Annotated in this window: 45 protein-coding genes and 1 riboswitch (1 of these 46 running past the window's edge); of the genes, 12 read left to right on the top strand and 33 right to left on the bottom strand. The window is 65.8% G+C overall.

Annotated features, from left to right (window positions below; all coding sequences use genetic code 11):
• Positions 1 to 654 carry the 3' portion of a 23S rRNA (adenine(2030)-N(6))-methyltransferase RlmJ gene (locus GVL12_RS20380; RefSeq protein ID WP_159917393.1) on the top strand. Its footprint begins 213 nt before the window's first position, so only the last 654 of its 867 coding nucleotides appear in the window; its start codon lies off the left edge, out of view; it ends in the stop codon at positions 652 to 654.
• 71 nt (positions 655 to 725) lie between these two features.
• On the opposite strand, the gene GVL12_RS20375 is transcribed toward GVL12_RS20380, so the two are convergent.
• The 5 genes from GVL12_RS20375 to GVL12_RS20355 form a co-directional block, all read right to left on the bottom strand.
• Entirely contained in the window at positions 726 to 1,517 is a 792-nt protein-coding gene (locus GVL12_RS20375) for a septal ring lytic transglycosylase RlpA family protein (RefSeq protein ID WP_159917392.1), read from the bottom strand.
• An 89-nt stretch (positions 1,518 to 1,606) separates the two neighbouring features.
• Positions 1,607 to 2,443 carry a methylenetetrahydrofolate reductase [NAD(P)H] gene (gene metF, locus GVL12_RS20370; RefSeq protein WP_159917391.1) on the bottom strand — a complete coding sequence of 279 codons (837 nt, stop codon included), beginning with the start codon at positions 2,441 to 2,443 and terminating at the stop codon, positions 1,607 to 1,609.
• Positions 2,440 to 3,222 carry a TlyA family RNA methyltransferase gene (locus tag GVL12_RS20365; protein WP_159917390.1) on the bottom strand — a complete coding sequence of 261 codons (783 nt, stop codon included), beginning with the start codon at positions 3,220 to 3,222 and terminating at the stop codon, positions 2,440 to 2,442. Before GVL12_RS20365 ends, metF begins: the two co-directional genes overlap by 4 nt.
• 346 nt (positions 3,223 to 3,568) lie before the next feature.
• Positions 3,569 to 4,999, bottom strand: a complete 1,431-nt coding sequence (gene ahcY / locus GVL12_RS20360) for an adenosylhomocysteinase (protein ID WP_159917389.1) — start codon at positions 4,997 to 4,999, stop codon at positions 3,569 to 3,571.
• Positions 5,000 to 5,061: 62 nt separating this feature from the next.
• Positions 5,062 to 5,177, bottom strand: a riboswitch (S-adenosyl-L-homocysteine riboswitch).
• Between the two features lie 469 nt (positions 5,178 to 5,646).
• Positions 5,647 to 6,885: an MFS transporter gene (locus GVL12_RS20355; RefSeq protein ID WP_200843950.1), complete on the bottom strand. Its 1,239-nt coding sequence runs from the start codon at positions 6,883 to 6,885 to the stop codon at positions 5,647 to 5,649.
• 300 nt (positions 6,886 to 7,185) lie between these two features.
• On the opposite strand from GVL12_RS20355, the gene GVL12_RS20350 reads away from it, so the two are divergent.
• From GVL12_RS20350 to GVL12_RS20325, 6 genes are all read left to right on the top strand, one after another.
• On the top strand, positions 7,186 to 8,811 hold the full coding sequence (locus tag GVL12_RS20350) for a peptide chain release factor 3 (RefSeq protein WP_159917387.1): 1,626 nt from the start codon (positions 7,186 to 7,188) through the stop codon (positions 8,809 to 8,811).
• A gap of 95 nt (positions 8,812 to 8,906) precedes the next feature.
• On the top strand, positions 8,907 to 9,716 hold the full coding sequence (locus tag GVL12_RS20345; RefSeq protein WP_159917386.1) for an HAD-IIB family hydrolase: 810 nt from the start codon (positions 8,907 to 8,909) through the stop codon (positions 9,714 to 9,716).
• Between the two features lie 191 nt (positions 9,717 to 9,907).
• A complete protein-coding gene (locus GVL12_RS20340; protein ID WP_159917385.1) occupies positions 9,908 to 10,894 on the top strand; it encodes a TRAP transporter substrate-binding protein in 987 nt (328 codons plus the stop codon).
• A 222-nt stretch (positions 10,895 to 11,116) separates the two neighbouring features.
• Positions 11,117 to 11,632, top strand: coding sequence for a TRAP transporter small permease (locus GVL12_RS20335; RefSeq protein ID WP_159917384.1), 516 nt, complete (start codon positions 11,117 to 11,119; stop codon positions 11,630 to 11,632).
• 28 nt (positions 11,633 to 11,660) lie between these two features.
• Positions 11,661 to 12,947: a TRAP transporter large permease gene (locus tag GVL12_RS20330; protein WP_159917383.1), complete on the top strand. Its 1,287-nt coding sequence runs from the start codon at positions 11,661 to 11,663 to the stop codon at positions 12,945 to 12,947.
• Between the two features lie 467 nt (positions 12,948 to 13,414).
• A complete protein-coding gene (locus GVL12_RS20325) occupies positions 13,415 to 15,352 on the top strand; it encodes a DUF3857 domain-containing protein (RefSeq protein ID WP_159917382.1) in 1,938 nt (645 codons plus the stop codon).
• Between the two features lie 63 nt (positions 15,353 to 15,415).
• Here GVL12_RS20325 and GVL12_RS20320 read toward each other — a convergent pair whose 3' ends face one another.
• Both GVL12_RS20320 and GVL12_RS20315 read right to left on the bottom strand, forming a co-directional pair.
• Positions 15,416 to 16,699: a hypothetical protein gene (locus tag GVL12_RS20320; protein WP_159917381.1), complete on the bottom strand. Its 1,284-nt coding sequence runs from the start codon at positions 16,697 to 16,699 to the stop codon at positions 15,416 to 15,418.
• Between the two features lie 77 nt (positions 16,700 to 16,776).
• Positions 16,777 to 17,772 (bottom strand): tripartite tricarboxylate transporter substrate binding protein, encoded by a 996-nt coding sequence (locus GVL12_RS20315; RefSeq protein WP_159917380.1) that lies wholly within the window; start codon positions 17,770 to 17,772, stop codon positions 16,777 to 16,779.
• A 129-nt stretch (positions 17,773 to 17,901) separates the two neighbouring features.
• Between GVL12_RS20315 and GVL12_RS20310 the strand changes: the two genes are divergently transcribed.
• Positions 17,902 to 18,807: a LysR substrate-binding domain-containing protein gene (locus tag GVL12_RS20310; RefSeq protein ID WP_159917379.1), complete on the top strand. Its 906-nt coding sequence runs from the start codon at positions 17,902 to 17,904 to the stop codon at positions 18,805 to 18,807.
• A 70-nt stretch (positions 18,808 to 18,877) separates the two neighbouring features.
• Here the strand turns inward: GVL12_RS20310 and GVL12_RS20305 are convergent, their stop codons facing one another.
• The 14 genes from GVL12_RS20305 to GVL12_RS20240 form a co-directional block, all read right to left on the bottom strand.
• Entirely contained in the window at positions 18,878 to 20,635 is a 1,758-nt protein-coding gene (locus GVL12_RS20305; RefSeq protein ID WP_159917378.1) for an alpha/beta hydrolase, read from the bottom strand.
• A 58-nt stretch (positions 20,636 to 20,693) separates the two neighbouring features.
• Positions 20,694 to 22,343 carry an alpha/beta hydrolase gene (locus tag GVL12_RS20300; protein ID WP_159917377.1) on the bottom strand — a complete coding sequence of 550 codons (1,650 nt, stop codon included), beginning with the start codon at positions 22,341 to 22,343 and terminating at the stop codon, positions 20,694 to 20,696.
• Positions 22,344 to 22,552: 209 nt separating this feature from the next.
• On the bottom strand, positions 22,553 to 22,879 hold the full coding sequence (locus tag GVL12_RS20295; RefSeq protein WP_159917376.1) for a hypothetical protein: 327 nt from the start codon (positions 22,877 to 22,879) through the stop codon (positions 22,553 to 22,555).
• A 21-nt stretch (positions 22,880 to 22,900) separates the two neighbouring features.
• Entirely contained in the window at positions 22,901 to 24,694 is a 1,794-nt protein-coding gene (locus GVL12_RS20290; protein ID WP_159917375.1) for an alpha/beta hydrolase, read from the bottom strand.
• 171 nt (positions 24,695 to 24,865) lie between these two features.
• Positions 24,866 to 30,817, bottom strand: coding sequence for an excinuclease ABC subunit UvrA (gene uvrA, locus GVL12_RS20285; RefSeq protein ID WP_159917374.1), 5,952 nt, complete (start codon positions 30,815 to 30,817; stop codon positions 24,866 to 24,868).
• Between the two features lie 226 nt (positions 30,818 to 31,043).
• Positions 31,044 to 32,057: a porin gene (locus tag GVL12_RS20280; protein WP_159917373.1), complete on the bottom strand. Its 1,014-nt coding sequence runs from the start codon at positions 32,055 to 32,057 to the stop codon at positions 31,044 to 31,046.
• Positions 32,058 to 32,346: 289 nt separating this feature from the next.
• Positions 32,347 to 34,032, bottom strand: a complete 1,686-nt coding sequence (locus GVL12_RS20275; protein WP_159917372.1) for an MFS transporter — start codon at positions 34,030 to 34,032, stop codon at positions 32,347 to 32,349.
• Positions 34,033 to 34,218: 186 nt separating this feature from the next.
• Positions 34,219 to 34,863, bottom strand: coding sequence for a DsbA family protein (locus GVL12_RS20270; RefSeq protein ID WP_159917371.1), 645 nt, complete (start codon positions 34,861 to 34,863; stop codon positions 34,219 to 34,221).
• A gap of 309 nt (positions 34,864 to 35,172) precedes the next feature.
• On the bottom strand, positions 35,173 to 35,505 hold the full coding sequence (locus GVL12_RS26665; protein WP_235033928.1) for a DUF1289 domain-containing protein: 333 nt from the start codon (positions 35,503 to 35,505) through the stop codon (positions 35,173 to 35,175).
• Positions 35,492 to 36,418 carry a hydroxymethylglutaryl-CoA lyase gene (locus GVL12_RS20260; RefSeq protein ID WP_159917370.1) on the bottom strand — a complete coding sequence of 309 codons (927 nt, stop codon included), beginning with the start codon at positions 36,416 to 36,418 and terminating at the stop codon, positions 35,492 to 35,494. The genes GVL12_RS26665 and GVL12_RS20260 overlap by 14 nt, the downstream gene beginning before the upstream one ends.
• Before the next feature lie 204 nt (positions 36,419 to 36,622).
• Positions 36,623 to 37,543, bottom strand: coding sequence for a glyoxylate/hydroxypyruvate reductase A (locus GVL12_RS20255; protein ID WP_159917369.1), 921 nt, complete (start codon positions 37,541 to 37,543; stop codon positions 36,623 to 36,625).
• An 80-nt stretch (positions 37,544 to 37,623) separates the two neighbouring features.
• Positions 37,624 to 39,636, bottom strand: a complete 2,013-nt coding sequence (locus GVL12_RS20250; RefSeq protein ID WP_159917368.1) for an acetyl/propionyl/methylcrotonyl-CoA carboxylase subunit alpha — start codon at positions 39,634 to 39,636, stop codon at positions 37,624 to 37,626.
• Between the two features lie 34 nt (positions 39,637 to 39,670).
• Complete coding sequence (locus tag GVL12_RS20245) at positions 39,671 to 40,450, bottom strand: enoyl-CoA hydratase/isomerase family protein (protein WP_159917367.1); 780 nt, start codon at positions 40,448 to 40,450, stop codon at positions 39,671 to 39,673.
• Positions 40,451 to 40,460: 10 nt separating this feature from the next.
• Entirely contained in the window at positions 40,461 to 42,005 is a 1,545-nt protein-coding gene (locus tag GVL12_RS20240; RefSeq protein WP_368855049.1) for a carboxyl transferase domain-containing protein, read from the bottom strand.
• A gap of 155 nt (positions 42,006 to 42,160) precedes the next feature.
• Here GVL12_RS20240 and GVL12_RS20235 point away from each other — a divergent pair, with 155 nt between their 5' ends.
• From GVL12_RS20235 to GVL12_RS20225, 3 genes are all read left to right on the top strand, one after another.
• Entirely contained in the window at positions 42,161 to 43,906 is a 1,746-nt protein-coding gene (locus GVL12_RS20235; protein ID WP_159917365.1) for a Na+/H+ antiporter, read from the top strand.
• A 99-nt stretch (positions 43,907 to 44,005) separates the two neighbouring features.
• Positions 44,006 to 45,088: an AraC family transcriptional regulator gene (locus GVL12_RS20230; RefSeq protein WP_159917364.1), complete on the top strand. Its 1,083-nt coding sequence runs from the start codon at positions 44,006 to 44,008 to the stop codon at positions 45,086 to 45,088.
• Between the two features lie 65 nt (positions 45,089 to 45,153).
• Positions 45,154 to 45,840 carry a glutathione S-transferase family protein gene (locus GVL12_RS20225; RefSeq protein ID WP_159917363.1) on the top strand — a complete coding sequence of 229 codons (687 nt, stop codon included), beginning with the start codon at positions 45,154 to 45,156 and terminating at the stop codon, positions 45,838 to 45,840.
• 9 nt (positions 45,841 to 45,849) lie between these two features.
• Here GVL12_RS20225 and GVL12_RS20220 read toward each other — a convergent pair whose 3' ends face one another.
• The 11 genes from GVL12_RS20220 to GVL12_RS20170 all read right to left on the bottom strand — a co-directional run bounded on the left by GVL12_RS20220 (position 45,850) and on the right by GVL12_RS20170 (position 56,186).
• Positions 45,850 to 46,515, bottom strand: coding sequence for an HAD family phosphatase (locus tag GVL12_RS20220; protein WP_159917362.1), 666 nt, complete (start codon positions 46,513 to 46,515; stop codon positions 45,850 to 45,852).
• Between the two features lie 228 nt (positions 46,516 to 46,743).
• Entirely contained in the window at positions 46,744 to 47,154 is a 411-nt protein-coding gene (locus GVL12_RS20215) for a YchJ family metal-binding protein (protein ID WP_200843949.1), read from the bottom strand.
• Entirely contained in the window at positions 47,154 to 47,873 is a 720-nt protein-coding gene (locus GVL12_RS20210; RefSeq protein WP_159917361.1) for a DUF4197 domain-containing protein, read from the bottom strand. Before GVL12_RS20210 ends, GVL12_RS20215 begins: the two co-directional genes overlap by 1 nt.
• A 222-nt stretch (positions 47,874 to 48,095) precedes the next feature.
• Positions 48,096 to 49,226, bottom strand: coding sequence for an acyl-CoA dehydrogenase family protein (locus GVL12_RS20205; RefSeq protein WP_159917360.1), 1,131 nt, complete (start codon positions 49,224 to 49,226; stop codon positions 48,096 to 48,098).
• Positions 49,227 to 49,344: 118 nt separating this feature from the next.
• Entirely contained in the window at positions 49,345 to 50,016 is a 672-nt protein-coding gene (locus GVL12_RS20200; RefSeq protein ID WP_159917359.1) for an SDR family oxidoreductase, read from the bottom strand.
• Between the two features lie 26 nt (positions 50,017 to 50,042).
• Positions 50,043 to 50,693, bottom strand: a complete 651-nt coding sequence (locus tag GVL12_RS20195) for an MSMEG_1061 family FMN-dependent PPOX-type flavoprotein (RefSeq protein WP_159917358.1) — start codon at positions 50,691 to 50,693, stop codon at positions 50,043 to 50,045.
• Positions 50,694 to 50,744: 51 nt separating this feature from the next.
• Positions 50,745 to 51,926, bottom strand: coding sequence for an acetyl-CoA C-acyltransferase (locus GVL12_RS20190; RefSeq protein ID WP_159917357.1), 1,182 nt, complete (start codon positions 51,924 to 51,926; stop codon positions 50,745 to 50,747).
• Entirely contained in the window at positions 51,923 to 53,803 is a 1,881-nt protein-coding gene (aceK, locus tag GVL12_RS20185) for a bifunctional isocitrate dehydrogenase kinase/phosphatase (RefSeq protein WP_159917356.1), read from the bottom strand. The genes GVL12_RS20190 and aceK overlap by 4 nt, the downstream gene beginning before the upstream one ends.
• A 48-nt stretch (positions 53,804 to 53,851) precedes the next feature.
• Positions 53,852 to 54,514, bottom strand: coding sequence for a carbonate dehydratase (can, locus tag GVL12_RS20180; protein ID WP_159917355.1), 663 nt, complete (start codon positions 54,512 to 54,514; stop codon positions 53,852 to 53,854).
• Between the two features lie 39 nt (positions 54,515 to 54,553).
• Positions 54,554 to 55,735, bottom strand: coding sequence for an isovaleryl-CoA dehydrogenase (locus tag GVL12_RS20175; protein WP_159917354.1), 1,182 nt, complete (start codon positions 55,733 to 55,735; stop codon positions 54,554 to 54,556).
• A 55-nt stretch (positions 55,736 to 55,790) separates the two neighbouring features.
• Positions 55,791 to 56,186: a MerR family DNA-binding transcriptional regulator gene (locus GVL12_RS20170; protein ID WP_159917353.1), complete on the bottom strand. Its 396-nt coding sequence runs from the start codon at positions 56,184 to 56,186 to the stop codon at positions 55,791 to 55,793.
• A gap of 206 nt (positions 56,187 to 56,392) precedes the next feature.
• On the opposite strand from GVL12_RS20170, the gene GVL12_RS20165 reads away from it, so the two are divergent.
• Positions 56,393 to 57,367, top strand: coding sequence for an MBL fold metallo-hydrolase (locus tag GVL12_RS20165; RefSeq protein ID WP_235033927.1), 975 nt, complete (start codon positions 56,393 to 56,395; stop codon positions 57,365 to 57,367).
• 45 nt (positions 57,368 to 57,412) lie between these two features.
• Here GVL12_RS20165 and GVL12_RS20160 read toward each other — a convergent pair.
• Positions 57,413 to 57,671, bottom strand: a 259-nt coding sequence (locus tag GVL12_RS20160) for a transposase domain-containing protein (protein WP_159917351.1), incomplete at its 5' end; no start/stop codon positions are given.

Below are 57,671 nucleotides of genomic sequence, written 5' to 3'. Positions count from 1 at the left end.
CCGACCGAAGAACTCGCGCCCATCCTGCAGGAATACCTCGCGCTGGTGCGCTCCTTCAACCAGGGCAGCACCATCCGCAACTATCCCGGCTCGCCGTTCATCAGCCAGTCGCTGCTGCGCGGCCACGACAAGCTCAAGCTGTTCGAGCTGCACCCGACCGACATGCGCTCGCTCGCCGGCAATGTGACCCAGCTCGAAGCCGGCCGCCAGTTGGCCGTGCTGCACGAAGACGGCTTCGAAGGCGTGAAAAAATTCCTGCCGCCGGTGTCGCGCCGCGCGCTGCTGCTGTGCGACCCGAGCTACGAGATCAAGACCGACTACGGCCGCGTGCTCGACATGGTGACCGACAGCCTCAAGCGCTTTCCCACGGGCACCTACGCCATCTGGTACCCGATCATTCCACGCCCCGAAGCCCACGACCTGCCGCGCCGCCTCAAGACCCTGGCCGTCAAGGCCGGCAAGAGCTGGCTGCATGTGACGCTCACCGTCAAGAGCAACAAGACCTCCGAGCGCGGCGGCCTGCCCGCGAGCGGCATGTTCATCATCAGCCCGCCTTTCCAGCTCAAGGAACTGCTCAAGCCCGCCATGCCCCAGTTGGTCAAGCTGCTGGGCCAGGATGGCAACGCCACTTTCTCGCTCGAGTCGGGCGGCTGACTTCCAGCGGCGCATGGCGCCGCCCCCGGCAAAAAAGCCAGGCAGATGCCTGGCTTTTTTGCATTCGCACTTCAGCGTTTGCGCGGCCTGGGTGCTGCCACGGCTTTCTTGCGCGGCGTGGGGCTGGCTTTTTTCTGCACCCGGGCGACAGGCTTGGCGGCGGCCGCATCGGCGTCGGCAGCGGCTTCGTCGAATACTTCGGGGCACTCCTCCTCGTCCTTGTCGAGCTGCCACAGCTCCACAGGCTTGATGCCCAGGCCAATCATGCCCAGCGCTTCGGCCGCGCCCTGGCTCAGGTCGATCACCCGCCCCCCGGTAAAGGGACCGCGGTCATTGATGCGCACCACCACGGACTTGCCAGTGATGCTGCTGCGCACGCACACGCGCGTGCCGAACGCCAGCGTGCGGTGCGCGGCCGTGAGGTCCTGGCTGTCGAAACGCTCGCCGCTGGCCGTGCGCCGGCCATGAAAGCGCGGGCCATACCAGGACGCGAGGCCCTGCTGGTCGCTTTCGCGCGGCGGAGACAGGTCGTAGGTCGAGGAGGTGGGTGGCTCGGCGGCGGGCTCAGCGGGCTCGGCCACCGGCGGCAGCACCGGCTTGGGCTTGCGCGGTGGAGGCGGCTCGGGGCGCTCGAAAGGCTCGAGCGGCTGGAGCGACCCGGAAGGCCGGGGGCAAGACTGGGTCGTGGTGTCGCCCTCACCGCCGCCCACGGGCACGGTGCAGGTCGACAATGCATCTTCAGGCGCCAGGGCTACAGGCAAGGGGGCGCAGGCCGCCAGCCACAATGACAGGCTGACCAGACCCAAGCTGCGGGTCCACGGCCCCGGCCGCCGCCGCGCTGGGCGGCAATTGCTTTCATCCATTGTGTCTTCCTGGAATTGCGGCTCGAGCGCCGGACCGCCGGCCGCCGGATCGCCGGATCGCCGGCCGCCGGACCCGCCGGCCGCAATGTTTACAAGCCCAGTCGTTCGCTGATCGCCAATACGGCAGCGCTCTGGTTCATGGTGTAGAAGTGCAGGCTGGGTGCACCCTGGCTGCGCAGACGTTCGCACAACTCGGTCACCACATCCAGACCAAAAGCCTTGATGGAAGCAGTGTCATCCCCGAAGCCCTGCAGGCGCAAGCGGATCCAGCGCGGCACTTCCGCGCCGCAGGCGTCGGAAAAACGCAGCAACTGGGTCGAGCTGGTGATGGGCATGATGCCCGGCACCACCGGGACGTCCAGGCCCAGCGCGCGCGCGTTGTCGACAAAGCGGAAGTAGGCGTCGGCGTTGTAGAAGTACTGGGTGATGGCCGAGTCGGCTCCGGCCTGGACCTTGGCCGCGAAAGCCTGCAGGTCGGCGTCGGGCGAGCGCGCCTGGGGGTGCATCTCGGGGTAGGCCGCGACTTCGATATGGAACGCGTCGCCGAACTCCGTGCGGATGAACGCCACGAGATCGCTCGCGTACTGGAACTCACCGCCCAGGCCGTAGCCGCTGGGCAGATCGCCGCGCAGCGCGACCAGGCGCGCAATGCCCATGGCCTGCAGCTCGCGCAGCTCGGCACGCACGCTTTCGCGCGTCGCGCCCACGCACGAGAAGTGCGAGGCCGCGCTCATGCCTTCCTGCTGGATTTCCTGCACCAGGCGGAACGTGCCCGATTGGGTAGAGCCGCCCGCGCCATAGGTCACCGAGCAGAACTCGGGCCGGCGCACGGCCAGCTGCCGGCGCACGGCGCGCAGCTTTTCTGCACCTTCGGGGGTCTTGGGCGGAAAGAACTCGTAGCTGATGGGAAAAGTCGTCCGGGTCATGCGCTCCTCCGCGCGTGCACAAAGAATTCACGGTTGCCGTCACCGCCGGTGATCGGGCTGTCGATCCAGCCGCGGACTTCGAGGCCCAGCTCGGCCAGGCATTCGCGGATGCGGGTTTCGACCACGGCGTACGAGGCCGCGTCGCGCACCAGGCCGCCCTTGCCGATGTGCTCGGGCTGGAGTTCGAACTGGGGCTTGACCAGCATCAGCAGGTCGCCCGCGGGGGCGAGAAACGGCACCACGGCCGGCAGCACCAGCGTCTGCGAGATGAAGGACAGGTCGCCGACGATCAGGTCGAACTGCTGCGACTCATCGGGCGCGCCGTCGAACGCGCCCGCGTCGATCAGCGTGTCGACATCGAGCGTACGCGCATTGACGCGCTCGAGGCAGACGATCTTCTCGTGGCCGCGCAGCGTCAGATTGAGCTGATCATGGCCCACATCGACGCCGACCACGCGCTCGGCACCCTGCTGCAGCAGGCAGTCGGTGAAGCCGCCCGTGGACTGCCCCACGTCGAGGCACCACTTGCCCTGCGCCGTGACCTTGAACGACGCCAGCGCGCCTTCGAGCTTGAGGCCGCCGCGCGACACATAGCGCGCTGCGGCCATGTCGAGCAGTTGCAGTTCGGCGTCTTCGCTGAGGTCTTCGCTGTTCTTCTTGATGGCCTGCCACAGGCCCGTGGCCGCGGTACGCCACTCGACGCCCGAAGCGATCAGGCGCTGGGCCTGCGCGCGTGAGGCGGCCAGGCCCTGGTCTACTAGCAATTGATCGGCACGCATGGAATAAATCCGTCTTAAAAATAAATCGCAACCGACGGCCTGATGGCCGACGGCAAAGTGCCCCTCAGGCAGGCAATTCCAGTGAGTCCACGAAATCGTCCGTTCGTCCTGAGCGGGGTAAGCGAGGCGAAACCTCGCCAGGCGTTAAAAAGAAACAGCGGACTTCAAAATCCCCGTTCGTCCTGAGCCTGTCGAAGGGTGAACGACCTGCGCTCAAATCATGAGGATGGGCCGTTCATGGTGCGACGGGCGCGCCGAGCGAGGCTCACCACGAACGGTTTGGCTGTCTCAGGGGCAGAAGAATCTTCAGCGGCCATGCCAGCACGCGGCATGGCCGAACCGCTGTTTAGTAGCGGTAGGTTTCTGGCTTGTAAGGGCCTTGCTTGGACACGCCGATATAGGCGGCCTGGCCGTCGCTCAGTTCGGTCAGCATCGCGCCAACCTTCTTGAGGTGCAGGCGTGCGACTTTTTCGTCCAGCAGCTTGGGCAGCACGTAGACCTTGCCCACGGCATAGGCGTCGGGCTTGGTGAACAGCTCGATCTGGGCAATGGTCTGGTTCGCGAACGAGGCGCTCATCACGAAGCTGGGGTGGCCGGTGGCGCAGCCCAGGTTCACCAGGCGGCCCTTGGCCAGCAAAATGATCTTCTTGCCGTCGGGGAACGTGATGTGATCGACCTGGGGCTTGATTTCTTCCCACTCGTACTGCTCGATCGAGGCGACGTCGATTTCATTGTCGAAGTGACCGATGTTGCAGACGATGGCCTGGTCCTTCATCGCCACCATGTGCTCGTGGCGGATGATGTCGCGGTTGCCGGTGGTGGTCACGAAGATGTCGGCCTTGTCGGCTGCCCATTCCATGGTCACGACCTTGTAGCCTTCCATCGCGGCCTGCAGCGCGTTGATCGGGTCGATTTCCGTGACCCAGACCTGGGCGCTCAGGGCGCGCAGCGCCTGGGCGCAGCCCTTGCCCACGTCACCGTAGCCGGCCACCACGGCCACCTTGCCGGCGATCATCACGTCGGTGGCGCGCTTGATGCCGTCGACCAGCGATTCGCGGCAGCCGTACAGGTTGTCGAACTTGCTCTTGGTCACCGAGTCGTTGACGTTGATCGCGCGGAACAGCAATGTGCCCTTGGCCGACATCTCGTTGAGGCGGTGCACGCCGGTGGTGGTTTCCTCGGTCACGCCGATGATCTGCGCCGACTTGCGCGTGTACCAGTTGCCGTCCACGGCGAGCTTGGCCTTGATCGCGGCGAACATGATGACTTCCTCTTCGCTGCCGGGGTTGGCCAGCACGGACAGGTCCTTCTCGGCCTTCTGGCCCAGGTGCATCAGCATGGTGGCATCGCCGCCATCGTCGAGAATCATGTTCGGGCCTTCGCCTTCGCTGCCCTTGGGGCCGAAGTCGAAGATGCGGTGGGTATAGTCCCAGTAGTCGGCCAGCGACTCGCCCTTGATGGCGAACACCGGCGTGCCGCTGGCGGCAATCGCCGCGGCCGCATGGTCCTGCGTCGAGAAGATGTTGCACGATGCCCAGCGCACTTGCGCGCCCAGGGCCTGCAGCGTCTCGATCAGCACGGCCGTCTGGATGGTCATGTGCAGCGAACCGGTGATGCGCGCGCCCTTGAGCGGCTGGGCGGCGGCGAATTCCTCGCGGATCGCCATCAGGCCCGGCATTTCGGTCTCGGCGATCCTGATTTCCTTGCGGCCCCAGTTGGCCAGAGAAATATCGGCAATGACCGACTCGACAGGGGTCAGGGGAATAGCTGCGTTCATGGTTTTTCCTTCACGGATAGACAAAACCACGTTCTGGGGGAAAGCACTCACCGCACAGACGACGTGGGTGAGCGTCGTTGCGAACGCCGGGGTAAGGACCGCGCGGCGGGTTCCGAGCCTCACGTACCGCCGGGCACCTGATGGGTGCGGGGGGTGCGCTGCAACGCTCCTCGGAAAGCAGGCATTGTACTAAAAAGCCGCAACCCCGCAGTCGTACCGCGGCAACTCCACCGGCGCCGGGCCGCCCCAAGCCGGTGGACGACCCCTCCTGGAGGGGCAGCGGCTACGGCGCCAGCCGAGCAAGCGTGGGGTGCAACTCCACCGGCGCCGGGCCGCCCCAAGCCGGTGGACGCCCCCTCCTGGAGGGGCAGCGGTTACGGCGCCAGCCGAGCAAGCGTGGGGTGCAACTCCACCGGCGCCGGGCCGCCCCAAGCCGGTGGACGCCCCCTCCTGGAGGGGCAGCGGTTACGGCGCCAGCCGAGCAAGCGTGGGGTGCAACTCCACCGGCGCCGGGCCGCCCCAAGCCGGTGGACGCCCCCTCCTGGAGGGGCAGCGGTTACGGCGCCAGCCGAGCAAGCGTGGGGTGCAACTCCACCGGCGCCGGGCCGCCCCAAGCCGGTGGACGGCCCCTCCTGGAGGGGCAGCGGCTACGGCGCCAGCCGAGCAAGCGTGGGGTGCAATTTCTTTACACGCAGCGCCAGCACCAGCACGCCGGCGAGCAGCACCAGCATGCTGGCCACCAGGCCCGGCCAGCCCGTGTGCTGCAGGAACCAGCCCCCGCCCGCGCCCAGCAGGCTGGAGCCCAGGTAATAGCCAAGCAGGTACAGCGACGACGCATGGCCCTTGGCCTGCTTCGCGAGCCGGCCGACCCAGCTGCTGGCCACCGAGTGGGCGGTGAAAAAGCCTATGGTGAGCAGCACGATGCCCAGCACGATCGCGCTGAGCTGCGCCAGCAGTGTCAGCAGCACGCCCAGCGTCATCAGCGCCACGCCGCTGAGCAGCACGGGCGCGCGCCCGAAGCGGTCGGCCAGCGCGCCGGCCACGGGCGAAGCCAGTACGCCGAAAAGATAGGCATAGAACACATGGCTGATCTGCAGCGGACTCAGCGCGTGGGGCGTGCCACCGAGCAGGAAGCCGACATAGTTGTAGATGCTGACGAACACGCCCATCAGGCCGAAGCCGATCAGGAACAGCCACAGCAGGCCGGGCTGCGCCAGGTGCCGGCCCCAGGCCTGCAGGTGATAGGCCGCGCCCAGGCCGGACTTGCGCACGAAATTGCGCGAGGCCGGCAGCAGCAGATAAAAGCCGATGGCCGCGAACAGGTTGACCAGGCTCAGCGCGGCCAGCGCCATGTGCCAGTCGACGTATTCGGTCATCACGCCCATGGCCACGCGCCCGAGCATGCCGCCCAGGGCCGAGCCGCCGACATAAAGCCCCATCGCAAAGCCCAGCCCCCGGGGCTCGATCTCTTCGGACAGATAGGCCATGGCCACGGCCGGCACGCCGCCGAGCAGGAAACCTTCGAGCGCGCGCGCCGCGAGCAGCGCTTCCCAGCCCGGCGCAAAGCTCGCCGCGAGGTTGCAGACCGCGGCCAGCAGCATCGAGACGAACATCAGCCCGCGCCGCCCAAGCCCCTCGGACAGCGCGCCGGCGAGCACGATGGACACCGCGAGGCACCCCGTGGTCAGCGACAGCGACAGCGCGCTGGCCGCGGGCGTCACGCCGAAGTGCGCGACAAACGCCGGCAGCAGCGGCTGCACGCAGTACAGCAGCGAGAACGTCGCAAAGCCGGCAAGAAACAGCGCCAGGCTGATGCGGCGGTAGGCCGGCGTTCCGCGCACGACCCAGGAAGCTTGCGGCGCGGCGCCACTCGTTGGGGAAGACATGACCAGAGCAGGAGAAAGACAGACCTGCCGATTGTGCGGCGCAACACAACTCCCCGCAGCGCAGCTACGGCATAGGCCATTCACTTGTCGGCGCGTCAGCAATGCAACCGGGCGCATGCCAGCCGGTGTTCGAGCCAGGATCCGCTGCGTTTATTCCCGCCGCGCCCCACTGCTGCTGCGCCCTCGTTAAAATCCTGCTCTTCTTCGGGCCCCGTAGTCAGGCGCTGCATCAGCGCCGAGCACGCACGCCCGTCCGCCTTACTGCAGCCGGCCTCACCGCCAGCGACCACCCACCCGTACATGTCCTACGCATCTGAGACCCGGCGCCGCCGCACGTTCGCCATCATTTCCCACCCGGACGCGGGCAAGACCACGCTGACCGAAAAGCTGCTGCTGTTCTCGGGCGCGATCCAGATCGCGGGCGCGGTCAAGGGCCGCAAGGCCAGCCGCCACGCGACCTCCGACTGGATGGAGATCGAAAAGCAGCGCGGCATTTCCGTGGCCTCGTCGGTGATGCAGATGTCCTACCGCGACCATGTGGTCAACCTGCTCGACACGCCGGGCCACAAGGACTTCTCCGAAGACACCTACCGCGTGCTCACGGCCGTGGACTCGGCGCTGATGGTGATCGATGCGGCCAACGGCGTCGAAGCCCAGACCCGCCGGCTGATCGAAGTCTGCCGCCAGCGCGACACGCCCATCATCACTTTCGTCAACAAGATGGACCGCGAAGTGCGCGATCCGCTGGACATCATGGACGAAGTCGAGCGCGAGCTGGGCATGCCCTGCTGCCCCATGACCTGGCCCGTGGGCCAGGGCAAGAGCTTCGGCGGCATCATCAACCTGCGCACCCGCACCATGACGGTGTTCGAGTCGGGCAGCGAGCGCCGCCCGCAGGACTTCGAAGCGATTCCGCTGACCGAAGTGGAGAATCTGCGCGCGCGCTTTGGCGACACCTTCGACACCGCGATGGAAAGCATGGAGCTGGCCGTGGGCGCATCGCCCGCCTGGGACCATGAGGCGTTTCTCGCCGGCAAGCTCACTCCCGTGTTCTTCGGCTCGGGCGTGAACAACTTCGGCGTGATGGAAGTGCTCGATGCACTGGTCGACATGTCGCCCTCGCCGGGCCCGCGCGTCAGCACGCTGCAGGTCAACAAGCAGCCCGTGATCAAGACCATAGCGCCCGAAGACACCGGTTTCTCGGGTGTGGTCTTCAAGGTCCAGGCCAACATGGACGCCAACCACCGCGACCGCATCGCCTTCGTGCGCGTGGCTTCGGGCCGCTACAGCCCGGGCATGAAGCTGCGCGTGCAGCGCACCGGCAAGGACATGCGCCCGACCTCGGTCGTGACCTTCATGAGCCAGCGCCGCGAAGCCGTCGAGGAAGCCTATGCGGGCGACATCATCGGCTTCACCATCCACGGCGGCGTGCAGCTCGGCGACACCATCACCGACGGCGCGGCGCTGCAGTTCACCGGCCTGCCGTTCTTCGCGCCCGAAATGTTCATGACCGTGGTGCTGAAGAACCCGCTGCGCACCAAGCAGCTGCAGCAGGGCCTGGCCCAGCTCGGCGAGGAAGGCGCGATCCAGGTGTTCAAGCCCGATGCGGGCGGCAACATGCTGCTGGGCGCGATCGGCCAGCTGCAGTTCGAAGTCGTGCAGCACCGCCTCAAGGCCGAGTACGACGCCGACATCCGCCTCGAAGCCTGCCAGTACACGGGCGCGCGCTGGATCACGGCCGACACCCCGGCCGAACTGCGCGAGTTCGAGAACGCCTATGTGCTGCGCATGGCCCACGACGCGGCGGGCACCCTGGCGTATCTGTGCACTTCGCCCTACGATGTGCGCCTGGCGCAGGAGCGTTTCCCCAAGATTCACTTCCACCCGCTGCGCGAGCACGCGGGCCTGTCGCTGAGCAACAGCTAATAGAGACAGTAACGCGTCTCCCGTTCGGGCTGAGCCTGTCGAAGCCCTTCGCCAGGCCCAGAGCGAACGGTACAAATCATCGAACCGTACCCACAATGACTCTGGAAAACTTGCTGCCCCTCGCGCAGTGGCCCCGCCCTGCCGCGGGCCGGTTGCGCGGTGTGCTCACCGATATCGACGACACCCTGACCACCGACGGCGCCGTGCCCGAACATGTGGTGGCAGCAATGGCTGCGCTGCGCGATGCCGGTCTCTGGATCGTGCCCATCACCGGCCGCCCCGTGGGCTGGAGCGAACCGTTCGCCCATGCCTGGCCGGTCGACGCCATCGTCGCCGAAAACGGCGCCGTGGCGCTGCGCCGCAACGCGGCCGGCGGTCTCGACAAGCTCTACCAGCAGGATGCGGCCACGCGCAGCGCCAACTTCGCGCGCATGCAGCAGGTGCTCGAACAGATCGAGGCCAGCGTGCCCGGTGCGCGCCGCGCGACCGACTCCGCGGGTCGCGAATGCGACATCGCCGTCGACCACAGCGAATTCACCCAGATGCCCCAGGAGAGCATCGACCAGTGCGTGGAAATCATGCACGCAGCGGGCATGAATGCCACCGTCAGCTCCATCCATATCAACGGCTGGTTTGGCGCGCACAACAAGTGGGACGGCGCGCAGTGGATAGTGCGCACGCTGTTCGACCGCGACCTGGCCGCGGAACTCGATCGCTGGGTCTATATCGGCGACTCCACCAATGACCAGCTGATGTTCGAGCGCTTCGGCCACAGCTTCGGCGTGGCCAATATCGCGCGCTTCGTGCCCCAGCTCACGCACCTGCCGCGCTATGTCACGCCCAGCGAGCGTGGCGACGGATTCGTCGAACTTTCCCGGGCCATCCTGGGTCACGCGGCGGCCTGAACCCTGCCGTGGCCCACGGCCGCGGCGCGCGCATTCCACGATGACATCCATCGCCAATCGCGCGGCAAGCTGGCATTGAAAACGGCAATGCCCGACAACGCCTCTGCAAAGGGCGCCTGTCCGGCGCAAACAGCACCTAAAATGCGCCAGCGTTCCCGTTCCTATTCCATCACCTACAAGAGACATATGTCATGCGCATGATTCGCCGTTCCTTCGTTGTCACCTGTGTCGCGGCTGCTGCGGCCATTGCTGCCGTACCGGCTCTTGCCCAATCCAAGGAAGTCAAGATCGGGTATGCGCTGGCGATCAATTCGCACTACGGCGCAGCGGCCCAGGCCTGGGCCGATTCCGTAGAGAAGAACACCAACAACGCGTTCAAGTTCAAGCAGTTCCCCGCCTCGGCACTGGGCGGCGAGCGCGAGCTGATCGAAGGCCTGCAACTGGGCACCGTCGAAGCCGTGATCGTGTCCACGGGCGCATTGAGCAACTTCGTGCCCGACGTGGGCGTGGTCGACATTCCTTTCCTGTTCCGTGACACCACGCATGCGCGCGCAGTGCTCGACGGCGCTTTCGGCCAGGAACTGCTGGGCAAGTTCCACAAGCGCGGCCTGATCGCGCTGGCCTGGGGCGAGCAGGGCTTTCGCCACCTGACGAACAACAAGCACGCGGTGCAGAACGTGGCCGACCTCAAGGGCCTGAAGATCCGCGTGACCGAAAACCCGGTGCACATCACCGCGTTCCGCACGCTGGGCGCATCGCCCACGCCCATGTCCTGGCCCGAAGTGATAGGCGCGCTGCAGCAGGGCACGATCGACGGCCAGGAAAACCCGATTTCGGTGCTGTCGTCGGCCAAGCTGTGGCAGGTGCAAAAGCACCTGACGCTCAGCGCCCATGTCTACGCGCCCGTGGCGCTGATCGTCTCGCCGGGCTTCTGGTCCGGCCTCAACGACACGCAAAAGGCGGCGTTCACGCAAGGCGCCAAGAGCGGCGCCCTGGCCTCGCGCGCGTTTGTCGACGCGGTCGAGAAGAAGGGCCTCGAGGAAGCCAAGTCGCACGGCATGCAGGTCGTCGAAAAGGTCGACCAGGCCGCTTTCCGCAAGGCCCTCGATCCCGCCTACAAGCAGTACGCCACCAAGTTCGGCCAGAAGACGCTGGACACCATCTCGAATACTAAGTAACACCCCCTGAGCCGCTTACGCGGCAGGCGCCGAGCCGGCTTCCCCCTCTCAACCTTCGGTGGAGGGGGGCACCCTCGGTGCGGCCCTTCCTCGGTGCCCCCCGGCGTTGGGCCCGCCAGTTACCTGAATCTGAGGTAGCGCCAGTGCCACAGATAAGTGAATTTTTTCAGAAAGCGGCTGCGCCTGTACTTTCCGGTATGCGCCACGACAGCCGATATGCCTATGCTTGATCGAATCGAACGCGCACTGGTCGCCAGCAATCGCTGGCTGCTCATCGTGCTGCTGCAGGCCATGGCCTGCATCGTCTTTGCCAACGTGGTGCTGCGCTACACCACGGGCGACTCCATCATCTGGGCCGAGGAAGTGGCACGCCACATGATGATCTGGGTCACCTTCCTGGGCGCGGGCCTGGTGCTGCGCTTTGGCGGCCATGTCGCCATCGACAATCTGCACCGCGCGGTGAGCACGCGCACGGCGCGCATTCTGCGGGCCATCGTGGTCGTGGGCATTGCGGGTTTTTGCGTCTTCATGACCTATTTCTCGGTGCTCTACGCCTGGGCCACGCGCTTTCAGACCACGGCCGCGACCGACATCCCGATTTCCTATATCTATCTGGCGATGCCCGTGGGCTTCGCGCTGATGCTGGTGCACCTGCTGTTCATCGCACGCAACTACATCACGGCCGGCGACCATGCCGAGTCCGAAGAGATGGATGCAGACGCCGCAGCGTCCATCTGAAGACCCATCCAAAAGAGGTTCAAGCACCATGGGTATCACCCTTTTCATTGCCATCATCGTCCTGCTCGTGCTGGGCTTTCCGGTGGCCTTCGCGCTGGCCATCTCGGCCGCGCTGGCCGTACTCGTCGGCGGCCGCTACCCGCAGCTGGTGGTGTTCAAGGAAATGTTCACCGGCATCGACAGCTTTCCGCTGATGGCCGTGCCATTTTTCATTCTGTCGGCCGAACTGATGTCCGGCGGCGCGCTGACCCATGTGCTGCTGCGCTTTGCCGCGCAGTTCGTCGGCCACCTGCGTGGCGGCCTGGGCTACGCCAACGTGCTGTCGCTGACGCTGTTCTCGGGCATCTCCGGCTCGGCCCTGGCCGACGCCGCGGGCCCGGGCTCGATGATGGTCAAGATGATGGACAAGGCCGGCTACTCGCGCGCCTACGCCGCGGCGCTCACGACCAGCACGGCCGTCGTCGGGCCCATCATTCCGCCTTCGGTGAGCATGATCATCTATGCGATGCAGGACGAGAACGTCTCGGTCGGCGGCCTGTTCATGGCCGGCTTCATTCCCGGCATCATCATCGCGCTGGCCATGGCCGGCGTGAACTGGTGGATCTGCAAGAAGCGCAACTACCATTCGTCCGAGGCGCGCCCCACGGCGCGTGAAATGTGGGTCACGAGCTTCAAGGCGATTCCGGCGCTGATGCTGATCGTGCTGATCGTCGTCGGCATCCGCTTCGGCATCTTCACGCCCACCGAAGCCTCGGTGGTCGCGGTGTTCTACGCGCTGATCTGCGGCAAGTGGGTCTACCGCACGCTCGAATGGAAGGCCATTCCCGGCATCACCGCGCGCGCGGCCATGCTCACGGCGTCGGTGCTGCTGGTCATGGCGACGTCGGCGGCATTTGCCTGGGTGCTCACGGTGGAAGGCATTCCGCAGTACCTGTCGGAGCTGATCGTCGGCTGGAATCTGTCGCCGACCATGTTCCTGGTCGCGGTCAACATCCTGCTGCTGGTGTTCGGCATCTTCATGGAGCCGCTGCCCGGGGTGATCATCCTGGTGCCCATCCTCGCGCCCATCGCCTTCAGCCTGGGCATCGACCCCACGCACTTCGCAATGGTGGTGATCGTCAACCTGACGCTGGGCATGATCACGCCGCCCGTCGGTGGCCTGCTGTTCGTGACCGCGGTCGCGACGCGTGTGTCCATCACCGATCTCACGCGCGAAATGCCGCTGTTCCTGGTGGCCCACCTGCTGGTGCTGGCGCTGCTGACCTTCGTTCCCGAACTGTCGACCTGGCTGCCGCACTCGCTGGGCTTCCAGTAAGTCCGCGCCCCCCAGCCCTGCACAGGCCCCGCATGTCGGGGCCTTTTTTATTGCCGCCGGGCCGCCCCAAGGCAATAAGCGCCCCCGTGGGGGCAGCGGCTACACGCAGTGAGCAAGCGTGGGGGCCTTTTTTATTGCCGCCGGGCCGCTCCAAGGCAATACGGGATGGGGGGCTTGCCCCCCAGGCGGCTACACGCAGTGAGCAAGCGTGGGGGCCTTTTATTGCCGCCGGGCAGGCCAGGCGCTGTACCCGGACCTGCCGTGCTTCGCGAAAATAAGACTACAAATCTATTGATAAATAAATACAATAGTATTTTCCTATCACTCATGCAAACACCAGGGCGTGATGCCCAGCTGCCTTGACACGCCAGCGCTGTCGTCTGTGCGAGGCCATGCGAAGAGCACAGGCATCGCAGGAGCGGTGCAGCGCCGGCTGGTCAAGCAGCGGATTTCCTCAAGAGCCCCCAATGAAAATCATCATCACTTCCCTTGTTCTGCTGACCTGTCTGGTGGCAGCCAACCCGGCCAAGGCAGATGCCGTCGCTCCCGGTCCATCGGTCACCAAGGAAGCCGCAATCAGCAATGACTTCAGCTACCTGCGCTACCGTGTGGACCACGAGGTGCATGCAGATGCCAGCAGCGTAACGACCGAGACCTTTGAAATTCTGTTGAAGACCCCTGCTGCGATCGACCAATTCAGCCAGATCTATCACAGCTACAGCGAAAAGATGGAGACGCTGGAAGTGCTCTCGGCCTATACGCTGACCGCCGACGACCAGCGCCATGACGTTGCGCCAGAACGCATCTACACCCAGGAAAGCTATTCCAGCGCCGCCGCGCCGATCTATGCGGACCACAAGGTACGCGTCATCGTGTTCCCTAACCTGGCGCCAGGCAGCCGCCTGGCATACCAGATACGCCGCACCCGGAACATTCCGCATTTTCCAGGCTACTTCAGCCTGCTGGACACCTTCAGCATCTTCGACCAGCATGAGAATGCCGAAATCACTCTGACGGCACCCGCGGACCTGCCGATGAATGTATTCAGTCGCGATGTGCAAGGCAGCAACACCGCGACCCTGCGCGATGGCCGAGCACACTGGCGCTGGCAATATCAACGCAAGGAGCCATTGAAGGTGCAGAACCGCTGGGCAGCGGCGTGGACCTTCAGCCCGACCATCATGGCCAGCACTTACAGCGACTGGTCACAAGTCGCCAAGGCCTACCAGGTGAAGGCAAAGCCGGCGGCCGAGGTCACGCCGGCGATAAAGACCCTGGCGGAGAAAATCACGCAGGGCGTCACCGATCGCCGTGCCCAGGCCGCGGCCTTGCACCATTGGGTGGCACAGAATATTCGCTATGTCGCGGTATATCTGGGCAATGGCGGTCTCGAGCCCAACACCGCGCAAAGTGTTCTTGACCACCATTATGGTGATTGCAAGGACCATGTCGTATTGCTCGAAGCGCTGCTGGCCGCCAAGGATATCGCCAGCTCGCCGGCCCTGATACGCGCGGGTGGCGGCCCGCTTCTGCCCAGCGTTCCCCTGGTGGAGCATTTCAACCATGCAATAACCTATATCCCCGAGTTTGATCTGTACGTGGATTCGACCCACCCCTGGGCGCGTTTTGGCCAGTTGTCCAGCGAGAACCTGGGCGCCCCGGTGTTGCACACCCACCAGGCACAGCTGGCGCACACGCCGCCCAACGATCACCTGCGCAACCACACCACGACCACCACCGAGCTTGTTTTCGACAAAGCGGGCAACCTGCAGGGCCAAGCGAAGGTGCAATTGAGTGAACTGGACGAAATCAGTCTGCGCGCCCAGCTCTCCCAACTGAACTCCCAGAATCGAACGGCTGTGGAGGAGTCCACCATGGCCGCCTGTGGCATGAATGGCCATGGGCGTATCGAGATGCAGGGGGATCCCTTCGACCTGGGCCGTCCGTTCAGTGCCAGTTATGCGTTCCGGGCGGACGACTTCATCGATTTCGGCATGGTCGGAGGCATCGCCGTGCCGCAACCACCGGCCAACGGGTCTTTCCGTCACGTCGCGGCAGGCACCGCGGCACCGGCCAACGCCACGCCATTTCAGTGCGATGCGGGGCTGAGCGACGAAACCTATCACATGGAATTTCCAGCCGATATCCCCATCATTGCCATCCCGGCCAGCCAGCATTTCCGCAATGCGGCCGGGGAGTACCTGATGGAATGGAAACGCCAGGGACAGCGCGTGAGCGTCCACCACAGGCTTCAATTGAATGCCATGCGCGGCAAAGGCGCACTGTGCCAACCGCAGGATTACCCGGAACTCCGGGCCCTGTACCTGCAGGTGAAGCGCGGTTTTCGTGGACAGATCGTCTATGGCAGGCTTTCGAACGCTGCGCGCCACCCAGCGCGGCGCTGACGGCCTGGGCCTGGACGCGCTGGGCGTGCCGCCCGCCACGCAGGCGCTGCAAACGCAGCGCGCTCAGCCGCCGACGATGGCCGATACGTCCAGCACATACATCTGGCGCTGGTGCTCGTGCACCGAGTCGATGCAGACCTGGCGGCCGTCGCGGCTCCAGCGCGGGTGCAGGTCGCAGCGGTTTTCCTTGCTCAGGTCGGGCGTGGCGTAGAAGCTGCCCAGGTTGCGGCGCTCGCCGGTCTGCATGTCGAACAGGAACAGGAAGCGCTCGTGCGTGCGGTCGTCGGGGTAGGTGTCGCTGAGCAGCCAGCGCGTGCTCACGGGCGAGAAGGTCATGTGGCCGTTCTCGACCAGCACGCCGCGCCCGACCACCTGCACTTCCCCGCCTTCGACGTCATGATAGAGGTGGTAGTGGATCTCGCCCGCATGCGGGCCCCAGACGATGATGTGGCTGTCGTCCTGCCACAGCGGGTGCGAGATCTGGTATTCGGACTTCTCGTAGTCGAACGTGCCCACGGCGCTGGGGTCGAAATCCGCGGCGAGCTGCGGCAGCGGGTGGTCCGAGCATTCGAGCAGGCGCATGTCCGAGCCGTCGGGGTTCATGGTGATCAGGCGGTGCAGGAAGCAGGTCTCGTCCTTGACGCGCTCCGTCCAGCGGTGCAGGAACAGGATGCGCGAGGACGCGGGATTGACTTCGATGTGGCTGACCCAGTGGATGGCCTTGTCCATCGAGTCCCTGGGATGAAACGCCTTCAGGTCGGCATAGCTGACCAGCAGCGCGGCTTCGCCGGTGTTCATGTCCATGCGCCAGATGCCGTCATCCTGGGGCGCGAGCGGCAGCTCGAACGGGCCACCGGCTTCGCTGTAGCCAATCGTTTCGTGCGTCACATACAGGCGCCGGTAGTCGACCGACAGCGCCCATTGGCTGCTGGGCGCGACCACGTAGACCGGCATCGGCAGCACGCGGCGCGCGCGCATGTCCACGTCGACCACCACCGCGCCAAAGCCCGGGTAGCGTGCCGCCATGTCGCCCGTGCGATCGTTGTAGACCAGCTGGCGGCCCGGCGCGCCGGCCAGCCATTGCAGCTGGCTGCCCATCTGCCAGTTCCAGGCGCCGGTCTCGCCTACGGCGTGGAAGCGGTCGCCGTCGAGCGTGTCGAAGTAGCCTATCGTGGCCTTGGCGTCGGGCGTCAGATACTGGTCCATCGCGGGCGTGCGCTGGCCCGCGATCAGGCGGTTGCTCCGGTCCCAGTTGGACTTGTTGTAGTAGCCGAAGAAATGGTGCTGGCTGCCATCGCCCACGCGGCGGCAGGGCACGTAGGGGGCGGCGTTGGAAGAGTCGGTCATGTGGAAAATGAGATGCTCAAATGAATCTGCCCGGCGGTCCGGGCAGAGGGATATCGGGGGTGCGCGCCGGCCCGGCCTCAGTCGGCCGAGACCTTGCCTTCGAGGATCACGCGGTCCCAGCGGGCTTTTTCCTGGGCCACGAAGCGCTGGGCTTCGGGCAGGCTGTTGGCCACGGCCGTCATGCCCTGGTCTTCGAGGCCCTTGCGGAACTCGGGTGTGTTGATCACCTTGCGCACATCGGCGCTGATCTTCTCGACGATGGCCTGCGGCACCTTGGCGGACACGGCTACCGTGGTCCACGAAGTGGCCTCGAAGCCCTGGATGCCGGCTTCGGTCGCCGTTGGAACGTCGGGCAGCGCGGCCAGGCGCTGCTTGCCGGTCACGGCCAGCGCTTTCATCTTGCCGCCGCGGATGTGGCCCAGCACCGTGGGCGGGTTCTCGAACATCAGCTGGATCTGGTTGCCCAGCAGGTCGTTGAGCGCGGCCGAGCTGCCGCGGTAGGGCACGTGGACGATGGGTGCGCCCGACTGCAGCTTGTAGAGCTCGCCCATCATGTGCACCGACGAGCCCACGCCCGCCGAGCCGAAGTTGACCGTGCCCGGCTCCTTCTTGGCCAGCGCCGTGAGCTGCTGCATGTCCTTGACCGGCAGGGCCGGCGCGGCGACCACCACATGCGGCATTTCGGCGAGCACCGTGACCACGCGCAGATCGGCGGCCGGGTTGTACGACAGCTTCTTGTAGATGCCATAGGCCGCGTGCAGGCCTATGGAGCCGACCATCAGCGTATAGCCGTCGGCGGGCTGGTCCGTGACGTAACGGCCGCCGAGGTGGCCGCCCGCGCCGGGCTTGTTCTCGACCACCACGGTCTGCTCCCAGAGGCGGCTGAGCCTGTCGGCAAGCATGCGTGCCTGCACGTCCGAGCTGCCGCCGGCGGTGAAGGGCACGATGATGCGCACCTGGCGCGCGGGGTTGGGAAAGGCCGCATCGCTGGACCAGGCGCTGGCCGAGCAGGCCATGAGGGTGGCGGCCAGGGCCGTCAGCCCCCAACTCCGGCGCGTGAATTGCTTGTTCATGTCTATGCCTCTTGGAAAATCCTGCCGCAACGGAAAGCGGCCTGTGTGAATCCAGTGTAGGCAGCGCAGGTCACGCAGGAAAATGCATTTTTCCGCGTCAGCTATACATGATTGGTATACCCTCGCCCCATGCCCCGCCCTCTGAGTTTTCGTGAAATCGAAGCCTTCCGCGCCGTGATGCAGACCGGCACGACCACCGCCGCCGCGCAGCTGCTGCACACCACCCAGCCGTCGGTCAGCCGCCTGCTCGCGCAGATGCAGGCCGGTGCGGGCCTCAAGCTGTTCGACATGCACAAGGGCCGGCTGCGCCCCACGCCCGAAGCGCTTGAACTGTTCGCCACGGTGCAGCAGCATTTCGTCGGCCTGGAGCGCATAGAGCGCGACCTGCAGGGCCTGCGGCTGTCGGGCGCGGGCACGCTGCGCATAGGCTGCACGCCGGCGCTGGGCCTGTCGGTGCTGCCGGCCGTGGTGCATGCGTTCGTGCAGCAGCACCCGAGCACGCCTATCAGCCTGCAGACCCTGGGCACGCCGCATCTGCGCGAAGGCCTGCAACTGGGCCAGTTCGATCTCGTGGTCAGCACCATGGCGATCGATGCGCCCGACCTGAGCGCCAGCGTGCTGCACCGCAGCCAGGCGGTCTGCGTGATGCACCCGGGCCACGCGCTGGCGCAGCGCCAGGCGCTGCATGTGAGCGACCTTGCCGACCAGTTGCTGCTCACGCTCAACGCCGACGACAACATCTTCCTGCAGTTGCAACAGACCATGCAGCGCCATGGCGTGCAGGCACGCTCGACCATCGAGACCACCTACTCGTCAACCATCTGCTGCCTCGCGGCCGAAGGCACGGGCATAGGCGTGGTCAACCCCTATGTGGCGAGCAAATTTGCCTCGGAACTGGCCATCCGGCCGCTGCTGCCGCAGTGCGCGGTCGAGATCGCGCTGGCCCTGCCGCTGCACCGCGCGCCTTCGGGCCGGGCCGATGGCTTCGTGCAGCTGCTGCAGCAGCACCTGCAAAACAGCCAGGCCCCGGACTAGCCACGGCGCCGGCAAACCGACATGTGTCACTGGTTGGCCGTCGGCGCAGCAGGCCTCGGCCGCGCGGACCTCAAAAGCCCTGGCGCGCGGCCTTGCCGATCTTGCGATGGATGCGCGCCATGAGGTCTTCGGCCTGCGCCGAGTCCTCGTCCGCGGACGCCGCCAGCGTGCGCAACTGACGCGAGGCGGGCCCGGCATCGCCGGCCAGCGGCTTGCCGGCGCAGATGCTCATGCGCGCCGGCACCGTGCCGTGCAGAAAATAATCGGCCACCTTCTCGTCGACGCATGCCTGACCGTAGGGAAACAGGCCATGCTTGTATTCGTTTTCCACCACGATCAGGCTGGCATTCGGCAAGCTGTTCAGGTTCGCCTGCGCGCTTTCCACGGGGGTCAGCGCATCGAAGCGGCTTTGCAGCAGCAGCAACGGCCCGGCCGTGCCCGCCGCCGCCAGCGGCGGCCTGGGCTTCACCGGCGCGCCCCAGTAAAGACAGGGATTCTCGGTGGCCGCTCCGCCGCTGAACGGATAGCGCGCCGCATAGTCGTTGCCCACGTCGATCCAGTGCTGCTCATTGCCGCGGGTGGCCAGATCGTTGCAGCGCACGCTGACATTCACCGCCGTCGGCGGCAGCAGCAGGGTGCTCTCGCGCGTGCTCGAAGCGAACAGCCCGTCCGCCAGCCTGTGCGCGGCCATGGCCGTGGCTGCGTTTTCCGTCTCCGTGGGAATGAACGCGTGGGCTGCGATCGCGGCATGCAACTGGTCTTCATCAGCCGTTGGATTCTGCTGGCGCAAGGCTTGCAACTGGATGGCCGCGTTCAGCAGGAAGCCGTTGTTGCGGATCTCCGCGGGATCATTCACATTGATCGCCGAAAACAGCACCGATTTGACTTGCGGTGACAATGCCAGCAGCGCATCGCGCAGTGCGCCGGCGCTGCTGCCCTGGTTGAACAACTCCGGGTGGCGGGCAGCGTAGGGCAGCACGACCTCGTCGATCACGCGCTGGCGGCCCATTTCCTGCAGCAGGGTGGCGTCGTCGAGGCTGGCCGTGACATCCATGCTGCTGTCGAGCAACATGCGCCCCACGCGCTCGGGAAACAGGCTCGCGTACCAGGCGCCGAGCCAGGTGCCGTAGGAATAGCCGATGTAATGCAGTCGCGCATCCCCGAGCAGCGAGCGCAGCAGATCCATGTCGCGCGCGGTGGCGTCGGTGTGGATGTGTTTGCTCAATGGGTTCTTGCGACAGGCCTGGGCCTCCAGGCGCGCGTTGCGCAGTGCATTTGCGAGATTCTGCGGGCTGCGGTCGAAAGTCAGACTGAACTGGACTTCCTTCAACTCCGGTGAGTAGCAGGTCAGGCTGCTGCTCGCGCCCACGCCGCGCGGGGAAAAGCCGATCATGTCGTAGCGGTTGGCAAGCTGCTGGAGCAGCTTGCCCGTAGGGCTGTCAGGGTTCGCATACCGCCACAGCGCGCCGTGCAGTGCTGCGAAACCCAGGCCGTCGGCACCCGGCCCGCCAGGGTTGAACAAAATCGCCCCCGCGCGCTGCTGCGGCTGCTCGGCAGCGACCCTGAGTACCGCCACCTGCAGCTCCCCCAGACCGGGGTGGCTGTAATCCAGCGGCGCGCGCATCAACGCACATTGGGCGCGTTCACCCAATTGCGTCAGCGCATTGTCACCCTCGCCCAGCAGGGTGGGATCGCAGGCTTGCCAATCGAGTTTCTGCTGCGCAAAGGATGTCCATGGGTCCTCCTGGGTTCCGCCGCCGCAGGCAACCAGCAGCGCTGCAAGCAGCGCCGCGCCGGTCAGCCGGCAGGGACGCAGCAGCGATGCCATACGGAATGCCCTGGAGCCATCGAGACGCCCTTGCCCCGAGAGTCCCGCCTGGACGCCCCTACGCACCGGCTTCACCGGGAAGCGGCTTGCCGGCGCAGCTGCTGGTGCGCAGCGGCAGTGTGCCATCGAGAAAATAATCGGCGACCTGGACATCGACGCATTCCGTTCCATAGGGAAACAGGCCATGCTCGTACTCGTCTTCGACCATGATCATGCGGGCATTCGGCCAGGCCGCCCATGTCGCCAGCGCACTCTCGACCGGCGTGGCCCCGTCGTAACGGCTTTGCAGCATCAGTATCGGCAGGCCCTGGCCCGCGGGCAGCGGCGGCATCTTGCGCGGCGGCGCGGGCCAGTAAAGACAAGGCTTGGCGACGCCACTGCCACCCACCATGGGATAGCGGGCCACATAGTCGTTGCTCACGCCCAGCCAGTACTGCTCATCGCCCTGGCTGCCGGTATCGTTGCAGCGCACGGTCATGTTCACCGTGAACTCGGGCAACAGCCACACCGCGCCTTGCGCGTCCACTTCGGCCCAGCTCTCCTCCACGACCTTGTTCTCGTCCTCATCCTGCGCCTTGATCAGCTCGAGCGCCATTTGCACTGCGGCCTCATTGATGCGCGGCAGCGGCGAGAAGGCGTGGCTCTGCGCCAGGGTCTGCAGCGCTTCCCCGTCCGCGTCCGGGTGGGCATGCATCAATTTGCCCAAACCGACGGCAGCGCTCATCCGCAGCACGGCGCGCTCGATCAAGGAGGAGTCCTTGAAATCAATATCGTCGAACAACGCTTCCTGCAGCGCCGGCGGCAGCGCCAGCAGCGCCTCACGCAGTGCGGCAGCACTGCCAAGCTCCAATTTGTCCTGATGGCGCTCGGCGTAGGGCAGCATGATCTCGTCCAGAATCCGCTGATTGGCCATTTCCTGCAGCATGAACTGACCGTCGAGGCCCTCCACCATGTTGAGGCTGCTGTCGAGCAGCATGCGCCCGACGCGCTCCGGGAACAGCCGCGCGTACCAGTTGCCCAGCCAGGTGCCGTAGGAGTAGCCGATGTAATGGAGCTGGGCATCCCCCAGCAGGCCACGTATCAGATCCATGTCGCGCGCCGTGGCCTCGGTGTGGATGTGCTGGCTCAGCGGATTGTTCACGCAGGCCTGGGCCATCAGGCGCGCATTGTGCTGTGCCTGTTGCAGGTTTTCGGCACTGCGATTGAAGGTCAGGCTGTCCTGCTCTTCGAAGGAGCCAGCCACATTGCAGACCAGCGGGTTGCTGGCGCCCGTCCCGCGCGGCGAAAAACCGATCAGGTCGTAACGGTTGCCCATCTCGCGCAGCCGCGTACCGCGGACATCCTCAGGGCTTGCCTGCGCCCACTGCGCACCATAGACGAGCGCCGAAGCCTGGCCATCCTCACCCGGCCCACCGGGGTTGAACACGATTGCCCCCAGGCGGCGCTGCGGCTGCGCCGCGGCCACGCGCAGCAACTCTATCTGCAATTCGCCCTGCGCGGGGTGGTCGTAATCGAGGGGCACGCGCATCAGCGCACAGCGCGCGCGTTCTCCCAATGGCGCGAGTTGTTCCTCATACTGCTCGCCGTTCAGTTCAGGATCACAGGCTTGCCAATCGAGCTTCTGCTGCGTGAACGCGGCCAATGGACCGGGCGGAATTTGCGGGGCTTCGACGTTGGCATCACCGCCGCCACCGCAAGCCATGAGCATGGCGCAAAGCAGCGCAGCGCCGGTCAGGCGCCCAGGACGCAGCCGTGACAAGCCAGGATATTTTCTTGCGGGTGCACTCAGGGATTCTTGGCAGGTCTCAATCATGGAAGCGCCCTTCTCCAAGCATCTGGATGACTATTTAGTCACTTCACCCGGAAAAAGTTCCTTGTTCTGGCACCCACCGTCCATGCTGCCGCTGGCAGCAGCATCTAGCGCACCTCCACCAGATCCGCATCGCAGCCCATGCCGGCCGCAATCCAGCGCCTGGCCAGGCGCAGCCACAGCCGGCCGCGCCAGCGCCGCCAGCGGCCGGGCGCGGCTGCCAAGGCCTTGGCATCTTCAAGCACGCCGCAGCGGTAATGTGCGCCCTCTTCGTCCCAGCGCAACGCGCTGCAGGCACCGAGCCTGCGGCGCGAGACCAGCATGCCCATGGGGCAGGGCTCGGCCAGGCAGCACAGGCCGCAGCCATTGCAGGGCGCGCCCAGCACCGGCTTGGCAGGCGCCTGCGCATGCCAGTGCACGGCGTATTCGCGCATCAGCCGGGGCGCCCTGCCTGGCTATGCATCTTCATCTTCATCTTCATCTTCATCTTCATCTTCATCTTCATCTTCATCCCCGCCCAACTCCTTGCCTGCGCAGCTGCTGATGCGCGCAGGCAGCTGGTCATGCAGAAAATAATCGGCAACCTGCTTGTCCACGCAAGCCGTGCCGTAGGGAAAAACTCCGTGTTGGTAGTCATTTTCGACCACGATCATTTTCGCGTTTGGCAAGGCATCCAAGGTCTTCAGCGCGCCTTCGAAAGGTGTCGCCGCATCGTAACGAGTTTGCAGCATCAGCAGTTGCCCGGCCTTGTTAATTTCGGCCAATGCCGGCATTTTCTTGACAGGTTCGCTCCAATAAATGCAGGGGTTATAGGAGAACGACTCCTTGGCCAAAGGGTATTTCTCCGCAAAATCCTGGAACAGCGCACTCCAGTACTGGTCGGTACCGACCGTGGCCACCGATGGCTGTGGACCGGCATCGTTACAGCGTATGCTCCAATGCACAAATCTATCCTGATCCAATGCTTGTCCCACCGGGCTGAACAACTGATTGGACAGTTCATAGGCATACTCAGCCACTTTCGGAATGGCGAAAGCGGATGATCCCGCTATCTCGGCTTTCAACTCCTGCAAACTGGCCTGCGGTTTTTGAGTCAGCAGATCCTGCAGACCGAGTGCTGCGGCGGTCACGAACGTATCGCCATTGAGTTCGCCGGAAGATTCATATATCCAGGAGCTGATCAATCTCGACTTCACCTTCGCGGAAAGCGCAAGCAGACGATTGCGCAGCACAGTGACGTCATTACCGAGGCCGAACCGGTCGGGATGGCCTGCGGCATGCGGCAGCATCACTTCATCAACGATGCGCTGTTCGGCCTGGGCCTGCATGAGGAACGCATCCTCAAAACTGCCGGTGATATCCAGGCTGCTGTCAAACAGCATGCGCCCGACGCGCTCGGGAAACAGCCCCGCATACCAGGCGCCAAGCCAGGTGCCGTAGGAATAGCCGATGTAGTTGAGTTTCTCTTCACCCAGCACGCCGCGCAGCAGATCCATGTCGCGCGCGGTGGCGTCCGTATGAATATGTTGGGTCAATGGATTAGCGGCACAGCCCTCTGCGAAGACGCGTGCGTTGTACTGGATTTTCCGCAGGTTTTCCGGACTGGGATCGACAAAGAACTCATTGACCAGCACCTGTTCTTCGGTCAACTCACAGTTCAACGGGCTATGGCGTCCCGTACCACGCGGTGAAAAACCAACCAGGTCGTAGCGACGCGATATTTCCCGGAGCAGCCCGCCCGCCTCTCCCGGGTCGGCATCCGTCAACGTCAAGCTGGTGGTCGATGCCACAGACAGGCCCTCACCACCAGGCCCCCCCGGATTGATCACAATCGCCCCTAGCTTTTGCGATGCTTGTTCGGCGGCCACCTTCAAAACCTCTATTTGCAATTCGGCCGACGACGGGTCGGCGTAATCGAGCGGTACGCGCATCAACGCGCATTGGGCGCGTTCGCCCAATTGCGCCAGCTCTTCACGGTCGTCCTCATCCTCGATCAACGACGGATCGCAGGTTTGCCAGTTCAGCGTTTGCTGTTTGAAAGAGGCCAACAGATCTTCCGGCGTTTCCACGCCAACACCCATGCCGCCACCGCCAGCGTTACCTCCGCCTCCAGCGCTATCGCCATCGCTGCCGCCGCAAGCCACGAGAATGGCGGCGAACAGCGCCGCGCCGGCCAGCCGGCTGGAACGTCGCAGCAATGGCCAGCGGGATGTCGGCGGAACCAAGAAACCGGGGGCAGACTCAAGCATAAAAACTTTCTTGCGAGGCGAAGTGGATCAGTGCGACCGCCACCCCCCGGGAAAGCCTCCAACGCCGCGCTGAAGCCACGGCGGCTCATGGAGGGTGTTGACGACTTTTAGTAACCTCGCCAAAACGCAAGTTCCGCCCCCTGCCACCGCTGCCTATGGCCTGCTCACGCATCAGTGCGGCTGAGTTACCCTGCCCCGCGCCAGCACCGACGCCAGCGCCTGGCCGGTATGCGTACCCTGTGCCACCAGCGCTTCGGGCGTGCCCGCGGCGACAATGCGCCCGCCGCCGTTGCCGCCTTCGGGGCCCAGGTCTATGACCCAGTCGGCTTCGGCGATCACATCGAGGTCGTGCTCGATCACCACCACCGAATGCCCGCCGTCGACCAGCCGGTGCAGCACTTCGATCAGCTTCTCGACGTCGGCCATGTGCAGGCCCACCGTGGGCTCGTCGAGCACATACAGCGTATGCGGCGCCTTGTTGCCGCGGCGCGCGATGTCGTCGCGCACCTTGGTCAGTTCGGTCACCAGCTTGATGCGCTGGGCCTCGCCGCCGCTGAGCGTGGGCGAAGGCTGGCCCAGCGTCAGATAGCCCAGGCCCACGTCCTCGAGCAACTGCAGCGGATGGGCAATCGCCGGCATGCTGGCGAAGAAGCCCACGGCTTCGTCGACTTCCATCTGCAGCACGTCGCCAATGCTCTTGCCGCGCCAGGTCACGGCCAGCGTCTCGGGGTTGAAGCGCGCGCCGTGGCAGGTGTCGCAAGGCACCTTGACGTCGGGCAGAAAGCTCATCTCTATGGTGCGCAGGCCCTGGCCTTCACAGGCCGGGCAGCGGCCTTCGCCGGTGTTGAACGAGAAGCGGCCCGGGCCATAGCCGCGCGCGCGCGCTTCGAGCGTATCGGCAAACAGCTTGCGTATCGTGTCCCAGAAACCGATGTAGGTCGCGGGGCAGGAGCGCGGCGTCTTGCCGATAGGCGTCTGGTCGACTTCCAGCACGCGGTCTATGCCTTCGAAGCCGCGCAGTCCCGCGCAGCCGATCAGCGCCGGCGCCTGGCCGGCGTCCATGGCCTCGCGCCCGGCAAAGGTGCTGCGCTGGCCTACCCAGGCCGCGACATTGGTCCAGAGCACGTCGCGCGCCAGCGTGGACTTGCCCGAGCCGCTGACACCCGTGACGGCCACCAGGCGCTTGAGCGGCACATGGGCGTCGACGCGCTGCAGGTTGTGCAGGTCGGCGCCGAGCACGCTGAGCCAGCGCTGCGGACCGCTGCCGCGCGGCAGCGGCTGGGCCAGCGCCGCGTTCGCGGCCGCGCTGTCGGCCTGCAGTGCGGCCACGGCATCGGCGGCCATCTGCTTTTTCGTGCGCTTCCTGGGCGCCTCGGTCGCTGCAGGCTCGGCGGCCTGCGCAACGGGCGGCCAGACCACGGGTCGGCGCGGCTGGAACGGGTGGCGCATGGCGTGCAGCAGATAGCGGCCCGTGACCGAATCCTCGGCCTGCATCACATCGGCGGGGCTGCCTTCGGCGACCAGGCGGCCGCCGCGCTTGCCCGCGCTCGGGCCGATGTCGATCACATGGTCGGCGCGGCGGATGGTGTCTTCGTCATGCTCGACCACGACCAGCGTATTGCCCTTGTCGCCGAGCTTGTGCAGCGCATTGAGCAAGATGTGGTTGTCGCGCGCATGCAGGCCTATGGTGGGCTCGTCGAGCACATAGCACACGCCCTGCAGGTTGCTGCCCAGCTGGGCCGCGAGCCGGATGCGCTGCGCCTCGCCGCCGCTGAGCGTGGGTGCGCCGCGGTCCAGCGTCAGATAGCCCAGGCCGACCTCTTCGAGGAACTCGAGCCGGCCCAGGATCTCGGGCAGCAGGTCGCGCGCGATGCCGGCTTCGCGGCCGGTGAGCGTGAGCTTCTGGGCCCAGGTGCGCACGTCGTTGACCGCGAGGCTGGCGATATCGGTGATGCCCACGCCGTGGAAACGCACGGCGCGCGCCGTGGCATTGAGCCGCGTGCCCGCGCAGCAGGGGCAGGTGACATCGGCCAGGCCCTCGACTTCCTGGCCCTCGAACTTCACTTCGCGGCCGCGGTTGTCCTCGGCCATCAAGGTGTCGTCATAGACCTGGCGCTGGTCCTTGGTGAGCCTGACGCCCGTGCCCACGCAGTCGGGGCACCAGCCATGCTTGCTGTTGTACGAGAACAGCCGCGGGTCGAGTTCGGCATAGCTGGTCGCGCAGACCGGGCAGGCGCGCTGGGTCGAGTAGGCTTGCAGCTTGCCGACGCCGGCCGTGCTCTGGCCGCCGGCCATGGCCGCGCCCAGGTCCTCGATGCCGCTGAGCACATGCAGCACGCCCTTGCCCAGTTCAAGCGCCTGGGTCAGGTGGCGGCGCAGCTCGGCTTCGTTGGCGGGCGAGACCTGGATGCTCGCCACGGGCAGGTCGATGCTGTGCTCCTTGAAGCGGTCCAGCCGCGGAAAGCCCGTGGTCGGCAGGAACTCCCCGTCGACGCGCAAATGGGTGTAGCCGCGCGGCCGCGCCCAGTCGGCGAGTTCGGTATAGACGCCCTTGCGGTTGACGACCAGCGGTGCCAGCAGGCCGATGTGCTGGCCGCGGAACTGCGTCATCAGCTGGGCGGCGATGCTGTCGGGCGTCTGCGGCTCGACGGCCGCGCCGTCGTGGATGCAATGCTGGGTGCCGAGCTTCACATACAGCAGGCGCAGGAAATGCCAGACTTCGGTGGTCGTGCCCACCGTGGACTTGCGCCCGCCGCGCGACAGCCGCTGCTCGATGGCAACCGTGGGCGGAATGCCATAGACCGCGTCGACTTCGGGCCGGCCCGCGGGCTGGACGATGGAGCGCGCATAGGCGTTGAGCGACTCGAGGTAGCGGCGCTGGCCTTCGTTGAACAGGATGTCGAACGCCAGCGTGGACTTGCCCGAGCCGCTGACGCCCGTGACGACGTTGAACTTGCCGCGCGGAATCTCGACCGACAGCTGCTTGAGGTTGTGCTCGCGCGCGTTGACGATCTCGATCACGTTCTTCGCGGCCAGCGCGGGCAGCGCCCGGGCCGCGCGCGGGTAGAGCATGGGCGCGACTTCGGTGACCAGCTGGCCACCCACGCCCATGGCCAGGTCGTACTCGCGCAGCGCCTGGGCGGTGTGCGAGCTCGGGTGCTGGCGCACATCCTCGGGCGTGCCCTGGGCGACGATGAAGCCGCCGCCCTCGCCGCCTTCGGGGCCCAGGTCGATCAGCCAGTCGCTGGCGCGTATCACGTCGAGGTTGTGCTCGATGACGATCAGCGAATGGCCGGCTTCGAGCAACTTGCGCAGCGCACGCATCAGCTTGGCGATGTCGTCGAAATGCAGGCCCGTGGTCGGCTCGTCAAAGAGAAACAGCGTGCCCTTGCGCGCGATCGCCTGGCGCGACTTGGACGCGGTCTTCGCGGCCTCGGCCAGGAAGCCCGCGAGCTTGAGGCGCTGGGCCTCGCCGCCGCTGAGCGTGGGCACGGGCTGGCCCAGCTTCACGTATTCGAGCCCGACTTCGACGATGGGCTGCAGCGCGCGCAGCACGTCGCGGTCCTGGGCGAACAGCTGGGCCGCCTCGCTCACCGTGAGTTCGAGCACATCGGCCACGCTCAGGCGGCGCGGCTGCAGTTCGCCGACCGCATGGCGCTCGATGTGCACTTCGAGAATTTCCGGGCGATAGCGCCGGCCGTCGCAGTCGGGGCAGCGCAGGTAGACGTCGGACAGGAACTGCATTTCGACATGCTCGAAGCCCGAGCCGCCGCAGGTGGAGCAACGGCCGTCGCCGCTGTTGAAGCTGAACTTGGAAGCCGTGTAGCCGCGCTGGCGCGACAAGGGCAGCACCGCGAACAGCTCGCGTATGCTGTCCCAGGCGCCGACATAGCTCGCGGGGTTGGAGCGCGCGGTCTTGCCTATCGGCGACTGGTCGACGAACACCACGTCGCTCAGGTGGTCCGCACCCATCAGGCGGTCGAACGCGCCGGCGGAGTCCGTGGGCTTTCCGAAGTGGCGCAGCAGCGCGGGCGCGAGCACGTCCTGGATCAGCGTGGACTTGCCCGAGCCGCTGACGCCGGTGACGGTGACCAGGCGCTGCAGCGGGAAGTCGAGATCGAGATGCTGCAGATTGTGCTCGCGCGCGCCTTCGAGCACCAGCCGCGGCGTCGAGTCCGTGACCATGCGCTTGAAGCCGAAGCCCACCTGCTTGCGCCCGCCCATGTAGGCGCCGGTCAGCGTGTCGGCATGGCGCAGGTCTTCGGGCGTGCCGTCGAACACGATCTGCCCGCCGCGCGCGCCCGGGCCAGGCCCCATGTCGATCACGCGGTCGGCGGCAAACATCACGGCCGGGTCATGCTCGACCACGACCAGCGTATTGCCCGCGTCGCGCAGGCGCTGCATGGCTTCGGTGATGCGCAGCATGTCGCGCGGGTGCAGGCCTATGCTGGGCTCGTCGAGCACGAACAGCGTATTGACCAGCGAGGTGCCCAGCGCCGTGGTCAGGTTGATGCGCTGCACTTCGCCGCCGCTGAGCGTGCGGCTTTGCCGGTCCAGCGTCAGATAGCCTATGCCGACGTCGGCCAGGTACTTGAGCCGGGTGTGAATCTCGGCGTGCAGCATCTTCAGCGCCTGGGCTTCGCCGTCCGAGGCCTGGGCCTGTTCGGTAGGCACCAGCGTGGCGAAGAACTGCTGCAGCCGGTTGATCGACAGCCGCAGCAGATCATGCAGGCACAGGCCGGGCAGCGCTTCGAGCTGGGCGCGGCTCCAGGACACGCCCGCGGGCATGAAACGCTGCGCGGGCGGCAGCACGGCGTCGGCGCCGGCCTTGCAGCCCAGGCGCCACAGCAGGCTTTCGGTCTTGAGGCGTGCGCCCAGGCAGGTCGGGCATTCGGTGTAGCTGCGGTACTTGGACAAGAGCACGCGGATGTGCATCTTGTAGGCCTTGCTTTCGAGGTATTCGAAGAAGCGCTTGATGCCGTACCAGGTCTGGTTCCACTTGCCGTTCCAGTTCGGCGAGCCGTCGAGCACCCAGGCCTTCTGCTCGACCGTCATCTTGGCCCAGGCGGTGTCGCGCGGAATGCCTTCGGCTTCGGCGTGGCGCAGCAGGTCGTCCTGGATTTCCTTCCATGCCGGCGTCTGGATGGCCTTCACCGCACCGGTGCGCAGCGTGAGCTTTTCATTCGGAATCACCAGCCCCCAGTCGACCCCGATCACGCGGCCGAAGCCGCGGCAGGCCTCGCAGGCGCCGACGGCGGAGTTGAACGAGAACAGCGAGGGCATGGGCGTGGTGTAGCCCAGGCCGCTTTCGGGGCAGTGCAGGCCCAGCGAATAGCGCCACAGTTCGGGCGCGCCTTCCTCGGGCAGGCAGTAGACGGTCATATGGCCGCTGCCGCGCTTGAGCGCGACTTCTATGGCCTCCATCGCGCGCGCGCGCTCGGCCCGGCCCAGGCGGAAGCGGTCGGCGATCACGTCCAGCATCTTGACGCGCGTGGGCGCGGCCACGGCCTTCCTGGCCTTGCCCTTCGCGCCTTCGGGCGGCGCCGCGGGTGCGAGTTCGACTTCGCGCTCGGCCTGGACCTTGGTGAAGCCGCTGGCCGAGAGCCACTGCTCGACTTCCTCGGCCGAGGTATTGGCCGGCAGCTCGACCGCAAAGGTGATCGCCAGCCGCGGATCGCCCGCGGCCGCGCTGCGCTGCTCCAGCGCTGCATAGATCGACTCGGCCGTGTCATGCCGCACCGGCAGCGCGGTCATGCGGTCATGCAGATGGGCCGCGCGCGCGAACAGCAGCTTCAGGTGGTCGTTGAGCTCGGTCATCGTGCCCACCGTGGAGCGCGAGTTGCGCACCGGGTTGGTCTGGTCGATGGCGATCGCCGGCGGCACGCCTTCGATGCGGTCGACGGCCGGCTTGTCCATGCGATCGAGAAACTGCCGCGCATAGGCGCTGAAGGTCTCGACATAGCGGCGCTGGCCTTCGGCATACAGGGTGTCGAACACCAGGCTCGATTTGCCGGATCCGCTCGGGCCCGTCACCACCGTCAACTCGCCTGTGCGAATGTCGAGATCAACGTTCTGGAGGTTGTGCTGGCGCGCGCCGCGAATGCGGATCAGTCCCTGGGACATACAAGCAGTCTTTCTGAATGAAGGCGAGCCATTCTAGAACTGGACCTGTGGAGCGCGCCGCGCACGCCGATAATGCCTTTCAATTACTGTGTATTTATTCAGTGATTTTTCATATTTCGGCCCATCAACAGGCGCTGGGGGCGAACAACGCATAAAAAAACCTCCCTGCACCGAAGCGCAGGGAGGTCGAGGCTTTCAAGCGCCGGCCAGGGCCAGGCTCAGGCCATTAGAAGTTGTGGCGAACGCCCACTGCCAGCGAGCTGAAATCCGCGCCTGCAGGGCCGCCCTGGTAGCTGATGTTCGCGCCGTTGTCGACCTTGGTGTAGTAGCCGTAGACCTTGGTGCGCTTGCTCAGGTTGTAGTTGTAGCCCAGGGTCCACTGGTTCGCAGCCGTGCCCGACAGGTTGGTGCCGCCGGCCTTGATCTTTTCCGCGCGGCCGAAGTTGGCGTGCAGTTCGGAAGCGCCCATGGTGTACATCGCGGCCAGACGGTAGGCATGGCGCTTGGCATCGGTGGTCGTGCCGTTGATGTTGTCCAGCGTGGCGTACTGGTAGTACGCGCCCAGGGTGAACGCACCCAGGGCGTAGGAGCCGCGCAGCGCGACTTGTTGGGCTTCACCCGCGAAGCCACCGAACACGCCGGTCACAGCCTTGTTGCTGGTGTAGCCCAGGCCCAGGCCCAGGGGGCCGGCGTTGTAGTTGGCCGACAGGTCATAGGCGTTCTTCGCGCCAGCCACCTTTTCGCTCAGCGAAACAGCACCTTCAGCGCTGAAACCGCCGAAGGCGGGCGAGCGGTAGCCGATCTTGTTCACGTCGCGCATCACATAGGCATACAGCACGTCGGCCGAAGTGCCGGTGTCGTGGTTGTGCATGCTGATGTAGTCGGCCGTGGCGTAGTACGAATCGGCAATGAAGTTACCCAGACGCACGGCACCGAAAGCGCCCGACAGGTTCAGTTCGCTTTGGCGACCGAAGAATTGCGCAGCAGTCACGCCGGTGTCGGAAGCGAAGCCGCTTTCGAGCTGGAAGCCGGCCTTGAGGCCGCCGCCCAGGTCTTCCGAACCACGGATGCCCCAACGCGAAGCATTGTTGTTCAGACCGGTGACCTTGGTGTCGCCGACCTTTTGATGTTCGACCGTGGTGTTCACGCGGCCATAGATGGTGACGCTGCTTTGGGCCATGGCGGCCGAGGTACCGGCGGCGGCCAGAATGGCCAGCAATGCGCGTTGGGTGTTGTTCATGGGTATTCCTGGAATTGTGGGGTTCGACTCGGAGTAGACAGGACGACGACGCGTCAGACGCGTCCACTCCGGGCTACGGTGAAAATTCTAGGATGCCGCAGGGGGGTGTAAAAGCTTCGCGCATGTGACATGCACCAATTTGATGCTTTGCCACCACACTTTTCAGGATTCACGCACCATTTACGGCCTGACAAGGCGCCCAAGCTCGCTTGAAGAGCCCGGAGCAGCCCCGGAAACCAGTGATCCGGGGCCGCCCAAGCCGCATGCACCGCTCAGGAGGCGCACCCTCTCAATCCCCCGCGTAGATGTCGATGTCCTTGGTTTCACGCACGAACAGCGTGCCGACGATCGCCGTCATGCCGGCAATGATGATCGGGTACCAGAGACCGCTGTACATGTTGCCGGTCTGCGCGACGATGGCAAACGACATCGTCGGCAGCAGCCCCCCGAACCAGCCATTGCCGATGTGGTAGGGCAGGCTCATCGAGGTGTAGCGGATGCGCGTCGGGAACAGTTCGACCAGCATGGCGGCAATGGGACCGTAGACCATGGTCACCAGCAGCACCAGATAGGTCAGGATCACGACCATCATCACCTTGTTCATCTTCTCGGGATCGGCCTTGGCAGGATAGCCATCCTGCTTGAGCACTTCGGAGACGGACTTCTTGAACGCCACGTCCTTGGTCTTCGCGTCTTCCGCCGTCAGGCCCTTGGACGAGAAGCTCGGGATTTCGGTCGCGCCGATCTTGATCACCGCTGGCGTGCCTGCAGGCGCGTCGACGGCGTCATAGCTGACCGAGGCCGAAGCCAGCACCTGCTTGGCCACGTCGCACGAGCTCGTGAACTTGACGGTGCCCGTGGGGTTGAACTGGAACGAGCATTCGGCCGGATCGGCAACGATCACCACCTTGCTCCTGGCCTGGGCGGCGGCCAGATCCGGGTTCGCGGCTTCGGTCAGCGCCTTGAACACCGGGAAGTAGGTCAGCACCGCCAGCACGCAGCCGAGCATGATGATGGGCTTGCGGCCGATCTTGTCCGACAGCGTACCGAACACCACGAAGAACGGCGTCGCGATCAGCAGCGAGGCAGCGATCATCAGGTTGGCCGTGACCGCATCCACCTTGAGCTGCTGCGTCAGGAAGAACAGCGAATAGAACTGGCCCGTGTACCAGACCACGGCCTGGCCGGCCGTGAGGCCGAACAGCGCCAGCAGCACCACCTTGAGGTTCTTCCACTGTCCGAAGGATTCGGCCAGCGGGGCCTTCGAGGTCTTGCCTTCGGCCTTCATTTTCTGGAAGGCGGGCGACTCGGACAGCGTCATGCGGATCCAGACCGACACGCCCAGCAGCAGGATGGAGACCAGGAACGGAATGCGCCAGCCCCAGTCGGCAAACGCGGCTTCGCCAAGCGCCGTGCGCACGCCCAGGATCACCAGCAGCGACATGAACAGACCCAGCGTCGCCGTGGTCTGGATCCACGAGGTGTAGGCGCCGCGGCGGCCATGCGGCGCATGCTCGGCGACATAGGTCGCGGCACCGCCGTACTCCCCGCCCAGCGCCAGGCCTTGCAGCATGCGCAGGATGATCAGGATCACCGGAGCGGCCACGCCGATCGAGGCGTAGGTCGGCAGGATGCCGACGATGAACGTCGACAGGCCCATGATCAGAATCGTCACCAGGAAGGTGTACTTGCGCCCGATCATGTCGCCGAGGCGGCCGAACACCAGCGCGCCGAAAGGCCGCACGATGAAGCCTGCGGCAAACGCCAGCAGCGCGAAGATGAAGGCCGAGCCTTCGTCGAGTCCGCTGAAGAACTGCTTGGCGATGATGGCCGCCAACGAACCGTAGAGGTAGAAGTCATACCACTCGAAAACCGTGCCGAGGGATGACGCAAAGATCACTTTGCGCTCTTCGGGTGTCATGGGGCGTGGTACCGCCCCTTTGACACCCACGCCGGGTGAAACGTTGATGGCCATTCTGTTGTCTCCTGTTGGTTATTGGTACCGCCGACAGCGGTCACCTCCATTCTTGGAGACTGCACTGACCCCTCTCTGACACCAAACCAACAGGAACTTGCACCAAACTGACGCAGCGCTGACATTCTCGGGTCCAACCCTTGGCCCGCATTTTGGGATATGAAAACTGCGGCCTTGCAGGCTGTTTCAGCCCTTCAGTGCGGAGGAGACTTGCGGCAGCGCATCCCAATGCCCGGCGTCGAACCACGGCTCCTGCGCCAGATAGGCACGCAGCATCGGCAGGCCGTCGAGCCCCCAGAAGACCTTGCCCTCGACTTCCCATGCGGGCACGCCAAACACGCCGGCCGCAGCCGCCGCGTCGGTGTTCGCGCGCAGCCAGTCCTTGGCGCGCTGCGCGGCCTGGTCATCGGTGCGCAGTTGGGCATCGAGCTGCTGCTGCAGGCCGGCGATGCGCTGTGCATCGAGCGCCGGCTGCCCGCCCTGCCAGACATGGCGCAGCACCGCGCCGGCAACGTAGCGGTTGATGCTGCCGTCGTCGCTGCACTGCAGCGCCAGCCGCAGCAGCGGCAAGGGGTTGAACGGGTGCTCGGCCGGCATGTCCAGGCCCACGCCCAGCGACTCGCCCAGCCAGTGCACATGGCGATAGGTCCAGGCACGCTTGGCGGCAATGCCCGCCGGGCCGGGATTGGCGTCGCGCTGCAGCAGCGCGCCCAGCAGCAGCGGCCGGTAAGCCACGGTGTAGCTCAAGCCTTCGAGCACTTCGGGCATGCGCTCGAAGGCCAGCCAGGCATAGGGGGAGACGAAATCGAGATGGAAGGTGATGTGTTTCATCGCAAAAGCCTGGGCTCGGATGCACGGACTTCATACCGTTCTTCCCGAGCGGATTAAACGAAACGCGTCTCGCAACCGTTGTCAAGAAACACCAGGGCCGCTGTTGGTTCACCGTCCGTCCTGAGCTTGTCGAAGGATGAACATAGGGCCTGAGGCAATACGCAATGCAGTGTTGGGAGACGCAGATCACGCCCTAAAACGCCCTTCGACAGGCTCAGGGCGAACGGTATTTACTTGCTTGAAGCCGCTATTTGCCAAAAATCATTCATCGACAAGGGAGAGTCCGCCGAAGAATGAACGTCCTGACCTCTAGTCAGAGACAGGAACCAAAGCCGCCGCCGGATGCGCCACCCCCGCCCGCACCAGCAACTGCGCCCAGATCGCCCGCCGCTGATGCGCATCCACCTTGCCCCAGGCGCGCAGTTCGTCAAGCGTGCGAAAGCACCCCTGGCAATGGCTGCGGTCTGCCGTCATGCGGCAGACGCTGATGCACGGCGATGTGACCACGCCGTCGAAATCCTCGGCGAACCCGCCTTCGGCCGCCACCTGCGCCGCGCGCTGCGCGAGCGCCACGGGAATGTCGATCACGGGCTTGTCCGCCACGGCAGTGGCCGCCACGACCGGGATCTCAGACAGCGTCACAGGCACTCGCTTCCCGCTTGGCCAGCAAGGCCTTGGCGACGCGCGACTGCGTGGGGCGGCCAAGGAAATCGCTGATGTACTGGCCGGCGTCGATCAGCGCATCGAGATCGATGCCGGTCTCTATGCCCATGCCCTGCAGCATGTAGACCACGTCTTCGGTCGCGACGTTGCCGGTCGCGCCCTTGGCATAGGGGCAGCCGCCCAGGCCCGCGACAGACGTGTCGAACTGCCACACGCCCAGCTCGAGCGAGGCCAGCGTATTGACCAGCGCCTGGCCATAGGTGTCGTGGAAATGGCCGGAGATGTCGTCGAGGTCGTAATGCGCGAGCGTGGCCTCGATGGCGCGCTGCACCTTGATCGGCGTGCCCACGCCAATGGTGTCGGCCACGCCCACATGCTGCACGCCTATGCCTTTCATCAGCCCCGCGAGATAGCCCACGCGTTCCGGCGCGATCTCGCCTTCATAAGGGCAGCCCACGGTGCACGACATCGCGCCGCGCACATAGATGCCGGCCGCGCGCGCGGCTTCGACCACGGGCGCGAAGCGTTCTATGCTTTCGGCGATCGAGCAATTGATGTTGCGCTGGCTGAAGGCCTCGCTGGCCGCGGCGAACACCACGATTTCATCGGGCCGGCTCGCGAGCGCGGACTCGAAGCCGCGCATGTTCGGCGTCAGCACCGAGTAGCGCACGCCGGGCTGGCGCGCGATGCCGGCCATGACTTCGGCGTTGTCGCCCATCTGCGGCACCCACTTGGGGCTCACGAAGCTCGTGACTTCGATTTCGCGCAGGCCAGCGGCCTGCAGGCGGTGCACGAGCTCGATCTTCACGGCCGCGGGCACGGTCTGCTTTTCATTCTGCAGGCCGTCACGCGGGCCTACATCCACCAGTTTGACGCGGGAAGGGTAGCGCATGGTATTCATTCCTTTAATCCGTCCATTGTCCTGCTTATGACAAACCCAGTTGTCCACGGTTGCATGCTCCGCGCGCGGCGCATGCAACTGGCGCGTCCCAGCGTGGGGACACCGAGCAAGGGCCGCCCCGCAGCGATGGTGTCGTCCCCCTCCACCGAAGGTTGAGAGGGGGAAGCGGCGAAGCCGCTCAGGGGGTGCCTCATGTCAGTAGCCGCGGCTTCCTTCGACCACACCACTCAAGGACTCGCCCCGGGCCAGCGCCTGCAGCTTGGCGACCATCTGCGCGAGGCTGTCCTCGCGCAGCGTGCGTGCCGACGTATGCGGCGTGAGCCGGATGCGCGGATGGTGGCGCAGCGCGTGGTCCGCGGGCAGCGGCTCGGTGCGAAACACATCGAGCGTCGCGCCGGCCAGATGGCCGGCGTCGATCTGGTCTATCAGGTCCTGCTCGACCAGGTGGGCGCCGCGCGCGACGTTGATCACATAGGCGCCGGGGCGCAGGCGCGAGAACGTGTCGGCGTTGAGGATGTCACGGGTCTCGGGCGTCAGCGGCAGCAGGTTGACCAGCACCCGGCTCGCGCCCAGGAACTCGCCAAAGCCCTGCTCGCCGCTGTAGGTGCTGATGCCTTCGAGCTGGCGCGGCGAACGGCTCCAGCCGTTGACCGGAAACTCGAAATGCGCCAGCGCCCGGGCCACGCGCTGGCCGAGCACGCCCAGGCCCATCACGCCGACCGGGAAGTCGCGCCGCACGCGCGGCTTGTGGAAAGTCCATTCGCCGCGCGCCATTTCGGCTTCATAGACATCGATTTCGCGAAAATGCCGGACCACGGCCTGGCACACATATTCGGCCATCTGCACAGCCATGCCCGCGTCCTCGATGCGCACCACGGCCGCCCCCGCGGGCAGCTTCAGGCGCAGCAGGCCGTCGACGCCGGCGCCGAGGTTGAACATCGCCTTGAGGCCGGGCTGCTCATCCATGAACTGCTGGGGCGGCGCCCAAACCAGCGCATAGTCGGCCTGCGGGTCGCCGGGCTGCCAGACCGACACCTCGGCATCAGGCAAGGCAGCGCGCAGGCCCTCGATCCAGGGTCCGGACTTGGTATCGGTACAGCAAAAAGTGATTTTCATGGGAGCTGAGCGTACCCCGGCTTGGCCATCGCACATGGCAAAAGCCCAGGGTTTTTGCGTCTATCCGCGGGTGCCCTGGCCTATGCGCGCGCCAGCCGCAGCAGCTCGGCGCCGTCGCCGATCTGGTCGCCGGGCAGGTACAGCAGTTCCTCGACCAGGCCATCGTGCGGCGCGGCAATGGTGTGCTCCATCTTCATGGCTTCCATCACCGCCAGCGCCTGCCCGGCCGTCACGCTGTCGCCCACCTTGACGGCAAACGACACCAGCTTGCCGGGCATGGGCGCCGTGAGGCGCCCGCCTTCCGCATGGACTTCGCCCGCATGGGCCAGCAGGTCGATGCCGGTCAGCGTCTGCGCACCGCGCGGCGTGAACACATGGTATTGCTCGCCGAGCTGGTGCACCTGGGCGCGCGTGCGCTGGCCCGCGAACTCCAGGTCCAGCACGCCATGGGCTGCCGAAAACACCAGCGCCGACTCCACCGCGGGGGCATCACCCTGCGCGGGCAGCGCCAGCGACAGCACGCCGCCGGGCAGATAGCGCAGGCGCGCGTCCACGACCTGGCCGCCGATCTGCCACGACCAGGGGCGCTCGGTCGTTCCATGCGACTGCCAGCCGTCGCGCCGGCTGAAGGGATCGGCGCCCTGCTGCGCCTGCTCCTGCAGCAGCGCGCTGGCCGTGGCAGCAGCCACGGCCAGCGGCACGCCGACCGGGTCCTGGTGGAACAGCACGTCCTTTTCGCGCTCTATCAGCGCGGTGTCGAGCCGTGCCTGGGCAAACGAGGGCGAGCGCAGCACATGGCGCAGGAACTGCACATTGGTTGCCAGGCCCACGATCTGCGTCTGGGCCAGCGCCGTGTCGAGGCGCGCGAGCGCCTGGTCACGGTCGTCGCCGCGCACGATCAGCTTGGCGATCATCGAGTCATAGAACGGGCTGATCGCATCGCCTTCGCGCACGCCGTCATCGATGCGCACATCGGCCACCGTGAAGCTGCTCGCGGCCGGCTTGCGGTAGACATGCAGCGTGCCCGTGGCCGGCAGGAACTGGTTGTCGGGGTTCTCGGCGCAGATGCGCGCCTCGATCGCATGGCCGATGATGCGCAGCTCGTCCTGGCGCTTGGGCAACGGCTCGCCGCTGGCCACGCGCAGCTGCCACTCGACCAGGTCTTCGCCGGTGATGGCTTCGGTGACCGGGTGCTCGACCTGCAGCCGGGTGTTCATTTCCATGAAGAAGAAGTCCATCGCGCCGCCGCCGCGCTGCTCGACGATGAACTCCACCGTGCCCGCGCCCACGTAATTGACGGCGCGCGCCGCGGCCACGGCGGCCGCGCCCATCTGGCTGCGCAGGGCTTCGGTCATGCCCGGGGCCGGCGCCTCTTCAAGCACCTTCTGGTGGCGCCGCTGCACCGAGCAGTCGCGCTCGAACAGATAGACGTAATTGCCCAGCGTGTCACCGAACACCTGTATTTCGATGTGCCGCGGGCGCTGCACGTATTTCTCGATCAGCACCGCGTCATCGCCAAAGCTGTTGATGGCCTCGCGCTGGCAGCTCGCGAGCGCCGCGGCGAAGTCTTCGCTCTTGTCCACGGCGCGCATGCCCTTGCCGCCGCCGCCCGCGCTGGCCTTGATCAGCACCGGGTAGCCGATGCGATCGGCTTCGCGCTGCAGCTGCTCGGGGTCCTGGCCCACGCCGTGGTAGCCGGGCACCAGCGGCACGCCGGCCTTTTCCATCAGTTGCTTGGAGCCGGCCTTGAGGCCCATCGATTGAATGGCCGAAGGCGGCGGGCCGATGAACACCAGGCCCGCGGCGGCGCAGGCCTGGGCGAATTCCTCGTTCTCGCTCAGAAAGCCATAGCCGGGGTGCACGGCCTGGGCGCCCGTGGCCTGGGCCGCGGCCAGAATGCGCTCCCAGCGCAGGTAGCTGTCCTTGGGGGCGCTGCCGCCGATGTGCACGGCCTCGTCGCAGGCCGCGACATGCTGGGCGCGCGCGTCGGCGTCCGAATACACGGCCACCGTGCGGATGCCCATGCGGCGCGCCGTGGCGGCCACGCGGCAGGCGATTTCGCCGCGGTTGGCGATCAAGATCTTGCTGAACATACTGTCTCCCGGAAATTCTTTGTGTAGGCCGCGATCACGCGAGCCAGGAAGGCTTGCGCTTGGACAGGAAGGCCTGCACGCCCTCCTTGCCCTCGGCACTCGCGCGGATGGTGGCGATGCCCTCGACCGTGGCCGCGATCAGGCCGGGCTCGATCTCGCGCTCGGCGACGTCGATCACCAGCTGCTTGCAGGCGCGCACCGCGGCCGGGCCGGCACTCAGCAGGGGTTTGAGCAAGGCGGCCAGCACTTCGTCCAGCGCTTCAGCGCTGGCCACTTCATGCACAAAGCCCATGCGCCGCGCCTCGGCCGCGTCGAAACGCTCGCCCGTGAGGAAATAGCGGTGCGCGGCGCGCGCGCCCATGGCGCGGATCACATAGGGGCTGATGGTCGCGGGAATCAGGCCGATCTTGACTTCGCTGAGGCAAAAGCCCGCGGTGTCGGCCGCCACGGCCATGTCGCAGGCCGCGACCAGTCCCATGCCGCCCGCGTAGACATCGCCCTGCACGCGCGCAATCGTCGGCTTGGGGCATTCGTAGATCACGCGCAGCATCTCGGCGAGCTTGCCCGCGTCATCGCGGTTCTCGTCGCGCGTGTAGTCGGCCATGCGGCGCATCCAGTTCAGGTCGGCCCCCGCGCAGAACGCCGGGCCTTCGGCCGCGAGCACCACGGCGCGCACGTCGGCGCGCTCGCCCACGGCGAGAAAGGCCTGGGTGATGTCGGCGATGGCAACGTCGCTGAACGCGTTGCGGATCTCGGGCTGCGACAGCGTGATGCGGGCCACGCCGGCGTCATAGGCAATGTGAAGCGTAGACATGCGAACTCCTTTACATGCGGAACACGCCAAAGCGTGTGTCTTCGATCGGGGCATTGCGCGCGGCCGAAAGGCCCAGCGCGAGCACGCGGCGCGTATCGGCCGGGTCGATCACGCCATCGTCCCACAGCCGGGCCGTGGCGTAGTAGGGGTGACCCTGGTCTTCATACTGCTGGCGTATAGGCGCCTTGAACGCCTCCTCCTCGTCGGCGCTCCATTGCCCGCCCCGGCCTTCGATGCCGTCGCGCTTGACCGTGGCCAGCACGCTCGCAGCCTGCTCGCCGCCCATCACGGAGATGCGCGCGTTCGGCCACATCCAGAGGAAGCGCGGCGAGAACGCGCGCCCGCACATGCCGTAGTTGCCGGCGCCGAAACTGCCGCCTATGATGATGGTGAACTTGGGCACGGCGGCCGTCGCCACCGCCGTCACCAGCTTGGCGCCGTGGCGTGCAATGCCTTCGTTCTCGTACTTGCGCCCGACCATGAAGCCGGTGATGTTCTGCAGGAACACCAGCGGGATCTTGCGCTGGCAGCACAGCTCGATGAAATGCGCGCCCTTGACCGCCGACTCGCTGAACAGGATGCCGTTGTTGGCGATGATGCCCACCTGCATGCCTTCGATGCGCGCAAAGCCGCAGACCAGCGTGCTGCCGAAACGTGCCTTGAACTCGTCGAACTGGCTGTCGTCGACGATGCGCGCAATGATTTCGCGCACGTCGAACGGCTTGCGCGTGTCCACGGGAATCACGCCATAGAGCTCTTCGCTCGGAAAACGCGGCGCCACCGGCGGTGCGTCGGCGGCGTCGGGCTGCTTGCTGCGGTTGAGGTGCGAGACTGCGGTGCGCGCCAGCGCCAGCGCGTGCAGGTCGTTCTGCGCGAGGTGGTCGGCCACGCCCGACAGCCGGGTGTGCACGTCGCCCCCGCCCAGGTCCTCGGCGCTGACGACTTCGCCCGTCGCGGCCTTGACCAGCGGCGGGCCGCCCAGAAAGATCGTGCCCTGGTCCTTGACGATGATGGACTCGTCGCTCATCGCCGGCACGTAGGCGCCGCCGGCCGTGCACGAGCCCATGACCACGGCGATCTGCGCAATGCCCTGGGCGCTGAGATTGGCCTGGTTGTAGAAGATGCGGCCGAAATGGTCGCGGTCGGGAAACACGTCGTCCTGGTTGGGCAGGTTGGCGCCGCCCGAGTCGACGAGATAGATGCAGGGCAGGCGGTTCTGCGCGGCCACTTCCTGGGCGCGCAGATGCTTCTTCACGGTGATCGGGTAGTAGGTGCCGCCCTTCACCGTCGCGTCATTGCAGACGATCATGCAGTCGATGCCGCTGACCCGCCCTATGCCTGCGATCAGGCCCGCGCCCGGCGCGGCGTTGTGGTACATGTTGAGCGCGGCCAGCGGCGCGAGCTCGAGAAACGGCGTGCCCGGGTCCAGCAGCTGCTGCACGCGGTCGCGCGGCAGCAGCTTGCCGCGGGCCAGGTGCTTGGCGCGCGCGGCTTCGCCGCCGCCCGCAAACACCTTGTCGACCTGGTGGCGCAGGTCCTGCACCACGCTTTGCATGGCGGCCGCATTGGCCAGAAAATCCGCCGAGCGGGAGTTGAGTCGAGATTCGAGAATGCCCATTTCTTGCCTCTGTAGCATTTGCCCTAGCGGCAAACGTGGTTTTTATTTCCATCCAACCGTCTGCAGCGTTTGCCCCTGAGGACAATGCCCGCATGCACACCGTTGAAACCGTCTTGCTGGTACTGATGCTCGGGGCCCTGACCGGCATCGCTGCCAGATATGTCCGCGCCATCCCGCTGCCCCTGATACAAATTGCGCTCGGCGCCTTGATTGCCTGGCCCCAGAAGGGCCTGCACATCGCCTTCGACCCCGAGCTGTTTCTGCTGCTGTTCATTCCGCCGCTGCTGTTTTCCGACGGCGCGCGCATTCCCAAACGTGAATTCTTCGCGCTGTACAAGCCTATCCTGACACTCGCGCTGGTGCTGGTACTGTTCACGGTACTCGGTCTGGGCTATCTGATCCACTGGATGATTCCCGCAATGCCGCTCACGGTCGCGTTCGCGCTGGCCGCCGTGATCTCGCCCACCGATGCCGTCGCGGTGTCGGCCATCACGCGCAACCTGGGCATGCCCGAGAAGACCATGCACGTGCTCGAAGGCGAGTCGCTGCTCAACGATGCCTCGGGTCTGGTGGCGCTCAAGTTCGCGGTCGCCGCGACGCTCACCGGCATGTTCTCCTGGGGCGCCGTGGCCAAGGAATTCACCTGGATGGCCGTCGGCGGCCTGGGCGTGGGCGTGGCGCTGGGCTGGGGTTTCAGCTACGCGCGCAGCACCATCACGCGCCGCCTGGGCGACGTGGCCGCGACGCAGATGGTGTTGTTGCTGCTGCTGCTGCCGTTCGCCGCCTATATCGTCGGCGAAAAGATCGGTGTCTCGGGCATTCTGGCGGCCGTGGCCGCGGGTGTCGCGACCAATTTCGCCGACCTGGACCGCGGCAACTTCATCACCGAGCGCATGCAGAGCACGGCCACCTGGTCGATGGTGGAAGCCGCGTTCAACGGTGCGATCTTCCTGCTGCTGGGCCTGCAGTTGCCGTCCATCATCGGCAGCACGCTGTTCGCCGCCGGCCACGACTGGTGGATTCTGGTCGGCTATGTGATCGCGATCTCGATGGCCCTGCTGCTGCTGCGCTGGGTCTGGCTGATGCTGGGCGTGCAGCGCAGCCTGCACCAGGCCCACCGCCTGGGCAAGATGGCCGAAAAGCCTTCTGCGCTGCTGACGCTCGCGACCACCGTGGCCGGCATCCGCGGCGCCGTGACGCTCGCCGGTGCGCTGTCCGTGCCGCTGCTGCTGCCGGGCGGCCAGCCGTTTCCCAGCCGCGACCTGCTGATCTTCCTGGCCACGGGCACCATCCTGTTCACGCTGGTGCTGGCCAGCATCGCCCTGCCCTGGATACTGAGCCACATGCCGCCGGCCGCCGAGCCCGAAACCGTGCGCGAAGAGCGGCTGGCACGCATTGCCGCAAGCCAGGCCGCGCTCGGCAGCCTGATGCTCACCGAGGAACAGGCCCAGCAGCGCGATGCGGCCTGGCTGGCGCAGCGCCAGGAAGTCATTGGCCACCTGACGCAGGAATACCGCAACCGGCTGAACCTGCTCGACGACAGCAGCACTTCGGCCTCGTCGGTCGAGGCGCAAAGTGAAAGTCCGGAACTGGTGATGCAGCGCAAGCTGCGCTACGTGATGGAAATGGACATGCGCATCCACTGCCTGCAGCGCGAACGCGAAGTGCTGTACGCCGAGCGCCAGGCGCACCGCATCAACGACGAGTCGCTGCGCAACCTGGTCAACGAGCTCGACCTGTCCGAAGTCGCGCTGCGCAAGCGCCTGGCCGTGGCGCGCCGCGCGGCCGGAATGCCGCTGGCCGACGAGGGCGCGGCCACGGGCCATTCCGCGCATTGAGCGGCAGGGGGCAGCGGTGGCAAGGCAGGGCATGCCTGTCAGCATACGGGTCTGCCCTGCGCCATTCAGGCCACAAAGGTTGCAATAATTGCCAGCACCATGTCCACACCGGTTCTTGTCCGCACTCCCCAGCCACTGGCCGCCCACGCCGCCGACGGCCACCCGGCCCTTACGCCCATGGCGTTCGTGCAGGCGATCGTGCAGGCCTACGCCGACCGCGGCATGCCCGCCGACGGCGCGCTGCGCAAGGCACAAATTGCGCCACAGTCGGTGCAGGATACCTACGCCCGCATCACCGCCATGCAGATGGAAGCGCTGTCGGACGCCGCCATGCGCGAACTCGACGACGAGGCACTGGGCTGGTTTGGCCGCCGCCTGCCCTGGGGCAGCTACGGCATGCTCGCGCGCGCCTCGATCAGCAGCGGCACGCTGGGCCTGGCGCTCACGCGCTGGTGCCGCCACCACGGACTGCTGGCCGACGACATCCGCCTGAGCGTGCAGACCCAGGGCGACACCGCTGAACTGGTGATCACCGAACAGCGCGCGCTGGGCAGCATGCGCGAGTTCTGCCTGGTCTCGGTGCTGCGCAATATCCACGGACTCGCAAGCTGGCTGATCGACGCGCGCCTGCCGCTGCTGCAGGCCCGCTTTCCCTATGCGCCGCCCGCGCATGCCGATGTCTATCCCGTGCTGTTTCCCGTGGCCGAGCCTGCGGGCGTGGTGTTTGGCGCCTCCCAGGCAAGCCTGCGTTTCGACACGCGCCACCTCGCGCTGCCGCTGGCGCGCGACGAGGCCGCGTTGCAGCAGATGCTGCAGCGCGCGCTGCCGCTCACGGTGCGCCCCTACCGGCGCGAGCGGCTGCTGGCGCAGCGCGTGCGCCGGCTGCTGATCGCCGACGCCCAATGCCTGCACACGGCCACCACGCTGGCCGAGCTGCTGCACCTGTCGGCGCGCAGCCTGCACCGCCAGCTCAAGGAAGAAGGCACGTCGCTGCAAGCCCTCAAGGACACGGTGCGGCGCGAGCGCGCGCTCGCCCTGCTGCACCGCACCAACCAGCCGATCAAGCGCGTTGCGCTGGCCTGCGGCTTTGTGAGCGAAAAAAGCTTTATGCGCGCGTTCCGCCAATGGACCGGCGACACGCCGGCGCAGTACCGCCGGCGCAGCACGGCGCTACCGGACTGAACAGACTGGCGCGATCCGCACCTATTACGGCGAACGGCGCAACCGGGCTCTGCCTAGACTGGCCCATGCCCGACACCCCCGCCCCCTACCAACTGCACCACTGCGTCAGCGCGCGCTCGTTTCGCGCGCTGTGGCTGCTCGAAGAACTGCAGCAGCCCTATGAGTTGCGGATGCTGCCCTTCCCGCCGCGCGCGCTGGCGCGTGACTATCTCGCGCTCAACCCGCTGGGCACGGTGCCGTTGCTGTGCCATGGCGCGGCGCGGCTCACCGAATCGGCGGCGATCTGCGAATACCTGGCCGCGCGCCACCCCGAAGCAGGCCTGGCTGTGGGCGCGCATGAAGACGACTTTGCCGCCTATCTCAACTGGCTGCACATGAGCGATGCAACGCTGACCTTCCCCCAGACGCTGGTGCTGCGCTATACCCACTTCGAGCCGCCCGAGCGGCTGCAGCCCCAGGTCGCGCAGGACTATGCACGCTGGTTTCTCGCACGGCTGCGCGCGGTCGAAGCCGCTGTCGAAACGCAGCAATGGCTGTGCGCCGCGCGTTTCACGGCCGCCGATGTGGCCGTGGGCTATGCGCTGATGCTCGCGGAGCACCTGGGCCTTGCGCCCCAATGGGGGCCGGCCACCCAGGCCTACTGGCAGCGGCTGCAGGCCAGACCCGCTTTTGCGCGCGCGCTGGCCGCCGAGCATGGCGCGGCGCTGGCGCAGGATGTGCCGACCACGCCGTCGCCGCTGCTGCGGCCCTGACGGCCCGCGTCAGCCCGCGAGCAGGGACGGGAGTTCGGCCATGGAGCGCATGATGCGCGCCACGCCCGCGTCCTGCAGCATCTGCGGCGTCGCGAACAGCACGGGATCGGGGCAGTAGCCCCAGACCGTCGCGCCGGCCGCAAGGCCCGCCTCTATGCCCGGCACCGAGTCCTCGATCACCAGGCAGCGCCCGGGTGCAATGCCCAGCGCCGCGGCCGCGGCCAGGTAGACGTCGGGAAACGGCTTGGAGCGCGGCGTCTCGTGGCCGCTGAACACCCGGCCCGCGAAATACGGCGCCATGCCGACCTGGGTCAGCTGCATTTCCACCTTGAATCGGTCGGCGCCCGAAGCCACGGCAATGCGCCCCTGCAGTTGCGCGTGCACGGCCTGCACCGAGGCCAGCGCGCCGTCGATGGCCACGAGCTGCGCGCGCAACTGCTCATTGCGGCGCGCGTAGAACGCGGCCATCCAGTCGTCGGTCAGCGGCCGCCCGGTATGCGCCTCGATGCGCGCGGTTTCGCTGCGCACCGTGCGGCCTATGAACGTGCGCATGCACTCCTCGGCCGAAATCGGCCAGCCCGATTCGTTGAGCATGGTGCACAGCACCGTGTTGGTAATGGTTTCGCTGTCGACCAGCACACCGTCGCAGTCAAACAGGATCGCGTCAAATTGCATTGCTTGTGCCGGCAGGAGCCGGCTTCTCTATGGAGTCAAAAAAGAACGATGGCGCCTCGCGCGCGTCATCAAAACAGCGTGGCTTGAACGCAGGCCGTTCACCCTTCGATCCTTCGACAGGCTTAGGATCAGGATCAGGGCGAACGGGACAACCGTTCGTGGTGAGCTTGCCTGGGCGGCCCCGTCGAACCATGAACGGCCTACCCTAAAGCAGTAAGCACGATCCACTCAGAACGGGTCCCCGTCCACATAGAACCAGCGCCCCTGCTCGCGCACAAACCGGCTGCGCTCATGCAGCCGCACCGCGCGGCCCGCAATGCGATAGCGCGCGACAAACTCGACTTCGGCCCGGTCCTCGCCCGTCACCTGAAAGTCCTTGACGCTGAGGCCCAGCCAGCGCGCGCCGGGATCAAAAGCCAGCGTCGCCGGGCGCTGGCTGGCGTGCCAGGTGGCCTGCAGATAGGCCGCATCCTCTCGCACGAAGGCGCTATAGCGCGAACGCATCAGATGCGCGGCATCGGGCGCGGGCGTGGTGTCGAAATGCGCGACAAAACGCTCGCAGCAGTCCGCATAGGACAGCGGCCGCGCCTTGCCATCGACCCGCCCGCAGGGGCAGGCCTGTACCGTCGCCTGGCCCATCAGCGCGCCCCGAACACCTTCTGCAGCAGCGCGCTGCCCGTGCCCACGGGGTCCTTGCGGATCTTGCGTTCTTCCTCGCCAATCATCAGGAACAGGCCGTCCAGCGTCTTGCCCGTCACGTACTGCGACAGATCGGCGTCCTGCGCGCTGATCAGGCCCAGGCCCGCGGCCTTGCCCGCGAACTGGTTGTACTGCTGCGCCAGGCCCACCTGGTCGGTCGCCTGCTTGACCACGGGCAAAAAGCGCGTGCTCAGCGGCGCGCGGGTCTTCTCGGCAAAGAACGCCGTCACCGCGTTGTCGCCCCCGGTCAGGATTTGCTTGGCATCCGTGACGCTCATGGTCTGCACCGCATTGACCAGCAGGTCCTTGCCCATGGGCACGGCGGCTTCGGCCGCGCGATTGATCGAGGTTTCAAGTTCGGTGATGCGCTTGCCCTGGCCAAAGCGCTTCATCAGCTTGGCGGCATCGTCGAGATAGCCCGGCAGCGGAATGCGCACCAGGGGATTGCTCAGAAAGCCGTCAGGCCGCCCCAGCAGCGCCACTGCGGCTTGCGCGCCCTGGCTCAGCGCCAGCTTGATGCCGCTGCTGGCATCGGCCGATGACAGCTGGGCCAGCGACAGCGCCTGGGCCTGCTGCCAGGCGCCCAGCAGCAGCGCGCCGATGGCTGCGTGGCACTGGCGACGCGTCACGAAAGGGGTACGGGTCGACGAAGTGTGCATGGTGAGAATTCCTTGAAAAAGCAGGTGCCAGACCTGGAGGCGCTGGCGGTGCCAGCCACCATTTTGCCTCCACCCGCAGCATCCCTGCGCCACGGCTGTCTGGACAGGCCGCGCGCCGGCCCGCACAGCGGTGTGCGCCGTGCTGCAGCTGACGGTACCGTGGCGGGAGCCTGCCCGCACGGAAGTCGCCTGGTCTGTCTCCCCTGCCAAGGACCGGCCGCGTCAGGCCAGCGCGCGCTGGATGATGATCTTCTGCACGTCGCTCGTGCCTTCGTAGATCTGGCAGACACGCACATCGCGGTAGATGCGCTCCACCGGAAAGTCGCTGACCACGCCATAGCCGCCCAGCGTCTGGATGGCCGCGCTGCAGACGCGCTCGGCCATCTCGCTGGCGAACAGCTTGGCCATCGCCGCTTCCTGCAGGCAGGGCCGGCCCGCATCGCGCAGGCTGGCCGCATGCCAGATCAGCTGGCGCGCCGCTTCGAGCTGGGTCGCGCATTCGGCGAGCCGAAAGCCCACGGCCTGGTGCTGGATGATCGCCTGGCCAAAGCTTTCGCGCTCCTTGGCGTATTGCACCGCCACTTCGAACGCGCTGCGCGCCATGCCCAGGCTTTGCGCGGCAATGCCTATGCGCCCGCCTTCGAGCGCCGACAGCGCAATCTTGTAGCCTTCGCCTTCTTCGCCGAGCCGGTTGGCGGCCGGGATGCGGCAGCCTTCGAAACGGATCTGCGCGGTATCGCTGCTGTGCTGGCCCAGCTTGTCCTCGAGGCGCGCGACCACATAGCCAGGCGTGCTGGTCGGCACGAGAAAGGCGCTCATGCCTTTCTTGCCCGCGGCCTTGTCGGTGACCGCGATCACGATCGCCACCTGGCCGTTCTGGCCGCTGGTGATGAACTGCTTGTCGCCGTCGATCACATAGTGGTCGCCGTCCTTGCGCGCGGTGGTGCGCAGCGACGAAGCGTCCGAGCCCGCATGCGGCTCGGTCAGGCAGAACGCGCCCAGCATCTCGCCGCGCGCCAGCGGCACCAGCCACTGCTGCTTTTGCGCTTCGCTGCCGTAGCGCATCAGGATGGCGTTCACCGGGCAGTTGGTCACGCTGATCGCGGTGCTCGTGCCGCCGTCACCCGCGGCGATTTCCTCGAGCACCAGCGCCAGGCTCAGCGTATCGAGCCCCGCGCCACCATAGGCCTCGGGCACGCAAATGCCATAGGCGCCCAGCGCGGCCAGGCCCTGGTGCACGTCCTTGGGAAAGTGGTGTTCCTTGTCCCAGCGCGCCGCATGGGGCCAGATTTCCTGTTGCGCAAAATCGCGCACCGCGTCGCGGATCATTTCCTGGTCGGGGGTCAGCAGCATATTGTTTGTCTCCGTTATGTATTTCTTGTCGTTTCCAGGCCGCTTGGGCCTTTACCAGCTGAATAGCACGGCAAGGCAACGCAACGCAACGACGCCTCAAGGGTCGTTTGTGCCGCGCTCACCAGCTGTCGGCGCGGCGGCCGTCGTGGTGCAGCAGCCGGCCCGCATCGGCGGACTGCGCGCCCGCAAGCGTCGCGCGCATGCCCTGCACGCTTTCCTCTACCGACAGCGGTGCGGCGCTGCCGCCCATCCCGGTGCGCACCCAGCCCGGGTCCATGGTCACAAGCAGCACGCCGGGCCAGCCATGGCGGGCCGTCGCCACCGCCATGTTCAGCGCCGCCTTGCTGCAGCGGTACAGCCAGGAGTGGTCGTCGTCCACATGGCCGATCTGCGCCATGCTGCTCGAGACAAAAGCGAACTTGCCTCCAGCTGCTTCGACCATGGGCGCCACCTGGGGCAAGGCCTGCATCGCGCCCAGCAGATTGGTGTGCATCACGCGGTCGAACTCCTGCTGCGTCGGCGGGTTGGTCGAACGCAGATGGTCGAGCACGCCGGCCACATACCAGGCAAAGTCGAATTTCTCGCCGTCCAGCAGCCAGGCCAGGCCGCTGACCGACTGCGGCTGGGCCACATCGACCAGATGCACGGCTGCCGCGCCCAGCGCCAGCAGCGCATCGCGGTCCTCGGCGCGGCGCACCGTCGCGATCACGCGGTCGCCATTGTCAATGTACTGCTGCGCCAGCTCGCGGCCAATGCCGCGCGACGCTCCAATCACCAATACCTGCGCCATTGCGCCTCCTTTAAAACGGCTGTGGTTCAGCGCGGCTGCGCCGCATCATCGGGCTGCATGCCCTGCTCCTGCGCAATCTGGTGGGCATAGCGCGCCACCATCACTTCATGCGGCTCGGCCGGTGCCTTCAGGCCCACCTGCGCATGCACGATCTGGTTCATGCCCGGCATGGCCGAGCGCGGCACCTGCGCCTCGGGCTTCCACAGCCTGGCGCGCATGAAGGCTTTCGCGCAGTGCAAATAGGCTTCTTGCACCGTCACTTCGATCACCAGCCGGATGCGCGGGTTGTCGCTGCGAAACAAGGCCGTGTAATGGGCTTCGTCGCGCAGGCGCGCCGTGCCGTTGACGCGCAGCGTCTCATCGAACCCGGGCACGAGAAACAGCAGGCCGATGCGCGGGTCGTGCAGCAGATTGCTCATGCTGTCGAGCCGGTTGTTGCCGCCCACATCGGGCAGCAGCAGCGTGTGCTTGTCGGGCGCCTTGACGAAGCCCGGCTTGCCGCCGCGCGGCGACGCATCAAGCAGCGCGCCCGCAGGGCCCGCGGTCGAGAGAATGCACAGTGGCGACAGCGCGAGGAAACGCAGGCAGTAGCGGTCCAGGTCCACCTGCTGCTTGAGCAATGCCCGCTCAGCAGGCGCTTCGTAGAGCGCCCGCAACTGCTCCTCGTTGGTGATCACGGTGTTTCCCTTCTCTGATGCCGCCCGCGCCTCCCGGGCACGTCAGGCAGCTTAAACCAACTCGATGGCCATGGCCGTGGCTTCACCGCCGCCAATGCACAGCGTGGCCAGGCCGCGTTTCTTGCCCCGGGTCTGCAGCGCATGCAGCAGCGTGACCAGAATGCGCGCACCGCTGGCGCCGATCGGGTGGCCCAGCGCGCAGGCGCCGCCATGGACATTGACGATGTCGTGCGACACACCGAGCTCGGCCATCAACGCCAGCGGCACGACGGCAAACGCTTCATTGACTTCCCAGAGGTCGACATCGGCCACCGTCCAGCCAGCCTTCTTCAGCGCCTTCTGCGTGGCACCGACGGGCGCCGTGGTGAACCACTCGGGCGCCTGCGCGAAACTCGCATGCGCAACGATGCGCGCCAGCGGCTTGCAGCCCAGCTCCTTTGCCGTCGATTCGCGCATCAGCACCAGCGCGGCCGCGCCGTCGTTGATGCTCGAGCTCGACGCCGCGGTGATCGTGCCGTCCTTCTTGAACGCCGGCTTGAGGCTGGCGATCTTGTCGAGCCGTGCCTTGGCCGGGCCTTCGTCGATGCTCACCACCACGTCGCCCTTGCGCGTGGAAACCGTCACGGGCGTGATCTCGGCCGTGAACGCGCCGCTTTGCGCCGCGGCCTGCGCGCGCTGCACGCTGGCCGTGGCAAACGCGTCCTGCTGTTCGCGCGTGAACTGGTACTTGGCCGCGCAGTCCTCGCCAAACGTGCCCATCGAACGGCCGGCCTCATAGGCGTCCTCGAGGCCGTCGAGCATCATGTGGTCGAAAATCTTGTCGTGGCCCATGCGGTAGCCGCCGCGGCCCTTCTTCAGCAGATAGGGCGCATTGGTCATGCTCTCCATGCCGCCGGCGACCATCACATCGCGGCTGCCGGCCACGAGCTGGTCATGCGCCAGCAGCGTCGCCTCCATGCCCGCGCCGCACATCTTCGACAGCGTCACGGCACCCGTGCTCGCCGGCAGGCCGCCCTTGAACCCGGCCTGGCGCGCGGGCGCCTGGCCCTGGCCGGCCATCAGGCAGTTGCCGAACAGCACTTCATCGACTTTCTCGGGCGCAATGCCCGCACGCTCGACAGCCGCGCGGATCGCCGCACCGCCGAGATCGTGGGCCGCAAGCTCGGAAAAATCGCCCTGGAAGGCGCCCATGGGGGTGCGGGCAGCGCCCACGATCACAATGGCTTCGGTCATTCTTTTGTCTCCTGGTGGTTTGAAAATGGGAAAGAAGGCCCGGCGCTGCGCGCGACCAGCGGGTCGTCGTCAGCATTCCAGGCAAAGCGCCGTTCGCGCTCGTAGGGAAAAACATCGTGCACATGGCCGGCGCGAATGCGCTGCTGGTGCGCCTGCCAGAACGCGGGCTCGAGCAGATCGGCATGGTGCTGCAGAAACACTTCGCGCACCAAAGGGTGGCCGAGCAGGAAAGGCGCGAAGCTCTGCGGGAACACATCGCGCGGGCCGACCGCGTACCAGATCTCGCCGCTCATCTCGTCTTCCTCGTTGCGCGGCTCGGGTACGGCGCGGAAATTGCAGTCCGTGAGGTACTCGATCTCGTCATAGTCATAGAACACCACCTTGCCGTTGCGCGTCACGCCAAAGTTCTTCCAGAGCATGTCGCCCGGAAAGATGTTCGCCGCGACCAGGTCCTTGATCGCATTGCCATACTCGACCACGCTGCGCGCGAGCTGCGCCTGGGCGCGCGCGTCACCCGGCCCGGCCTCGAGCGCTTCCTGCAGATACAGGTTGAGCGGAATCATGCGCCGCTCGATATAGAGGTGGCTGATGATGACTTCGCTGCGCCCGTCGCCATCGCGGTCGCTGATCTCGAGCTGGCTGGGCGCGAACTTCTCGATCTCGGCAATCAGCGCGTCTTCAAAGCGATCGCGTGGAAACGCCACCAGGCTGTACTCGAGCGTATCGGCCATGCGCCCGACGCGATCGTGCTGCTTGACCAGTTGGTACTTGGCCTTGACCTGTTCGCGCGTGGTGTCCTTCTGCGGTGGATAGAAGTCCTTGATCAGCTTGAACACATAGGGAAAGCTCGGCAGGTCGAAGACCAGCATCACCATGCCCTTGATGCCCGGCGCGATGCGAAACGCGTCGCTCGAATAGCGCAGGTGGTGCAGGAAGTCGCGGTAGAACAGCGTCTTGCCCTGCTTGGCCAGGCCCAGCGCGGTATAGAGCTCGGCGCGCGGCTTGCCCGGCATCAGGCTGCGCAGGAACTGCACATAGCCGCTGGGAATTTCCATGTCGACCATGAAGTAGGCGCGCGCAAAGCTGAACAGCGCCTGCAGATCGTCCTCGCCAAACAGCGCGGCATCGATCACCAGCCCGCCCCGCGGCCCGTGCAGCAGCGGCAGCACCAGCGGCAGCTCGGTGAAACCGTTGATCAGCTTGGCCACCAGGTAGGCACCCTTGTTGCGATAGAACAGGCTGGAAAGCACCTGGATCTGGAAATTCGTGCGCTGTTTCGCCAATATTCCCTGATCGACGATCGCCTGCTGCACCGCGGCCAGGTCGCGCGGCAAGTCCTCGAATGCGCGCTGCAGGCCAAAATCCTCGACGATCTGCGCCAGCGTCGCCAGCAAGGTCTGCGGCGCGGGCGAACGCCTCGGATAATACGCGCGGTAGGTCGGCCGCGCAGCCGGGTCGTCGTTCTCTATGTATTCCGTGCTTACCGCGGGCCGCACGAAAATGAAATCGTTGTGGAAGTGCGTGCGGTGCAGGATCTTGGTCGTGACCGAGTTGAAGAAGGTCTCGGCAAGTTCGGGCTGGAAGTGGTTCACCAGCAGGCCGATGTAATGCAGCTTGACCTGCTGCCACACCGCCATCGGCAATTGCCCGGCCGCGAACTCCTTTTCCAGGCGCCGCGTGCACTCCTTGACGCGCAGATCATAGAACTCGATGCGCTCGCGCTGCGCGCGCTGCTGGCCATGCCAGTCAGCGGTCTCGAAGCGGTGCTTGGCACGCGCCGACTCCGAGCGGAACAGCCGGTAATGGCGGTTGAAACCGTCCATCATCGCCTTGGCGATGTCATACGCCTGCGGCGCATCGAGACGCTGGGGAAACATCGCTCCGTGCCTCGTGGAATCCGCCGTACCGGGTGCGTCTCGCGCGCTTCAGCTGCGTTCGCGGCTCGCGACCAGCGCCACGGCCTGCTGGTAGGCCTTGTCGGCCCCCTCGACGCCGGGCAGCGTCATCTGCAGGTTGTTGATCAGGCCATCCCTGAGGCCATAGCACCAGCCGTGCAGTGTCACCTTCTGGCCACGCGCCCAGGCATCCTGCATCACCGTGCTCTGCGAGATGTTCATCACCTGCTCGATCGAATTGAGCTCGCACAATGCATCGTGGCGCCAGGCCACGGGCAGGGACTCGAGCAAGGCACGGTGCTTGTCGCGCACATCCTTCACATGGCGGATCCAGTTGTCGACCAGCCCCATGCGCAAGTCGTTGAGCGCGGCCAGCACGCCGCCGCAGCCGTAATGCCCGACCACCATCAGGTGTTCGACATGCAACTGATCGACCGCGTACTGGATGGTCGACAGACAGTTGAGGTCGCTGGGCGCGACCACGTTCGCGACATTGCGGTGCACGAAGATCTCGCCCGGCTCCAGGCCCGTGATCTGGTTGGCCGGCACGCGACTGTCCGAGCAGCCAATCCACATATAGCGGGGCTTTTGCTGCGCCATCAAGCCCGTGAAAAACCCGGGACGGTCATGCTCCACCTGGGCAGCCCATGCGCGGTTGTGAGCGAAAAGTTCTTCGATGGAAGTGGTCGTCATGTGGAATTCCTGGGTGTTCAATAGACAGGCGCGGGGCGTTCAGCAAGTCTCGGAAAACAGTTCGCGACCAATGAGCATGCGGCGGATTTCGCTGGTTCCCGCGCCAATTTCGTAGAGTTTCGCATCCCTCCAGAGGCGGCCCAGAGGGTAGTCGTTGATATACCCATTGCCGCCATAGATTTGCACGCCTTCGCCGGCCATCCAGGTAGCCTTCTCGGCACACCACAGAATCACGCTCGCGCAGTCCTTGCGCACCTGGCGTACATGCTCGGTTCCAAGCAGATCGAGGTTTTTGGCAACCGTATAGGCAAAGGAACGGCCGGCTTGCAGCACGGTGTACATGTCCGCGACCTTGCCCTGGATCAGCTGGAACTCGCCTATGCTCTGGCCGAACTGCTTGCGGTCATGGATATAGGGCACGACCGAATCCATCACCGACTGCATGATGCCCAGCGGCCCGCCGGTCAGCACCGCGCGCTCGTAGTCGAGCCCGCTCATCAGCACCTTGGCGCCGTTGTTCAGGCCGCCGAGCACGTTCTGCGCCGGCACTTCGACGTTCTCGAACACCAGCTCGCCCGTATGGCTGCCACGCATGCCCAGCTTGTCGAGCTTTTGCGCCACGGAGAAGCCGGCCATGTCCTTCTCGATCAGGAACGCCGTCACGCCGCGCGCGCCCATCTGCGGCTCGGTCTTGGCATAGACAACCAGCGTGTCGGCGTCCGGGCCGTTGGTGATCCACATCTTGCTGCCGTTGAGCAGGTAGTAGCCGCCCTTGTCCTCGGCCTTGAGCTTCATGCTGATCACGTCCGAGCCCGCACCCGGCTCGCTCATCGCCAGCGCGCCCACATGCTCGCCGCTGATCAGCTTCGGCAGGTACTTGCGCTTTTGCTCCTCGGTGCCATTGCGGTTGATCTGGTTCACGCACAGGTTGCTGTGCGCGCCATACGACAGGCCCACCGAAGCGCTGGCGCGGGAAATTTCCTCCATCGCCACCATGTGCGCGAGGTAGCCCATCTGCGCACCGCCCCAGGCTTCGGGCACGGTGATGCCCAGCACGCCCAGCGCGCCCATCTTCTCCCACAGGTCCATGGGGAATTGGTCGCTGCGGTCGATTTCCGCGGCACGCGGCGCGATCTCGCTCTGCGCAAATTCCCGCACCGCGTCGCGCAGTGCATCGATGTCTTCGCCGAGCTGGAAGTTGAGTCCTGGAAGGTCGGTCATGGCTTGTCTCCTGTTGGAATATTTTGATTACGTTTACGTAAACGTCAATTATGAATTATTTTTCCCCATCCATCTTGTCCAATAGCTGACGTGCCTCGTTTTCATGTTCGCGCACCTCGTCGAGGTTCATCTGCAGGTCCGCCATCCGGTCCTCGAGTTGCTGCCGGTGCTGGCCCAGCACTTCGAGGAACTTGCGCAATTGCGCGCCCGTATCGCGCGGGCTGTCGTAGACATCGATGATGTCCTTGGCCTCGCTGAGCGACAGGCCCAGGCGCTTGGCACGCAGCGTCAGCCGCAGCCGGGTACGGTCGCGCGCGCTGTAGATGCGGTTGCGCCCCGCAGGCCCGGTCCTCTGCGGCTGCAGCAGCCCCATGTCTTCGTAGAAGCGCATGGCGCGCGTGGTCAGGTCGAACTCTTTGGCCAGGTCGCTGATGGTATAGGTGATGGACATACGAAAGTCTGGGGGGAGGCGCGCAAGTGACATGCATGCTGGCGCGAATCCCTAGAATGCAAAATGTGACGTTTACGTCAACGTTAACATAACTCACCGTCCGCACCATGAACCTGCTTGAACACGAAATCCACTACCCTCTCGCGGATGCAATGCCGCAAGCAGGGAGCTGCCTGGAAGTCGCCCCAGGCGTCAAATGGATACGGATGAGTCTGCCCTTCGCGCTCAACCACATCAACCTCTGGCTGCTGCGCGACAGCTTCGATGACGGCGCCGGCCGGCGCGAAGGCTGGACCGTGATCGACTGCTGCGTGGCCAGCGACACCAGCCGCGCGCAATGGGAGCAAATCTTCGCCGAGCAGCTCGAAGGCCTGCCCATCGTGCGCGTTCTCGTCACCCACATGCACCCCGACCACATCGGCCTGGCCCACTGGCTGTGCAGCCGCTGGCAGGCCCCGCTGTGGATCAGCGCCACCGACTACCATGTGGCGCTCGTCGCCTGCAAGCCGCCCGCGAGCCACAACCTCGAAGGCGGCGCGCGCTATGCGGCGTTCTATGAGCGCCATGGTCTCGACGACCCCGAGTTCCTGCAGCATGTGCTGCAGCGCACGGCTTACTACCCGCAGCTCGTTCCCGACCTCCCCGACAGCTTTCGCCGCCTGATGGACCACGATCGCATACAGATCGGCGCGCAGACCTGGGAATGCATCGCCGGCTATGGCCATGCGCCGGAACACATGGCCCTGTACTGCGCCGAACTGCAGGTGCTGATCAGCGGCGACATGGTGCTGCCACGCATCTCGACCAATGTGAGCGTGCACGCCAACGAACCCCAGGGCGACCCGCTGGGCTGGTTCCTAGCCTCGCTGCAGCGCTATCTGCCCCTGCCCGAAGACACCCTGGTGCTGCCGTCCCACGGCAAACCTTTCCAGGGCCTGCACACGCGCATCCACCAATTGGAAGACCACCATGCCGAACGGCTGGACGAAGTGCGTGCAGCCTGCGCGCTGGGGCCCACCAATGCCGCCCAGGTCATGCAGGCCATGTTCCGCCGCAAGCTCAACCCGCATGAACAGACATTCGCACTGGGCGAAGCCCTCGCTCACCTGAACTACCTGTGGCGCCGCGGCGAAATCGAGCGCCATGAAAGCAATGGCCTGTGCACCTTCACTTCACTGTAAGGGGCCAGCAAACACACGCGGTCCGGTCCTTGCGCAGAGTCGGCGCTATGCGGTAGCAGTAGGCGGCAACCAGATGTGCGGCAGCAACTGGTCAATGTCACGTGCCTTGTGGGTGGGCAGCCGCGTGAGCACGTCTTTCAGATACGTATAGGGATCGTGGCCATTGAGTTTGGCCGACTGGATCAAGCTCGTGATCGCGGCCGCACGCTGGCCGGCCAGCAGCGTACCGGCGAAGAGCCAATTTTTTCTGCCAGTCGCCCAGATTCGCATTTGCTGCTCATCGTGATTGTTGTCTATGGGCAGC

Origin of the sequence: Pantoea sp. 18069 (assembly GCF_902706035.1) — a bacterium.
GTDB lineage: Bacteria > Pseudomonadota > Gammaproteobacteria > Burkholderiales > Burkholderiaceae_C > Comamonas.
This window is presented reverse-complemented; position numbering and strand designations above follow the sequence as displayed.

What these genes read in the sequence shown, in the direction of transcription:
- GVL12_RS20260 (WP_159917370.1), bottom strand. Translation starts at nt 36,418, where the DNA reads ATGCGCTACCCTTCCCGCGTCAAACTGGTGGATGTAGGCCCGCGTGAC.
- GVL12_RS20305 (WP_159917378.1), bottom strand. Translation starts at nt 20,635, where the DNA reads ATGGCATCGCTGCTGCGTCCCTGCCGGCTGACCGGCGCGGCGCTGCTT.
- GVL12_RS20240 (WP_368855049.1), bottom strand. Translation starts at nt 42,005, where the DNA reads ATGCAAAGCGTGGTGCAGGACCTGCGCCACCAGGTCGACAAGGTGTTT.
- GVL12_RS20355 (WP_200843950.1), bottom strand. Translation starts at nt 6,885, where the DNA reads ATGTCTTCCCCAACGAGTGGCGCCGCGCCGCAAGCTTCCTGGGTCGTG.
- GVL12_RS20365 (WP_159917390.1), bottom strand. Translation starts at nt 3,222, where the DNA reads ATGCGTGCCGATCAATTGCTAGTAGACCAGGGCCTGGCCGCCTCACGC.
- GVL12_RS20330 (WP_159917383.1), top strand. Translation starts at nt 11,661, where the DNA reads ATGGGTATCACCCTTTTCATTGCCATCATCGTCCTGCTCGTGCTGGGC.
- GVL12_RS20235 (WP_159917365.1), top strand. Translation starts at nt 42,161, where the DNA reads ATGCACACCGTTGAAACCGTCTTGCTGGTACTGATGCTCGGGGCCCTG.
- ahcY (WP_159917389.1), bottom strand. Translation starts at nt 4,999, where the DNA reads ATGAACGCAGCTATTCCCCTGACCCCTGTCGAGTCGGTCATTGCCGAT.
- GVL12_RS20320 (WP_159917381.1), bottom strand. Translation starts at nt 16,699, where the DNA reads ATGACCGACTCTTCCAACGCCGCCCCCTACGTGCCCTGCCGCCGCGTG.
- GVL12_RS20200 (WP_159917359.1), bottom strand. Translation starts at nt 50,016, where the DNA reads ATGGCGCAGGTATTGGTGATTGGAGCGTCGCGCGGCATTGGCCGCGAG.
- GVL12_RS20270 (WP_159917371.1), bottom strand. Translation starts at nt 34,863, where the DNA reads ATGAAACACATCACCTTCCATCTCGATTTCGTCTCCCCCTATGCCTGG.
- can (WP_159917355.1), bottom strand. Translation starts at nt 54,514, where the DNA reads ATGACGACCACTTCCATCGAAGAACTTTTCGCTCACAACCGCGCATGG.
- GVL12_RS20165 (WP_235033927.1), top strand. Translation starts at nt 56,393, where the DNA reads ATGAGTCTGCCCTTCGCGCTCAACCACATCAACCTCTGGCTGCTGCGC.
- aceK (WP_159917356.1), bottom strand. Translation starts at nt 53,803, where the DNA reads ATGTTTCCCCAGCGTCTCGATGCGCCGCAGGCGTATGACATCGCCAAG.
- GVL12_RS20310 (WP_159917379.1), top strand. Translation starts at nt 17,902, where the DNA reads ATGCCCCGCCCTCTGAGTTTTCGTGAAATCGAAGCCTTCCGCGCCGTG.
- GVL12_RS20250 (WP_159917368.1), bottom strand. Translation starts at nt 39,636, where the DNA reads ATGTTCAGCAAGATCTTGATCGCCAACCGCGGCGAAATCGCCTGCCGC.
- uvrA (WP_159917374.1), bottom strand. Translation starts at nt 30,817, where the DNA reads ATGTCCCAGGGACTGATCCGCATTCGCGGCGCGCGCCAGCACAACCTC.
- GVL12_RS20205 (WP_159917360.1), bottom strand. Translation starts at nt 49,226, where the DNA reads ATGCTGCTGACCCCCGACCAGGAAATGATCCGCGACGCGGTGCGCGAT.
- GVL12_RS20315 (WP_159917380.1), bottom strand. Translation starts at nt 17,772, where the DNA reads ATGAACAAGCAATTCACGCGCCGGAGTTGGGGGCTGACGGCCCTGGCC.
- GVL12_RS20300 (WP_159917377.1), bottom strand. Translation starts at nt 22,343, where the DNA reads ATGCTCATGGCTTGCGGTGGCGGCGGTGATGCCAACGTCGAAGCCCCG.
- GVL12_RS20215 (WP_200843949.1), bottom strand. Translation starts at nt 47,154, where the DNA reads ATGGGCCAGGCGACGGTACAGGCCTGCCCCTGCGGGCGGGTCGATGGC.
- GVL12_RS20350 (WP_159917387.1), top strand. Translation starts at nt 7,186, where the DNA reads ATGTCCTACGCATCTGAGACCCGGCGCCGCCGCACGTTCGCCATCATT.
- GVL12_RS20335 (WP_159917384.1), top strand. Translation starts at nt 11,117, where the DNA reads ATGCTTGATCGAATCGAACGCGCACTGGTCGCCAGCAATCGCTGGCTG.
- GVL12_RS20210 (WP_159917361.1), bottom strand. Translation starts at nt 47,873, where the DNA reads ATGCACACTTCGTCGACCCGTACCCCTTTCGTGACGCGTCGCCAGTGC.
- GVL12_RS20190 (WP_159917357.1), bottom strand. Translation starts at nt 51,926, where the DNA reads ATGACCGAAGCCATTGTGATCGTGGGCGCTGCCCGCACCCCCATGGGC.
- GVL12_RS20345 (WP_159917386.1), top strand. Translation starts at nt 8,907, where the DNA reads ATGACTCTGGAAAACTTGCTGCCCCTCGCGCAGTGGCCCCGCCCTGCC.
- GVL12_RS20295 (WP_159917376.1), bottom strand. Translation starts at nt 22,879, where the DNA reads ATGCGCGAATACGCCGTGCACTGGCATGCGCAGGCGCCTGCCAAGCCG.
- metF (WP_159917391.1), bottom strand. Translation starts at nt 2,443, where the DNA reads ATGACCCGGACGACTTTTCCCATCAGCTACGAGTTCTTTCCGCCCAAG.
- GVL12_RS20230 (WP_159917364.1), top strand. Translation starts at nt 44,006, where the DNA reads ATGTCCACACCGGTTCTTGTCCGCACTCCCCAGCCACTGGCCGCCCAC.
- GVL12_RS20255 (WP_159917369.1), bottom strand. Translation starts at nt 37,543, where the DNA reads ATGAAAATCACTTTTTGCTGTACCGATACCAAGTCCGGACCCTGGATC.
- GVL12_RS20170 (WP_159917353.1), bottom strand. Translation starts at nt 56,186, where the DNA reads ATGTCCATCACCTATACCATCAGCGACCTGGCCAAAGAGTTCGACCTG.
- GVL12_RS20225 (WP_159917363.1), top strand. Translation starts at nt 45,154, where the DNA reads ATGCCCGACACCCCCGCCCCCTACCAACTGCACCACTGCGTCAGCGCG.
- GVL12_RS20175 (WP_159917354.1), bottom strand. Translation starts at nt 55,735, where the DNA reads ATGACCGACCTTCCAGGACTCAACTTCCAGCTCGGCGAAGACATCGAT.
- GVL12_RS20325 (WP_159917382.1), top strand. Translation starts at nt 13,415, where the DNA reads ATGAAAATCATCATCACTTCCCTTGTTCTGCTGACCTGTCTGGTGGCA.
- GVL12_RS20220 (WP_159917362.1), bottom strand. Translation starts at nt 46,515, where the DNA reads ATGCAATTTGACGCGATCCTGTTTGACTGCGACGGTGTGCTGGTCGAC.
- GVL12_RS20340 (WP_159917385.1), top strand. Translation starts at nt 9,908, where the DNA reads ATGCGCATGATTCGCCGTTCCTTCGTTGTCACCTGTGTCGCGGCTGCT.
- GVL12_RS20245 (WP_159917367.1), bottom strand. Translation starts at nt 40,450, where the DNA reads ATGTCTACGCTTCACATTGCCTATGACGCCGGCGTGGCCCGCATCACG.
- GVL12_RS20290 (WP_159917375.1), bottom strand. Translation starts at nt 24,694, where the DNA reads ATGCTTGAGTCTGCCCCCGGTTTCTTGGTTCCGCCGACATCCCGCTGG.
- GVL12_RS20275 (WP_159917372.1), bottom strand. Translation starts at nt 34,032, where the DNA reads ATGGCCATCAACGTTTCACCCGGCGTGGGTGTCAAAGGGGCGGTACCA.
- GVL12_RS20280 (WP_159917373.1), bottom strand. Translation starts at nt 32,057, where the DNA reads ATGAACAACACCCAACGCGCATTGCTGGCCATTCTGGCCGCCGCCGGT.
- GVL12_RS20375 (WP_159917392.1), bottom strand. Translation starts at nt 1,517, where the DNA reads ATGGATGAAAGCAATTGCCGCCCAGCGCGGCGGCGGCCGGGGCCGTGG.